The organism is Streptomyces sp. NPDC021562, from assembly GCF_040640875.1.
GTDB lineage: Bacteria > Actinomycetota > Actinomycetes > Streptomycetales > Streptomycetaceae > Streptomyces.
This window is the reverse complement of the sequence record NZ_JBFACN010000005.1, coordinates 284,337-341,147: the sequence shown is the minus strand read 5'-3', so window position 1 is coordinate 341,147 and position 56,811 is coordinate 284,337. Positions and strand designations below refer to the sequence as shown.

Annotated in this window: 53 protein-coding genes (1 of these 53 cut by a window edge); 32 read left to right on the top strand and 21 right to left on the bottom strand. The window is 71.8% G+C overall.

What is annotated here, in order from left to right:
- Positions 1-150: the end of an HAD family hydrolase gene (locus AB0G52_RS10520; protein WP_361335808.1), read on the top strand. Its footprint begins 519 nt before the window's first position; 150 of the gene's 669 nt are visible here — the last part of the coding sequence; its start codon lies off the left edge, out of view; the stop codon is at positions 148-150.
- On the opposite strand, the gene AB0G52_RS10515 is transcribed toward AB0G52_RS10520, so the two are convergent.
- On the bottom strand, positions 123-377 hold the full coding sequence (locus AB0G52_RS10515) for a hypothetical protein (RefSeq protein ID WP_132891679.1): 255 nt from the start codon (positions 375-377) through the stop codon (positions 123-125). The genes AB0G52_RS10520 and AB0G52_RS10515 overlap by 28 nt on opposite strands.
- A gap of 187 nt (positions 378-564) precedes the next feature.
- Between AB0G52_RS10515 and AB0G52_RS10510 the strand changes: the two genes are divergently transcribed.
- The gene (locus tag AB0G52_RS10510) at positions 565-948 is read left to right on the top strand and encodes a cold-shock protein (RefSeq protein ID WP_132891678.1); all 384 of its coding nucleotides are present in this window, start codon (positions 565-567) and stop codon (positions 946-948) included.
- Between the two features lie 19 nt (positions 949-967).
- Entirely contained in the window at positions 968-1,444 is a 477-nt protein-coding gene (locus AB0G52_RS10505) for a hypothetical protein (RefSeq protein WP_132891677.1), read from the top strand.
- 60 nt (positions 1,445-1,504) lie between these two features.
- Here the strand turns inward: AB0G52_RS10505 and AB0G52_RS10500 are convergent, their stop codons facing one another.
- From AB0G52_RS10500 to AB0G52_RS10485, 4 genes are all read right to left on the bottom strand, one after another.
- Entirely contained in the window at positions 1,505-2,359 is an 855-nt protein-coding gene (locus tag AB0G52_RS10500) for a 1,4-dihydroxy-6-naphthoate synthase (RefSeq protein ID WP_132891676.1), read from the bottom strand.
- Entirely contained in the window at positions 2,346-3,098 is a 753-nt protein-coding gene (locus tag AB0G52_RS10495; protein ID WP_361335653.1) for a futalosine hydrolase, read from the bottom strand. Before AB0G52_RS10495 ends, AB0G52_RS10500 begins: the two co-directional genes overlap by 14 nt.
- A complete protein-coding gene (locus AB0G52_RS10490) occupies positions 3,068-3,541 on the bottom strand; it encodes a DUF2771 domain-containing protein (RefSeq protein ID WP_132891674.1) in 474 nt (157 codons plus the stop codon). Before AB0G52_RS10490 ends, AB0G52_RS10495 begins: the two co-directional genes overlap by 31 nt.
- 62 nt (positions 3,542-3,603) lie before the next feature.
- Entirely contained in the window at positions 3,604-5,112 is a 1,509-nt protein-coding gene (locus tag AB0G52_RS10485) for an MFS transporter (protein WP_361335650.1), read from the bottom strand.
- Between the two features lie 382 nt (positions 5,113-5,494).
- On the opposite strand from AB0G52_RS10485, the gene AB0G52_RS10480 reads away from it, so the two are divergent.
- From AB0G52_RS10480 to AB0G52_RS10470, 3 genes are all read left to right on the top strand, one after another.
- Complete coding sequence (locus AB0G52_RS10480) at positions 5,495-6,421, top strand: DUF3027 domain-containing protein (RefSeq protein WP_361335647.1); 927 nt, start codon at positions 5,495-5,497, stop codon at positions 6,419-6,421.
- 1,002 nt (positions 6,422-7,423) lie between these two features.
- The gene (locus AB0G52_RS10475) at positions 7,424-10,561 is read left to right on the top strand and encodes a molecular chaperone Hsp90 (RefSeq protein WP_361335644.1); all 3,138 of its coding nucleotides are present in this window, start codon (positions 7,424-7,426) and stop codon (positions 10,559-10,561) included.
- 162 nt (positions 10,562-10,723) lie between these two features.
- The gene (locus AB0G52_RS10470) at positions 10,724-11,509 is read left to right on the top strand and encodes a hypothetical protein (protein WP_132891671.1); all 786 of its coding nucleotides are present in this window, start codon (positions 10,724-10,726) and stop codon (positions 11,507-11,509) included.
- A gap of 75 nt (positions 11,510-11,584) precedes the next feature.
- On the opposite strand, the gene AB0G52_RS10465 is transcribed toward AB0G52_RS10470, so the two are convergent.
- Entirely contained in the window at positions 11,585-13,984 is a 2,400-nt protein-coding gene (locus AB0G52_RS10465; RefSeq protein ID WP_361335641.1) for an HAD-IC family P-type ATPase, read from the bottom strand.
- 109 nt (positions 13,985-14,093) lie between these two features.
- Positions 14,094-14,351: a DUF2530 domain-containing protein gene (locus tag AB0G52_RS10460; RefSeq protein ID WP_132891669.1), complete on the bottom strand. Its 258-nt coding sequence runs from the start codon at positions 14,349-14,351 to the stop codon at positions 14,094-14,096.
- A gap of 123 nt (positions 14,352-14,474) precedes the next feature.
- Between AB0G52_RS10460 and AB0G52_RS10455 the strand changes: the two genes are divergently transcribed.
- Positions 14,475-15,926 carry an NCS2 family permease gene (locus AB0G52_RS10455; protein WP_132891668.1) on the top strand — a complete coding sequence of 484 codons (1,452 nt, stop codon included), beginning with the start codon at positions 14,475-14,477 and terminating at the stop codon, positions 15,924-15,926.
- A 40-nt stretch (positions 15,927-15,966) separates the two neighbouring features.
- Here the strand turns inward: AB0G52_RS10455 and AB0G52_RS10450 are convergent, their stop codons facing one another.
- A complete protein-coding gene (locus AB0G52_RS10450) occupies positions 15,967-16,149 on the bottom strand; it encodes a ribbon-helix-helix protein, CopG family (protein WP_132891667.1) in 183 nt (60 codons plus the stop codon).
- 153 nt (positions 16,150-16,302) lie between these two features.
- Here AB0G52_RS10450 and AB0G52_RS10445 point away from each other — a divergent pair, with 153 nt between their 5' ends.
- The 3 genes from AB0G52_RS10445 (at position 16,303) to thpR (ending at position 18,736) form a co-directional block, all read left to right on the top strand.
- Entirely contained in the window at positions 16,303-16,740 is a 438-nt protein-coding gene (locus AB0G52_RS10445; RefSeq protein WP_132891666.1) for a MarR family transcriptional regulator, read from the top strand.
- Between the two features lie 102 nt (positions 16,741-16,842).
- A complete protein-coding gene (locus AB0G52_RS10440) occupies positions 16,843-18,117 on the top strand; it encodes an MFS transporter (protein WP_361335637.1) in 1,275 nt (424 codons plus the stop codon).
- Between the two features lie 46 nt (positions 18,118-18,163).
- The gene (gene thpR / locus AB0G52_RS10435; protein ID WP_361335634.1) at positions 18,164-18,736 is read left to right on the top strand and encodes an RNA 2',3'-cyclic phosphodiesterase; all 573 of its coding nucleotides are present in this window, start codon (positions 18,164-18,166) and stop codon (positions 18,734-18,736) included.
- Between the two features lie 197 nt (positions 18,737-18,933).
- On the opposite strand, the gene AB0G52_RS10430 is transcribed toward thpR, so the two are convergent.
- The 3 genes from AB0G52_RS10430 to AB0G52_RS10420 all read right to left on the bottom strand — a co-directional run bounded on the left by AB0G52_RS10430 (position 18,934) and on the right by AB0G52_RS10420 (position 21,376).
- Positions 18,934-19,926 carry an aldo/keto reductase gene (locus tag AB0G52_RS10430; protein WP_361335631.1) on the bottom strand — a complete coding sequence of 331 codons (993 nt, stop codon included), beginning with the start codon at positions 19,924-19,926 and terminating at the stop codon, positions 18,934-18,936.
- A gap of 90 nt (positions 19,927-20,016) precedes the next feature.
- Complete coding sequence (locus tag AB0G52_RS10425; RefSeq protein ID WP_132891662.1) at positions 20,017-20,604, bottom strand: Uma2 family endonuclease; 588 nt, start codon at positions 20,602-20,604, stop codon at positions 20,017-20,019.
- Between the two features lie 88 nt (positions 20,605-20,692).
- Entirely contained in the window at positions 20,693-21,376 is a 684-nt protein-coding gene (locus AB0G52_RS10420; protein ID WP_132891661.1) for a GDSL-type esterase/lipase family protein, read from the bottom strand.
- 120 nt (positions 21,377-21,496) lie between these two features.
- On the opposite strand from AB0G52_RS10420, the gene AB0G52_RS10415 reads away from it, so the two are divergent.
- The 3 genes from AB0G52_RS10415 (at position 21,497) to gcvH (ending at position 24,699) form a co-directional block, all read left to right on the top strand.
- Positions 21,497-22,498 (top strand): WD40 repeat domain-containing protein, encoded by a 1,002-nt coding sequence (locus tag AB0G52_RS10415; RefSeq protein WP_361335628.1) that lies wholly within the window; start codon positions 21,497-21,499, stop codon positions 22,496-22,498.
- Positions 22,499-22,636: 138 nt separating this feature from the next.
- Complete coding sequence (locus AB0G52_RS10410) at positions 22,637-24,175, top strand: cellulase family glycosylhydrolase (RefSeq protein ID WP_361335625.1); 1,539 nt, start codon at positions 22,637-22,639, stop codon at positions 24,173-24,175.
- A gap of 140 nt (positions 24,176-24,315) precedes the next feature.
- Positions 24,316-24,699 (top strand): glycine cleavage system protein GcvH, encoded by a 384-nt coding sequence (gene gcvH / locus AB0G52_RS10405; protein WP_132891658.1) that lies wholly within the window; start codon positions 24,316-24,318, stop codon positions 24,697-24,699.
- 56 nt (positions 24,700-24,755) lie between these two features.
- On the opposite strand, the gene AB0G52_RS10400 is transcribed toward gcvH, so the two are convergent.
- Together AB0G52_RS10400 and serC are read right to left on the bottom strand one after the other, a co-directional pair.
- Complete coding sequence (locus AB0G52_RS10400; protein WP_361335622.1) at positions 24,756-25,238, bottom strand: hypothetical protein; 483 nt, start codon at positions 25,236-25,238, stop codon at positions 24,756-24,758.
- Positions 25,239-25,398: 160 nt separating this feature from the next.
- Entirely contained in the window at positions 25,399-26,517 is a 1,119-nt protein-coding gene (gene serC, locus AB0G52_RS10395) for a phosphoserine transaminase (RefSeq protein WP_132891656.1), read from the bottom strand.
- A gap of 170 nt (positions 26,518-26,687) precedes the next feature.
- Here serC and AB0G52_RS10390 point away from each other — a divergent pair, with 170 nt between their 5' ends.
- The 5 genes from AB0G52_RS10390 to AB0G52_RS10370 all read left to right on the top strand — a co-directional run bounded on the left by AB0G52_RS10390 (position 26,688) and on the right by AB0G52_RS10370 (position 32,311).
- Entirely contained in the window at positions 26,688-27,455 is a 768-nt protein-coding gene (locus AB0G52_RS10390) for a metallophosphoesterase family protein (protein ID WP_361335805.1), read from the top strand.
- Positions 27,456-27,704: 249 nt separating this feature from the next.
- Positions 27,705-27,839, top strand: a complete 135-nt coding sequence (locus AB0G52_RS10385) for a hypothetical protein (RefSeq protein WP_358974206.1) — start codon at positions 27,705-27,707, stop codon at positions 27,837-27,839.
- Positions 27,840-27,932: 93 nt separating this feature from the next.
- Entirely contained in the window at positions 27,933-29,987 is a 2,055-nt protein-coding gene (locus AB0G52_RS10380) for an ABC transporter ATP-binding protein (RefSeq protein WP_361335618.1), read from the top strand.
- A gap of 141 nt (positions 29,988-30,128) precedes the next feature.
- Entirely contained in the window at positions 30,129-31,016 is an 888-nt protein-coding gene (locus AB0G52_RS10375) for a hypothetical protein (protein WP_361335615.1), read from the top strand.
- A gap of 200 nt (positions 31,017-31,216) precedes the next feature.
- Entirely contained in the window at positions 31,217-32,311 is a 1,095-nt protein-coding gene (locus tag AB0G52_RS10370; protein ID WP_361335612.1) for an EamA family transporter, read from the top strand.
- Here the strand turns inward: AB0G52_RS10370 and AB0G52_RS10365 are convergent.
- Complete coding sequence (locus AB0G52_RS10365; protein ID WP_361335609.1) at positions 32,281-33,036, bottom strand: TIGR03943 family protein; 756 nt, start codon at positions 33,034-33,036, stop codon at positions 32,281-32,283. The two genes, AB0G52_RS10370 and AB0G52_RS10365, sit on opposite strands and share 31 nt — an antisense overlap.
- Positions 33,033-34,097 (bottom strand): permease, encoded by a 1,065-nt coding sequence (locus AB0G52_RS10360; RefSeq protein WP_361335606.1) that lies wholly within the window; start codon positions 34,095-34,097, stop codon positions 33,033-33,035. The genes AB0G52_RS10365 and AB0G52_RS10360 overlap by 4 nt, the downstream gene beginning before the upstream one ends.
- Positions 34,098-34,287: 190 nt before the next feature.
- On the opposite strand from AB0G52_RS10360, the gene AB0G52_RS10355 reads away from it, so the two are divergent.
- Genes AB0G52_RS10355 through AB0G52_RS10320 form a run of 8 tightly spaced genes read left to right on the top strand, consistent with a single transcriptional unit; the run spans position 34,288 to position 44,412 of the window.
- Positions 34,288-35,082, top strand: coding sequence for a TIGR03084 family metal-binding protein (locus tag AB0G52_RS10355; protein WP_132891651.1), 795 nt, complete (start codon positions 34,288-34,290; stop codon positions 35,080-35,082).
- Complete coding sequence (locus tag AB0G52_RS10350) at positions 35,079-36,773, top strand: acyclic terpene utilization AtuA family protein (RefSeq protein WP_132891650.1); 1,695 nt, start codon at positions 35,079-35,081, stop codon at positions 36,771-36,773. Before AB0G52_RS10355 ends, AB0G52_RS10350 begins: the two co-directional genes overlap by 4 nt.
- A complete protein-coding gene (locus AB0G52_RS10345) occupies positions 36,770-38,368 on the top strand; it encodes a carboxyl transferase domain-containing protein (protein ID WP_132891649.1) in 1,599 nt (532 codons plus the stop codon). The genes AB0G52_RS10350 and AB0G52_RS10345 overlap by 4 nt, the downstream gene beginning before the upstream one ends.
- Positions 38,369-38,376: 8 nt before the next feature.
- Positions 38,377-40,221 (top strand): biotin carboxylase N-terminal domain-containing protein, encoded by a 1,845-nt coding sequence (locus AB0G52_RS10340; protein ID WP_361335601.1) that lies wholly within the window; start codon positions 38,377-38,379, stop codon positions 40,219-40,221.
- Between the two features lie 55 nt (positions 40,222-40,276).
- Positions 40,277-41,443, top strand: a complete 1,167-nt coding sequence (locus tag AB0G52_RS10335) for an acyl-CoA dehydrogenase family protein (RefSeq protein WP_132891647.1) — start codon at positions 40,277-40,279, stop codon at positions 41,441-41,443.
- A 25-nt stretch (positions 41,444-41,468) separates the two neighbouring features.
- Complete coding sequence (locus tag AB0G52_RS10330; RefSeq protein WP_132891646.1) at positions 41,469-43,067, top strand: 4-coumarate--CoA ligase family protein; 1,599 nt, start codon at positions 41,469-41,471, stop codon at positions 43,065-43,067.
- Positions 43,064-43,798 carry an enoyl-CoA hydratase family protein gene (locus AB0G52_RS10325; protein ID WP_132891645.1) on the top strand — a complete coding sequence of 245 codons (735 nt, stop codon included), beginning with the start codon at positions 43,064-43,066 and terminating at the stop codon, positions 43,796-43,798. The genes AB0G52_RS10330 and AB0G52_RS10325 overlap by 4 nt, the downstream gene beginning before the upstream one ends.
- The gene (locus tag AB0G52_RS10320) at positions 43,786-44,412 is read left to right on the top strand and encodes a TetR/AcrR family transcriptional regulator (protein ID WP_132891644.1); all 627 of its coding nucleotides are present in this window, start codon (positions 43,786-43,788) and stop codon (positions 44,410-44,412) included. The genes AB0G52_RS10325 and AB0G52_RS10320 overlap by 13 nt, the downstream gene beginning before the upstream one ends.
- Positions 44,413-44,534: 122 nt before the next feature.
- Here AB0G52_RS10320 and AB0G52_RS10315 read toward each other — a convergent pair whose 3' ends face one another.
- A complete protein-coding gene (locus AB0G52_RS10315) occupies positions 44,535-45,635 on the bottom strand; it encodes a citrate synthase 2 (RefSeq protein WP_132891643.1) in 1,101 nt (366 codons plus the stop codon).
- A gap of 219 nt (positions 45,636-45,854) precedes the next feature.
- Between AB0G52_RS10315 and pdxH the strand changes: the two genes are divergently transcribed.
- Complete coding sequence (gene pdxH, locus AB0G52_RS10310; RefSeq protein WP_132891697.1) at positions 45,855-46,493, top strand: pyridoxamine 5'-phosphate oxidase; 639 nt, start codon at positions 45,855-45,857, stop codon at positions 46,491-46,493.
- 267 nt (positions 46,494-46,760) lie between these two features.
- Here pdxH and iscB read toward each other — a convergent pair whose 3' ends face one another.
- Entirely contained in the window at positions 46,761-48,206 is a 1,446-nt protein-coding gene (gene iscB / locus AB0G52_RS10305) for an RNA-guided endonuclease IscB (RefSeq protein ID WP_361335596.1), read from the bottom strand.
- A 311-nt stretch (positions 48,207-48,517) separates the two neighbouring features.
- Here iscB and AB0G52_RS10300 point away from each other — a divergent pair, with 311 nt between their 5' ends.
- The 3 genes from AB0G52_RS10300 to AB0G52_RS10290 all read left to right on the top strand — a co-directional run bounded on the left by AB0G52_RS10300 (position 48,518) and on the right by AB0G52_RS10290 (position 50,460).
- Positions 48,518-48,670: a hypothetical protein gene (locus AB0G52_RS10300; RefSeq protein WP_165939486.1), complete on the top strand. Its 153-nt coding sequence runs from the start codon at positions 48,518-48,520 to the stop codon at positions 48,668-48,670.
- Entirely contained in the window at positions 48,652-48,936 is a 285-nt protein-coding gene (locus tag AB0G52_RS10295; protein ID WP_361335593.1) for a GNAT family N-acetyltransferase, read from the top strand. The genes AB0G52_RS10300 and AB0G52_RS10295 overlap by 19 nt, the downstream gene beginning before the upstream one ends.
- Positions 48,937-49,050: 114 nt before the next feature.
- A complete protein-coding gene (locus AB0G52_RS10290; RefSeq protein ID WP_132891641.1) occupies positions 49,051-50,460 on the top strand; it encodes a PAS domain-containing protein in 1,410 nt (469 codons plus the stop codon).
- 40 nt (positions 50,461-50,500) lie between these two features.
- Here the strand turns inward: AB0G52_RS10290 and AB0G52_RS10285 are convergent, their stop codons facing one another.
- Positions 50,501-51,256, bottom strand: coding sequence for an SIS domain-containing protein (locus AB0G52_RS10285; RefSeq protein WP_361335590.1), 756 nt, complete (start codon positions 51,254-51,256; stop codon positions 50,501-50,503).
- 224 nt (positions 51,257-51,480) lie between these two features.
- Here AB0G52_RS10285 and AB0G52_RS10280 point away from each other — a divergent pair, with 224 nt between their 5' ends.
- Both AB0G52_RS10280 and AB0G52_RS10275 read left to right on the top strand, forming a co-directional pair.
- A complete protein-coding gene (locus AB0G52_RS10280) occupies positions 51,481-52,173 on the top strand; it encodes a metal-dependent transcriptional regulator (RefSeq protein ID WP_132891639.1) in 693 nt (230 codons plus the stop codon).
- Between the two features lie 336 nt (positions 52,174-52,509).
- Positions 52,510-53,370, top strand: a complete 861-nt coding sequence (locus AB0G52_RS10275; RefSeq protein ID WP_361335587.1) for an alpha/beta hydrolase — start codon at positions 52,510-52,512, stop codon at positions 53,368-53,370.
- A gap of 30 nt (positions 53,371-53,400) precedes the next feature.
- On the opposite strand, the gene AB0G52_RS10270 is transcribed toward AB0G52_RS10275, so the two are convergent.
- The 3 genes from AB0G52_RS10270 to AB0G52_RS10260 form a co-directional block, all read right to left on the bottom strand.
- The gene (locus tag AB0G52_RS10270; protein ID WP_361335584.1) at positions 53,401-54,999 is read right to left on the bottom strand and encodes a transporter; all 1,599 of its coding nucleotides are present in this window, start codon (positions 54,997-54,999) and stop codon (positions 53,401-53,403) included.
- Positions 54,996-55,766, bottom strand: a complete 771-nt coding sequence (locus AB0G52_RS10265; protein WP_132891636.1) for an ABC transporter ATP-binding protein — start codon at positions 55,764-55,766, stop codon at positions 54,996-54,998. Before AB0G52_RS10265 ends, AB0G52_RS10270 begins: the two co-directional genes overlap by 4 nt.
- A gap of 108 nt (positions 55,767-55,874) precedes the next feature.
- On the bottom strand, positions 55,875-56,543 hold the full coding sequence (locus AB0G52_RS10260) for a bifunctional DNA primase/polymerase (protein WP_361335581.1): 669 nt from the start codon (positions 56,541-56,543) through the stop codon (positions 55,875-55,877).
- Positions 56,544-56,811 lie beyond the last annotated feature (268 nt).

Genomic DNA, 56,811 nt, shown 5'->3' with positions numbered 1-56,811 from the left:
GCCACCGGACCGTGCGACGCCGGGGAGCTGCGCGCCGCCGGCGCCGACGTGGTGCTCACCGACCTCACCGAACTGCCCGCCTGGCTGGCCCGCTACCGCGCGGACGGCCACCGGGAGGACGGCTACCGGGAGGACGCCGCCCGGGCCTGACGGCGGCCTGCGGCGATCGACTGGAGCACTCCGGCGCCCGCGATCAGGAAGCCGACGCCCATGAGCATGCTCAGCAGGTACATGTAGGTCGGAAAAGGCTTCGCACCGAGGAACAGCGGTATCACGGTGACGAGTGTGGCCACCGTACCGATGAAGAAGACCACGGCACCGGCGCGGATCAGTCGGTCACCGGGCCCGGCGGAATTCGCTTGGGTTTTGTCACGCACTCGACCAGGGTAGTTCCCTGCCCGAAGGAACAACCGGGCGACGTCTTGTCACGCGCCCGAAGACCATTAGCCTTGGTACCGGCGGGTCATGGTCGACCCGCCCGAGTGCTATCAAGGCCCGTTCAGAGCTGTTGCATTCAGAACTTTTCCGAGCAGTTCCCGACGAGATACGAGGACGAGGACAGACGTGCCTACCGGCAAGGTCAAGTGGTTCAACAGCGAGAAGGGCTTCGGCTTTCTCTCCCGCGACGACGGCGGTGACGTCTTCGTCCATTCCTCGGTTCTCCCCGACGGGGTCGACGCCCTCAAGCCCGGTCAGCGCGTGGAGTTCGGCGTCGTCGCCGGTCAGCGCGGTGACCAGGCGCTCTCTGTGGTCATTCTCGACCCCACCCCGTCGGTCGCCGCCGCCCAGCGCAAGAAGCCGGACGAGCTGGCCTCCATCGTGCAGGACCTGACGACACTGCTCGAAAACATCACCCCGATGCTGGAGCGCGGCCGCTACCCCGAGAAGACCGCGGGCAAGAAGATCGCCGGTCTGCTGCGCGCGGTCGCGGACCAATTGGACGTGTAGGCCGCCGGGGAAAGCCGAAGTGAGCGACATACGGACCGACGGGCCGTCCCCCGAACTGCTGGCGCGGATTCGGCGGCAGCGGCGGCACATCCTGGAACTGCTCGCCGTCTGCGCCGTCGGTCTCGTCCCGTGGACGCTCCTGCTGGCGTTCACGCTGCCCAGCGGGTACACGGTCCGCCAGTGGCGGATCACCTGGGTCGGCTTCGACGTCCTGCTCGTGCTCGCGATGGCGTCCACCGCCGTGCTGGGCTGGCGCCGGCACCGGGCCGTCGTGGTGACGGCCGTCGCCACGGGGGCGCTGCTGGTCTGCGACGCCTGGTTCGACGTGTCGCTCGCCCTCGGCACCCCGGACGTGTGGCAGTCGGCCGCGCTGGCGGTCTTCGTTGAGGTGCCGCTGGCGGTGTTCCTCGTCCGCAAGGTCCTGGGAATGCTGGCGCTGGCCGAGTGGCCACCGGCCGACCACCTCACCGACGGCGACCCGCCGGACGGCCCCTGACCTCGGTCAGGGGCCTGATCCCGGTCCGGGGCCCCCTCACGGCCGCGGGCAACCGCCGACCTACGGGAAGTCGAGTGCGTGCGGGCCGAGGGGCGGGACGAGTCCCTCGGCTGCGGCGCGGGTGAGCAGTCCGCGCACCGCGGCGTAGCCGTCCTCGCCGAGTTCCGAGGTGAACTCGTTGACGTAGAGCCCGATGTGCTGGTCGGCGACGGCCGGGTCCATCTCCTGGGCGTGGGCCATGACATAGGGCCGGGAGACCTCGGGATCGTCCCAGGCCGCGTGGACGGACGTACGGATCGAGTCGGCGAGGTGCGTCAGCCGCTCCGCGCCCAGCGAGCGCTTCGCGATGATCGCGCCGAGCGGGATCGGCAGGCCCGTCGTGTCCTCCCAGTGCTCGCCCATGTCGGCGAGCTTGTGCAGCCCGTAGTTCTGGTAGGTGAAACGCGCCTCGTGGATCACGAGGCCCGCGTCGACCTTGCCGTCCCGCACCGCGGGCATGATCTCGTGGAACGGCATCACCACGATCTCGCCGACCCCGCCGTCCGACAGGGTGTCGGCCGCCCAGAGCCGGAACAGCAGGTACGCCGTCGACTTCTCGCTCGGGACGGCGACCGTGCGGCCCGTCAGGTCCACCCCGGCCTCCCGGGTCAGCACCAGCGGGCCGCAGCCCCGCCCCAGCGCGCCCCCGCAGGGCAGCAGCGCGTACTCGTCGAGGACGTACGGCAGCACGGCGTACGACACCTTCAGCGCGTCCGACTCGCCGCGCTCGGCCATGCCGTTGGTGACGTCGATGTCCGCGAAGGTGACGTCGAGCGCGGGGGCGCCCGGGACGCGGCCGTGGGCGAGGGCGTCGAAGACGAAGGTGTCGTTCGGGCAGGGCGAGTAAGCGATCTTCAGCAGGTCACCGGTGGTCATGTGGGTTCCAACCCTCCAAGGCGGGCGCGAGCTTCCCGAAGGCCTCCGTCAGGGCGGCCAGCGCGTCGCCGATGCGCCAGGCGGCGCGGTCGCGCGGGCCGACGGGGTTGGAGACCGCGCGTATCTCCAGGACGGGCACGTCGTGCGCGGCGGCCGCGTCGGCGACGCCGAAACCCTCCATGGCCTCGGCGAGGACGCCGGGGTGCCGGGCGCGCAGTTCGGCGGCGCGGGTGGCGGTGCCGGTCACGGTGGACACGGTGAGCACCGTGCCGGGGCGTGCGCCGGTCACCCCTGCGACCCCACGTACGAGTGAATTCGGTGGACGGTGGCTTACGGTTCCGAAGCCCAGGTCGGTGACCGGCACGAATCCGTCGGCCGTCTCGGCGCCCAGGTCGGCCGCGGTGATCTCGTCGGCGACGACCAGCGAACCCACGGGGGCCTGGGGCTGGAAACCGCCCGCGATCCCGGCGGAGACGACCAGCGCGTAAGGGCGTCCTTCGAGGGCGGCGGCGGTCAGGGCGGTCGCGGTGCCCGCGGCGGCCGCGGCCGGGCCGACCCCGGCGGCGAGGAGGTCGTACCCCCCGGCGGTGCGCAGCAGGGTGCCGGCGGGCAGCCGTACCTCGGTCGTGCGGTCACCGAACGCCGTCGCCACCGCGTCCCGTTCGGCGGGGACCGCGGTGGCTACGAGGACGCGTACGGCGGACGTGGTCAGGCGTCCTTCTTGAGCTTGAAGGACCACAGGCCCTGCACCGACTTGTCGCCCTCCTTGATGGAGACCAGGGTCGAGTTGCCGGATGCGCCGTACTGGGCGTTGAAGAACACGCTGCCCGGGATGGTGCGGTAGGTCTTGGTGCTGGACTCGGTGAGCGCCTGACCGTTCATCAGGATGGTCCAGCCGTTGTCCGCGATCTTCGGGTCGACGCCGAAGCGGACGGTCTCGTCCGGGTCCACCTTGATCGACTTGATCCCGGTGTCCTTGAGGCACTTGGCGAGCGAGGCCGTGTCCAGGGCCTTGCCGTCGTTGTAGCAGGTGGCCTCGGAGTTGACCGAGGCCGTGCCGACGGTGACCGTGGCGATCGGGGTCGGCTTGTCACAGGCAGACAGGACGAGCAGTCCGGCGGAAACGGCGCCGGCGGCGGCGACGACGCGGCGGCGTCGCGAGCGGGAGTGCAGCGTGGTCATGGCCGAAGGCTATCGGGCGCTCTCGGCCCGCTCCCCACGTGGGGTACGGCGTGCCCGGTTCGTTACGCCACTCGCGGGCGCGTGCGGGTGCCGTGCCGGGCCGAGGCCAACAGACCGCGCAGCGTGGCCAGCCAGCCGGCGGCCACCATCGCGGCGGCCACCGCGAGCCCCAGGGTGCCGTTGAGCGGCATCACGATGCCCACCGCGCCGCCGAACACCCACGCCATCTGCAACAGCGTCTCCGAGCGGGCGAACGCCGAGGTCCGCACCAGCTCCGGCACGTCCCGCTGGATCAGCGCGTCCAGGCACAGCTTGGCCAGCGCCTGCGCGAACCCGGCCACCGCGGCGAGGACGGCCACCAGGAAGGCGCCGAAGAACAGGGCCGCCACGATCGCCGTGCCCAGCACCACGGCCACCACCGTCACGATGATGACCTCCGGTGCCCGGGAGCGCAGCCAGGAGCCCACCGCCGTGCCGACCGCGTTGCCCGCGCCCGCGGCGACGCCGACGATCCCCAGCGACACCGCGGCGCTCTCGCCGGTCAGCGGGTGCTCGCGGAGCAGGAACGCCAGGAAGAAGATCAGGAAGCCGGAGAGGCAGCGCAGGGCCGCGTTGGCGCCGAGCGCGTGCGTGACGGCCGGGCCGACGGTCCGCAGCCCCGGCCGCTTCGCCTCCTTGGACTCCCTGCACTCCTTGGACTCCTGGGGGTTTGTCGAGTCCTGCGGGTCCTTCGGGTCGTGCGGGTCCTTCGGGCCCTGCGGGTCCTTCGCGCTCTGCCCGCTCTGGCCGCCCCGCGTGTGCGCTTCCGCGGCGAGCAGCGCCACGTCCTCGCCCTTGGCGGAGTCGACCTTCGGGGGGAGGGTGAAGGAGAGGAACGTCCCGGCGACGAAGATCACGAAGGCGCCGTACAGCGGCCAGGGGTCGCCGACGGCGTGCAGTCCGGCCCCGACCGGCGCGGCCGCACCGGTGGCGAGCAACCCGGCCAGGGTGACCCGGGAGTTGGCCTTCACCAGGGAGAACCGGGGCGGCAGCAGCCGCGGTACGACCGCACTGCGCACGACGCCGTACGCCTTCGACGCGACCAGCACGCCGAGCGCGGCCGGATACAGCTCCAGTCCGCCGCTCGCCACGGCCCCGGCGATGATCAGCGCGAGCAGTGCCCGGGCGAGCATCGCGCCGGCCATCGCGGCCCGGCGGCCGTGCGGCAGCCGGTCCAGGAGGGGGCCGATGACGGGGGCGAGGACCGTGAAGGGGGCCATGGTGATGGCGAGGTAGAGCGCGACCCGCCCCCGGGCCTCGTCCGTCGGCACCGAGAAGAACACCGTCGAGGCGAGCGCGACGGTGATCATGACGTCGCCGGCGCCGTTCACCGCGTGCAGTTCGATCAGTTTCCCGAGGCCGGACTCGCCCGCGCCGTGCGCGTGCGTGGCCTTGCGGATACCCCGGGCGGTACCGGTCACCGGGAGGTGCAGGGCACGGCCGACCGAGCGGGCGGCACCGCGCATCCGGCCCGCACCGCTACCGACCCCGGCGGAGCGTTGGGGGGACTTCGCGGTTGCCACGTGCTTCATAGTGCCCTGAGAGTGCAGTTCCTAGTGCACTTTGTCGCCAAGCGAACCGGCGCAGGCAGTGGCGGTGGAACGCCCCGCAGGGGCGCGGGGACCAGCGCGACCGGCCCCCACCGGGCTCCCGTCGGCCCCCACCGGGCTCCCGTCGGCCCGCGGCCGGGCGACGACCGGTGCGCGCCCCCGCCGTCGTCGGCCCCGCCGGACTGTCCCCCACCACCGGCGACGGGGTAGCGTGCGTATCTCAGCCATAGCGCAGAATGGATGGCATAGGTGCGCCCGAGCGCGATCGGACGCGGACGTCGATGCGGCCCACAGGTCCGCTCCGTCCGCCCCACCGCCGGAGGCGACCGCACTCGTGAGACGGCGTAGGAGAGAAGCGATACCTGTGAGCGCAGCGACAACGCGAAGCCGCACCCCCGACCGTCTGTGCGCCGAGGCGGTCGACCTCGCCCGTGCCGCCGCCGAGGAGGCCGCGGCACCCGGGGTGGTGGGAGAGCACGCAGGCGCGGTGGCCGAGGGCGATCGCGTCGTCACGCACTTCTTCGAGTGCAAGGAACTCGGGTACCGCGGCTGGCGCTGGGCGGTGACGGTGGCCCGTGCCTCCCGGGCCAAGGTCGTCACCCTGGACGAGGTGGTGCTGCTGCCCGGCCCCGACGCCCTGCTGGCCCCTGAGTGGGTGCCGTGGAGCGAGCGGCTGCGCCCCGGTGACATGGGTCCGGGCGACCTGCTGCCCACCGAGGCGGAGGACCTGCGCCTGGAGCCCGGCTACACCGGTGAGGACGGGCCGGAGCCCAACTCCCCGGTCTCCGAGGAGATGGAGGAACTGGCGGAGGCGGAGGACGCCGACGTCACCGCGGGCACCCCCGCGCACCTCCCGACGGTGCCCTCCCGGGGCACGATCGCCTCGGTCGCCGAGGAACTCGGCATGCGCCGGGCGCGGGTGCTGTCCCGGTACGGCCTGCATGTCGCCGCCGACCGCTGGGAGGAGGCGTTCGGCGCCAAGACCCCGATGGCGCAGGCCGCCCCCGCGACCTGCGTCAGCTGCGGTTTCCTCAGCCCCATCGGCGGCTCCCTCGGGCAGGCCTTCGGTGTCTGCGCCAACGAGTTCTCCCCGGCCGACGGCCGCGTGGTCTCCCTCGCCTACGGCTGCGGCGGCCACTCGGAGGCCGCGGTCATGCCGAAGACCCCGCAGCCGGCCCCGCCGGTGATCGACGAGACGAGGGTCGACCCCTTCCCCCTCCGCCCGGCCGCCGACTCCGGCTCGGTCCCGGCGACCTCGGACGAGGAGACGGCCGAACTGGGCCACTCCTAGGCGGACGGCGCGCTTCCGACCCCAGGGCCGCGTGCCGCTCCCGCCCGTCCGGAGCGGCACGACCCCCGCCGGCACGTCCCAGCCCCCGCCGCCGCCCAGTCCGGGAACCGACGCCACCCTGCTCCCCCTCGGCCCGGCTTCGTCAGTCGCCCGCCGGCACGGCCCGGCGCCCAGCGCCGCCGCCCTGGCCGGGAAGCGGCGGCGCCGCCTTGCTCCCGCTCGGCCTTGCTACCCGCCCCGGCTTCGTGACGTCGCCCGCCGGCACGGCCCAGCGCCCGATGCCGCCGCCCTGGCCGGGGACCGGCGCCGCCTTGCTCCCCTCGGCCCCGCCGCCCGCCCCGGCTTCGTGACGTCGCCCGCCGGCACGGCCCAGCGCCCGATGCCGCCGCCCTGGCCGGGGCCCGGCGCCGCCTTGCTCCCCTCGGCCCCGCCGCCCGCCCCGGCTTCGTGACGTTGCCCGCCGGCACGGCCCAGCGCCCGATGCCGCCGCCCTGGCCGGGGACCGGCGCCGCCTTGCTCCCCTCGGCCCCGCCGCCCGCCCCGGCTTCCTCACGTGCGCCGCAGTGCACTGCCCCCGGCCGTCGGCAGGAACGCACCGGCCGCCGTCCCGAGAGCCGCCGGCAGGCCTCCCTCGGCGCCGCGGCTCTCGGCGCGGGCCTGACCGGCGGCCGTACCCGAGGGACCGTCCGCGGCGGGCCCGGCGCGGCCGGCAATCGCCCGCGGGCGCGGTCTCGAAAGTGTGAGAGGGGCCGCGTGCGCGGCGTGGGTGCTTCGCCGCTCCCGCGCCCTGCTCCGAGAGTGAGGTCGGTGAATATGCCGGCGGCCCACTCGGGCGGGAGTGCCCGTGCCCGGCCCGGGAGCGACGCCGACCCGGTGGACCCGGAGCGGCCCGATGCCACGGTCGCGACGCTCCGGAAGCTCCCGGTCGAGGTCGGCGGCCTCCAGCCGACGACCCCCGGGCGAGGCGGTACCTTCGTGCTCACGCCGATGAGGAGAGTGAACGTGAGCAAGTTCGTGCGGCCCGCAGCCGAGGGTGCCGACCCGTTCGGGACCGCCCGTCTCCGGCGAGGTGTCCTCGACGCCTGGGCCACCAGCCCCGCCCGGTTCCGTGAGGACGCCAACGCCGAGGAGGACCTGGTCCTCGGCGGCTACCGGGACCGGCTCGTCGTGGAGCTCGCGCAGAACGCGGCCGACGCGGCGGCCCGCGCCGGCGTCCCCGGCCGCTTCCGCCTCACCCTGCGCGACGGCGTCCTGTTCGCCTCCAACACCGGCGCCCCGCTGGACGCGGCCGGCGCCGAATCCCTCTCCACCCTGCGCGCCTCCGCGAAGCGGGAGGAGACCGAGGGGTCCGTCGGCCGGTTCGGCGTCGGCTTCGCGGCCGTGCTCGCGGTGACGGACGAGCCCGCCGTCGTCGGCCGGCACGGCGGCGTCCGCTGGTCCCTCGCCGAGGCCCGGGAACTGGCCGAGGAGACCGCGGCGCACAGCTCCGGGCTCGGCGACGAGATCCGCCGCCGGGACGGTCATGTCCCGCTGCTCCGGCTCCCGTTCGCCGCCGAGGGAACCGCCCCGGACCCGTACGACACCGTCGTCATCCTGCCACTGCGGGACACCGCCGCCGCCGACCTCGCCGAGCGCCTCCTGGACGCCGTCGACGACGCCCTCCTGCTCGCCCTGCCGGGGCTGGAGGAGGTCGTGATCGAGAACGGCGACCAGCCGGTCCGCACCCTGCGCCGCGACACCGACGGCGCCCACACGGTCGTGTCGGACTCACGGCACGGCACGACCCGCTGGCGTACCGTCTCCGCGCACGGCGCGCTCACCCCGGACCTGCTCGCGGACCGGCCGGTCGAGGAGCGGCTGCGTCCGCACTGGTCGCTGACCTGGGCCGTACCCACCGACGGCCAGGGCGCCCCGGACCGCCCGCGCACCGCCTCCGTCGTGCACGCGCCCACCCCCAGCGACGAGCCCCTCGGCGTGCCCGCCCTGCTCATCGCGTCCTTCCCGCTCGACACCACCCGCCGGCACACCGCCCCCGGCCCGCTCACCGACTTCCTGGTGCAGCGCGCGGCCGACGCGTACGCCGAACTGCTGGCCGGCTGGCGGCCGGTGGGGGAGGAGATCATCCACCTCGTGCCCGGCCCGCTCGGCAAGGGCGAGCTGGACGGCGCGCTGCGCCAGGCGATCCTGGACCGGCTGCCGCGCACCGCCTTCCTGCCGCCGGCCGTCGAGCCCGGCGGCGCCGAGGACGCCGACGACCCCGGCCTTCCGGAGGCGCTGCGCCCGCGGGACGCGGAGATCGTGGAGGGGGCGGGCGCGGAGACCGTCCGCGTCCTCGCCGAGGTGCTGCCCACCCTGCTGCCCGCCGGTCTCGAGCGCCGGGTGGAACTGCGCACGCTGTCCGTCGCCCGGCTGCCGCTCGCCGACGCGATCGACCGGCTGGCCGGCCTGGAGAAGGACCCGGACTGGTGGTGGCGGCTCTACGACAGCCTCGCGGGCGTCGACCCGGACCGGCTGTCCGGCCTGCCCGTGCCGCTCGCCGACGGCCGTACGGCCATCGGCCCCCGCCAGGTGCTCCTGCCCACCCCGGACTCGGCCGCCATCGACCCCGGGACGCTCGCCCGGCTCGGCCTCAAGGTCGCCCACCAGGACGCCACCCACCCCCTCCTGGAGAAGCTCGGCGCCCTTCCCGCGTCCCCGCGGGCGGTGCTCACCACCCCGCAGGTGCGGGCCGCGGTGGCCGCCTCCCTCGACGACGAGGGCGGTGTGCTGTGGGAGGAGGACGCCCTGGACACCGAGGAACTCGCGGACACCGTGCTGGCGTTGGTGCGCGACGCCGGTCTGGCGCCCGGTGACGAGCCCTGGCTGGGCGCGCTCGCCCTGCCGGACGAGGACGGCGAACTGGCCCCAGCGGGCGAACTGGTGCTCCCGGGCAGCCCCTTCGCGCGGATCATCCGCGAGGACGAACTGGCCGCCGTCGACGCCGAACTGGCCGAGAAGTGGGGCGAGCAGCCCCTGGCCGCCTGCGGGGTCCTCGCCAACTTCGCGCTCGTCCGGGCCACCGACGTGGTCCTGGACCCGGACGAACTGGAGCCCCGCGAGGGCGACTTCGCGGAGCCCGACGACGCCGGGCTGCTGGACGCGGTCGACGTCTGGAGCGAGGACATCCTCGACCGTTTCCCGGACTCTCCCGTGCCGCCGGTCGCCACCGAACTGATCGCCGTCCGCGACCTCGACCTCGTCGACGACGACCACTGGCCCGAGGCCCTGGCCCTGCTCGCCCAGCCGCCCCTGCGGGACGCCCTCACCCAGCCGGTCCGGGTCCTGCTGCCGGACGGCACCCACGAGGTCGTACGCCCGTACACGGCCTGGTGGCTGCGCGGTCACCCGGTCCTGGACGGCCGCCGCCCCGCGGGCCTGCTGGCGGCCGGCGGCGACCCGCTGCTGCGCGGCCTCTACGAGGAGGCCGACGCGACCGGCTTCGGGGACGAGCAGGTGCTGCGGGCGCTGGGCGTACGGACGTCGGTGGCCGCGCTCCTCGACGAGCCCGGCGGCGCCGCCGAACTCCTGGACCGCCTGGCCGACCCCGACCGTCCGGTGACCGCCACCCAACTGCACGCCCTCTACGGCGCGCTGGCCGACCTGGACCCCGACCAGGTCACGCTGCCCGACGAGGTGCGTGCGGTGATCGACGGCCGCGTGACGGTGGTGGACGCGGCGGACGCGGTGGTCGTCGACTCCCCGGACCTGCTCCCGTTCACGACCGGCGTCCCGCTGCTGCCGGTACGCCCCGCGCGGGCCGCCGAGTTGGCGGAACTGTTCCAGGTCCGGCGGCTGAGCGAGTCGGTGACGGGCTCGGTCGACTCGCAGGGCACGGAACACGACGTCCCGGAGCCGGTCCACGTCCTGCTGGGCCCGCGCACCCCGCGGACGTACGTCGAGCACGAGGAACTGGTGGTCGACGGGGTCGAGATCGACTGGCGCCTCACCGGCGACGGCACCCTGCACGCCGCGACCCTGGAGGGCGTCGCGGCCGGGCTCGCCTGGGCGGCCGGCCAGTGGCCCCGCCGCTTCGAGGTGGCGGCGCTCCTGGAGGACCCGTCCCGCACGGAGGAGCTGGCCCGGGACCGCTGGTTCGACTGAGAAGCCGCAGGAGACGCAGTCCGGTCGTAAAGGAAGTAAAAACTGGCCGGATTGCGTCTCACCCGTACAACCATTCACACCTCTCGTGGATCACATCATCCGAGTCAACAGACTCCCTAGTTCTCCGGGCCTCGCGCCCACTCTTCTCCACGTGGGGAATCCATGCGCATTCGTGCCACTGTGGCCGCCGTCTCCGGCGCCCTGGCCCTGTCCGCGTTCGTCGCTCCGGCCGCTCACGCCGTCGGCAGCACCGCGCCGGACGTCACCTTCTCCAACATGAAGGTCAACGGTGGCAAGGCCATCGTCGTGCCCGCCACGGGCTCCGTGAAGTTCACGATCACCTACAAGGTGACCCACGCCGCCGGCCTGAAGACCAGCGACTTCTTCGCCATGCCGGTCATCTACCACGGCTCCACGATCGAGAAGTCCGAGTACGGCGTCGCCCCGTCCGGCGAGCCCACCTGCACGGACAGCTCGACGACCGTCCAGAGCTGCAAGGCCACCCTGAGCGTCAGCCGCGCCGACCTGGTCAACAGCATCGCCGGTACCTGGCAGTCCGGCGGCATCGCCTTCGACAAGAACTTCGACAACCCCACGTTCACGAACAACCTGGGCAAGGTCTCGGTCCAGCGCCTGTCCAAGCTGACCGTCAACGCCACCCCCGAGCCGGTCAAGAAGGGCCGGACCATCACGGTCACCGGCTCCCTGACCCGCGCCAACTGGGACGCGAAGAAGTACTCGGGCTACGCGAGCCAGTCGGTGAAGCTGCAGTTCCGCAAGAAGGGCTCCAGCACCTACACCACCCTGAAGACCATCAAGTCGTCCTCCACGGGCGCCCTGAAGACGACGACCACGGCGACGGTCGACGGCTACTACCGCTACTCCTTCGCGGGTACGTCCACGACCCCGGCGGTCAACGCCACCGGCGACTACGTCGACGTGCAGTAGCAAGCGCCCCGTAAGGGGCGCGGGGAACTGCGCGACCAGCCCCCACCGGGCCCGCGCGGTTCCCACCGCCCCGCATCACACCGGCCACCTCCGCTCCACCCACTTCCAGAGGAACTCCAGCAGCACCGACGCCACCACCGCCACCCCCACCGCGGTCCACGGCATCACCACCCCCACCAGCTTCAGCGCGAAGAAGCTCTGCAACGCCGGCACCGCCAGCACGCAGACGAACGCCACACCCATCGACGCGACCAGGACCACCCGCCACCAGGTGTAGGGGCGGGCGACGATCGCCAGGATCCACATCGAGACCAGGAACAGGGTCAGGGTCGCCGCGCTGGTCTCCGCGTCCAGCGAGTCACCGCCCGTGTAGGAGTGGCGGGCGAGCAGGTACGTCACGAAGGTCGCGACCCCGGCCACCACCCCGCCCGGGATCGAGTAGCGCATCACCCGGCGGACGAAGTGCGGTCTGGCCCGTTCCTTGTTGGGGGCCAGCGCGAGGAAGAACGCCGGGACGCCGATGGTGAGGGTCGACAGCAGCGTCAGGTGCCGGGGCAGGAAGGGGTATTCGACCTGCCAGCAGACCACGAGCACCGCCAGCAGCACCGAGTACACCGTCTTGACCAGGAAGAGCGTCGCGACCCGCGTGATGTTGCCGATCACCCGGCGGCCCTCGGCCACCACCGAGGGCAGGGTGGCGAAGCTGTTGTCGAGCAGCACGATCTGGGCGACCGCCCGGGTCGCCTCGGACCCGGAACCCATCGCGACCCCGATGTCGGCGTCCTTCAGGGCGAGCACGTCGTTCACGCCGTCGCCGGTCATCGCGACCGTGTGCCCGCGTGACTGCAGCGCCCCCACCATGTCCCGCTTCTGCTGCGGGGTGACCCGCCCGAACACCGTGCCCCGGTCCAGCGCCTCGGCCAGGTCGCCGGGGTCGGCGGGCAGCCGGCGCGCGTCCACCGTCGTACCGCTCAGCCCGAGCTTCGCGGCCACGGCACCGACCGACACCGCGTTGTCGCCGGAGATGACCTTCGCGCGGACGTCCTGGTCGGCGAAGTAGCGCAGGGTGTCGGCCGCGTCCGGGCGCAGCCGCTGTGCCAGGACCACCAGCGCGGTCGGACGGGCGCCCTCGGCCACCCTCGCGTGGTCGAGGTCCCGGGCGGCGCGGGCCAGCAGCAGCACCCGCAGCCCCTCCTCGTTGAGGCGCACGGTTTCGGCCAGGGCCGGGTCGTCGGCGCCGAGCAGCACGTCCGGCGCCCCCAGCAGCCAGGTGCTGGTCTCCCCGTCGCCCTCGCTGAAGGTGGCCCCGCTGTACTTGCGGGCGGAGGAGAACGGCAGCGACTCCACGCACCGCCACTCCTCGCTGTCGGGACAGGCCTCGATGATCGCCTGGAGGGAGGCGTTGGGGCGCGGGTCGGACTCGCCGAGCGAGCCCAGCACGGTACGGATGTACGACTCGTCGGCCCCGTTCAGTGCCCGCAGCTCGGTGACGTCCATGCCGCCCTCGGTGAGGGTGCCGGTCTTGTCGAGGCAGACGGTGTCGATGCGGGCCAGGCCCTCGATCGCGGGGAGTTCCTGGACCAGGCACTGCTGCCGGCCCAGCCGGATCACGCCGATCGCGAAGGCGACGGAGGTGAGGAGCACGAGGCCTTCGGGCACCATCGGGACGATGCCGCCGACCGTGCGGGCCACGGCGTCCTTGATGCCGTTGTTCTTCACGACCAGCTGGGTGACGACCAGGCCGATCGCGGCCGGGACCATCATCCAGGTCACGTACTTGAGGATGGTCGAGATGCCGGTGCGCAGCTCGGAGTGGACGAGGGTGAAGCGGGACGCCTCCTCGGCGAGCCGGGCCGCGTAGGCCTCCCGGCCGACCTTGGTCGCCGTGAACGCGCCACCGCCCGCCACCACGAAGGAACCCGACATCACGTGGTCGCCGGGGCGTTTGACGACCGGGTCGGCCTCGCCGGTGAGCAGCGACTCGTCGATCTCCAGGCCGTCGGCCTCGGCGCAGGCGCCGTCCACGACGATCTTGTCGCCGGGGCCGATCTCGATCAGGTCGTCCAGCACGATCTCGCTCGTGCCCACTTCGACGGCGGCCCCGTCCCGGCGCACGGTCGGCCGGGCCTCGCCGATCACCGCGAGCGAGTCCAGGGTCTGCTTCGCCCGCCACTCCTGCACGATGCCGATGCCCGTGTTGGCGAGGATCACGAAGCCGAACAGGCTGTCCTGGATCGGCGCCACGACCAGCATGACCACCCACAGCACACCGATGATCGCGTTGAACCGGGTGAACACGTTGGCGCGCACGATCTCGCCGAACGAGCGGCTGCTGCGCAGCGGTACGTCGTTCACCTGGCCCCGGGCGACCCGCTCCGCGACCTCGGCCGTCGTCAGGCCGGCGGCCCTGGCCGGGGCGGGCAGCGGTACGGGGTGCACGGGGTCGAGCTCGGCGCCCGCGTCGATGTGCTGCATGCATTCGACGGTACGTGCGGATTTGCACGTTCACCTGCCGAGTGCACCAAAGATCCGACCGGGGGATGACCGATGTCGTGCGTAGGTTGTAGCCGACGCGGCGGGGGTCCTACAGGGAGCGTGCCGCTTCCGCCCGCTTGATCGCCGCGTCGCGCTTCTTCACGTACCAGACGCCGATCAGCCCGAGTCCGCCGCCGGCCAGGCAGGTCCAGATCCACCAGGTGTGGCCGTGGTCGGAGTACCAGCCGTAGAACGGGAGCTGGGCCAGGAAGAGGACGAACCAGACGATCGTGCCGCCGATGATCGTCGGCACGACCGGCCCCTCCAGGGGTTCCGGTGCCTCGTGCTTGGGGGTCCACTTCGCCATGGCGTTCAGCTTACGCACCCCCGTGCCCGGCCTGGGGTCTACGCGCGGAGATAGCGATCTAGTAATCATACGTTCATACTGAAACCGTTTGTCTCTGGCCACTTCTGCTCGTAGGAACCTCCAATGTCGACCCCGGCTTCCACCAAGGCCCCCGCCCCCGAACAGCCGGGTGCGACTCCCGCGTACGGCGCACTCGACCGTTACTTCAAGATCTCCGAGCGGGGCAGCACCCTGGGCCGCGAGGTGCGCGGCGGCTTCGCCACGTTCTTCGCGATGGCCTACATCATCGTGCTGAACCCGATCATCCTCGGCAGCGCGAAGGACGTGTACGGGCATCAGCTCGACCACGGTCAGCTGGTCACCGCCACCGTCATCACCGCGGCCTTCACGACGCTGCTCATGGGCGTCATCGGCAACGTCCCGATCGCCCTGGCCGCCGGCCTCGGCGTGAACTCCGTCGTCGCGCTCCAGCTGGCACCCCGGATGTCCTGGCCGGACGCCATGGGCATGGTGGTGCTGGCCGGCATCGTCGTGATGCTGCTGGTCGCCAGCGGTCTGCGCGAGCGCGTCATGAACGCCGTCCCCTACAGCCTGCGCAAGGCGATCTCCATCGGCATCGGCCTGTTCATCATGCTGATCGGCCTGGTGGACTCCGGCTTCGTCACCCGCATCCCGGACGCCGCCCAGACCACCGTCCCGCTCCAGCTCGGCAACGACGGTCACCTCAACGGCTGGCCGGTCCTGGTCTTCGTGCTCGGCGCGCTGCTCACCCTCGCCCTGATCGTCCGCAAGGTCTCCGGCGCGATCCTCATCTCGATCGTCGCGATGACCGTGCTGGCGCTGATCATCCACGCCGTCGCCCATGTCACGTCCTGGGGCCTGACCACCCCGAAGTGGCCCGGCAACCCCGTCTCCACCCCGGACTTCGGCCTGCTCGGCAAGGTCAGCCTGTTCGGCGGCTTCGACAAGGTCGGCGTGCTGACCGGCGTCCTGTTCGTCTTCACGGTCCTGCTGTCCTGCTTCTTCGACGCCATGGGCACGATCATGGGCGTCAGCGACGAGGCCAAGCTGACCGACGCCCAGGGCTACATGCCGGGCATCAACAAGGTCCTCTTCATCGACGGTGTCGCGGTCGCCGCCGGCGGTGCCAGCTCCTCCTCGGCCACCACCTGCTTCGTGGAGTCGACGGCCGGCGTCGGCGAGGGCGCCCGTACCGGCTTCGCCAACGTCGTCACCGGCGGTCTCTTCGTCGTGGCGCTGTTCCTGACGCCCGTGGCCACGATGGTCCCGTCCCAGGCCGCCACTCCGGCGCTGCTCGCGGTCGGCTTCCTGATCCTGGCCGGCTCGATCAAGGAGATCGACTGGGCGGACTACACCCTCGCGATCCCGGCCTTCGTGACCATGGTGATGATGCCGTTCACCTACTCGATCACGAACGGCATCGGCATGGGCTTCATCACCTTCGTGCTCATGCGCCTCGCCGTCGGCAGGGCCAAGGAGATCCCGGTCGCGATGTACGTCGTCTCGGCGGTCTTCGCCTTCTACTACCTGATGCCGGCCCTCGGCCTGACCTGACGGCCCAGGGTCTGACGGCCCCGGGGTCCGACCTGGTCCCTCAGGTGACCCCGTAGAACCTCTCCGTCTCCTCGACGGCGGCCGAGAACCGCTCGTCGAAGTCGTCGCGAATGAGCGTCCGGACCACGTAGTCCTGGACGCTCATTCCTCTTTTGGCCGCGTGGCGCCGGAGCCGGTCGAGCAGCTCTTTGTCTATCCGCAGGCTGAGCACACTGGTCCCCATGGGTACGAGGGCGCCACATCCGCGCCTGCGGTGCGTCACTTTCCGGACTTGCCTCACTCGTACGGGTGATATTGCGGTTCAGTGGCCGAGGTCACGGGCATTTGGCGTGTCCCGAGTGGTCCTTAGTTAGAGTAACGAGTTACTGTGGAGAACATGTCGGACCTCACCCATGGCGACGACGCGGCCGCCGTGAACTCTCTCCGCTCCGCCGTGATGCGGCTCTCGCGACGGCTCAAGCACCAGCGGGTCGACGAGTCGCTGAGCCCCACCGAGATGTCGGTGCTGGGCACCCTCTCCCGCTGCGGCCAGGCCACCCCCGGTGAACTCGCCCGCAAGGAGCACGTCCAGCCGCCCTCGATGACCCGCATCGTGGCACTGCTGGAGGCCAAGGGACTGGTCCGGCTGGAGCCGCACCCCGACGACCGGCGCCAGAAGGTCGTCACCAGGACCGAGCAGGCCGAGGCGATGCTCGAGGAGAGCCGCCGCAAGCGCAACGCGTTCCTGGCCGGCCTGGTCGACGGTCTCGACGAGGACGAGTGGGCGAAGCTGCGCGCAGCCGCCCCCGTACTGGAGAAGCTCGCACATCTGTAAGACGCTCTACGAGGAGGCGAACCCACTTTGAGTACGGGATCCGGAGCACCTTCCGCCCCCGCACCGACCGCCCCTACTACCCCCACATCCCGCAAGTCGTCGATGTTCAGCTCGCTGAAGGTCAGGAACTACCGCCTGTTCTTCGCGGGCCAGGTCGTCTCGAACATCGGCACCTGGATGCAGCGCATCGCCCAGGACTGGCTGGTCCTCAGCCTCACCGGCTCCGCGACGGCCGTCGGTGTCACCACCGCCCTGCAGTTCCTGCCGATGCTGCTCTTCGGCCTCTACGGCGGAGTCCTCGTCGACCGGCTGAACAAGCGGCGCGCCCTCCTCGTCACCCAGAGCGCCATGGGCCTCACCGGCATCGCGCTCGCGCTGCTGACCCTCTCCGGACACGTCCAGGTCTGGCACGTCTACCTCGCCGCCTTCTTCGTCGGCCTCGCCACGGTCGTCGACAACCCGGCCCGCCAGTCCTTCGTCTCCGAGATGGTCGGCCCGGCCCAGTTGCAGAACGCGGTCAGCCTGAACTCCGCGAACTTCCAGTCGGCCCGCCTCGTCGGCCCCGCCGTCGCCGGTCTGATGATCACCGGCGTGGGCACGGGCTGGGCGTTCCTCTTCAACGGCCTGTCCTTCGTCGCCCCGATCGTCGGCCTGGTGCTGATGCGCGCACGTGACCTGCACGTCGTGCAGCGCGCGCCGAGAGGCAAGGGCCAGCTCCGGGAGGGCCTGCACTACGTCGCCGGCCGCCCCGACCTCATCTGGACCATCGTCCTGATCGGGTTCGTCGGCACCTTCGGCTTCAACTTCCCGGTGTACCTGTCCGCCTTCGCCGACGACGTCTTCCACGCGGGCGCCGGCTCCTACAGCCTCTTCAACACGCTGATGGCGGTCGGCTCCCTGGTCGGCGCCCTGCTCGCGGCCAGGCGCGGTACGGCCAGGATGCGCGTGATGATCGCGGCCGCGGTCGCCTTCGGAACCCTGGAGGTGGTGGCCGCCACGGCACCGTCCCTGTGGCTGTTCGCCCTGCTGATGGTGCCGATCGGCATGTTCGGGATGACCGTCAACGTCACGGGCAACACCACGGTCCAGATGGGCACCGACCCGGCCATGCGCGGCCGGGTGATGGCCCTCTACATGATGGTGTTCATGGGCGGCTCGCCCATCGGCGCCCCCATCGCCGGCTGGATCACGGACGCGTACGGCGTCCGGGCGGGCCTCGCCGTCGGCGGCGCGATCGCCGGCGCCGCGGCGGTCGGCATCGGCCTCGTCCTGGCCCGCGTCGGCAACCTGCGGCTCTCCGTCGCCTGGCACCGCGGCCACCCCCGGGTCCGCTTCGTCCCGAGAGAAACCCAGGAACAACTGGCCCCGGCGGCCTGACCCCGGCCCTCCGGCGCACGCTCCCTCGGATGGCAGGGTGGGCGGTATGAGACTCTTCGCCGCTGTGCTGCCGCCCGCCGACGTGGCCGGGGAACTCGCCGGTGCCGTCGACCGGCTGCGCCGGATGCCGGGTGCGGACGCGCTGCGCTGGACCGGGCGGCCCGGCTGGCACTACACGCTCGCGTTCTACGGCGAGGTCGAGGACGCCGTCGTACCGGACCTCTCGGAGCGGCTGGCCCGCGCGGCGCACCGTACCGCGCCCTTCACGCTGGCCGTCGCGGGCGGCGGGCAGTTCGGGCACGGCCGGGCCCTGTGGGCGGGGGCCGACGGCGACCTGGCCGCCCTGCGCCTGCTGGCCGACCGCGCGGAGGCGGCGGCGCGCAAGGCGGGCGTGCCGATGGGGGAGCACCGCCGCTACCGGGCCCACCTGACCGTGGCCAGGAGCCGGGAGGCGGTGGACACACGGCCGTACGTCGCGCTGCTCGCGGAGTTCGCGAGCCGGAGCTGGACGGTGGGGGAGCTGGCGCTGGTGCGCAGCAGCCTGCCGACGTCGGGGGTGCCGGGGGAGCAGCCGCGGTACGAGGTGGTCGCCCGCTGGGGGCTGGGCGCGGCCGGTTAGGCTCGTCGCGTGGACCCGAAGACCCGGAACCGGATCATGGCCGGTGTGCTTGTGCTGTTGTTCGTGGTGGTTGCCCTGGCCTCCGCGATGAGGTGAGGACGGGACGGGGAACTGCGCCGCCGCTGTCGGCTGCGGGCCGCCGGTGACCGGTCGCGCAGTTCCCCCACCCCTGAGGGGCGCTCGTCCCTACGGGGCGCTCACCAGGCGAAGGCCTCCGGGGACGGCCCCGGGCCCGGGAAGACCTCGTCCAGGCCGGTCAGGAGCTCGTCGCTCAGTTCCAGCTCCACCGCCCGCAGCGCGGACGCCAGCTGCTCGGCGGTGCGCGGGCCGACGATCGGGCCGGTGACACCCGGCCGGGTCAGCAGCCAGGCCAGCGCGGCCTCGCCCGGCTCCACGCCGTGCTTGTCGAGCAGGTCCTCGTAGGCCTGCACCTGGGCGCGGAGGGTGGTGTTGGCGAGGGCGTCGGCGGCCCGGCCACCGGCCCGGCGGCCGCCCTCCACCTCCTTCTTGATCACGCCGCCGAGCAGGCCGCCGTGCAGCGGCGACCAGGGGATCACCCCGAGGCCGTACTCCTGCGCGGCCGGGATCACCTCCATCTCGGCGCGCCGCTCGGCGAGGTTGTAGAGGCACTGCTCGCTGACCAGCCCGATGGTCCCGCCGCGCCGGGCGGCGATCTCGTTGGCCTGGGCGATCTTGTACCCGGGGAAGTTGGACGACCCCACGTACAGGATCTTGCCCTGCTGCACCAGCACGTCGATGGCCTGCCAGATCTCCTCGAAGGGGGTCCGGCGGTCGACGTGGTGGAACTGGTAGAGGTCGATGTGGTCGGTCTGGAGCCGCTTGAGGCTCGCGTCCACGGCGCGCCGGATGTTCAGCGCGGAGAGCTTGTCGTGGTTGGGCCAGGCGTCGCCGTCGGCGGCCATGTTGCCGTACACCTTGGTGGCGAGCACGACCTTGTCGCGGTGCGCGGGGTCCTTGGCGAACCAGTTGCCGATGATGGTCTCGGTACGGCCCTTGTTCTCACCCCAGCCGTACACATTGGCGGTGTCGAAGAAGTTGATGCCCGCGTCCAGCGCCGCGTCCATGATCGCGTGGCTGTCGGCCTCGTCGGTCTGCGGGCCGAAGTTCATGGTGCCGAGGACGAGTCGGCTGACCTTGAGTCCGGTACGTCCGAGCTGCGTGTACTTCATGGTCACCCAGCCAACGGCGTGGAGTGCGCTCTAGGCAAGGACCCGCGGAAAAGTGGGACCGGGACCTGGCCACATGCTGTGCACAAAGGGCTAGTCGGTGGGGAACTCGGCGGTGTTCAGGGTGAGTCCGAGCACGGTTCCCGTGAGGTCGACGTCAGCCCCGAACGCGACCCGTGTCTCGGTCGTGTAGTCGTCGCCCTTGGGGTGGGTGTAGACGTGACAGCGGCGCTGGTAGGGGTCGGCGATCAGGTAGACGGGGACCTCGGCCGTGGCGTAGGCGGTCTTCTTGGCGCCGTAGTCGTTCGCCGCCGTGCCCTTGGAGATGACCTCGGCCACGAACTCGACGTCCTGGTGGCGCCAGAGCCCGCTGTCCGTCTTGGCGGCGTCCTCGGCCATCAACGTGACGTCTGACGCGAACCCGTTGAGGTGCCCCGGATAGTCGATGCGGACGTCGGACTTGACCCGCTTCCGGGGGTACTTGGTCCGCAACTGCTCGTAGATGTCCGCGATGATCTCCCAGTGGGTGTCCCGCTGTGGCGACATGAAGACGGTCCCCTCGACGATCTCGACCTTGTATCCCTCGGGGGCGGGCATCTTCTCGATCTGCTCGAACAGCTCGTCGAGCGTGATCTCGTCGTCGCTCTTGGCCATCGCGATCCTGTCTTCGAGGACGGTCATCCTGGCGCTCCTCCCCGGCCGCCCTCCGCACGAGTGCGACCGCGCGGTTCAACGATACGCACGGTGACCGGGCAACGGCGGTTTTCGGTCAGTCCGTTCCCGCCTCGTACGGCTGTCCCAGGCCCCACCCCTGCCACATCGCCTCCGCGAACGCCCCCGCGATCCGGTGCTCCCCGCTCGCGTTCGGGTGCGTGCCGTCGTAGGTGTCCGTGTCGATGTCGTACGACTGCGGGGGCGAGGCCAGCAGGAGCGGTGACCGGGGCTCGTCCAGGTCGGCGACCGCCTTCGCGAGCAGCACGTTGAACCGGTCGACCTGGGCGGCGAACGCCTCGTCCGCGGCGGCCCGGATGTTCGGGATCACCGGCAGCAGCACCATCCGGATCCGCGGGCGGGCCTCCCGTGCCGCCGCCACGAAGGACCGGGCGTTCGCGGCCGTCTGCTCGGCGTTCGTGTAGAAGCCCAGGTCGATCAGGCCGAGGGAGACGAGCAGCACGTCCGCGCGGTGCGCCCGCACCGCCTCCCCGATCAGCGGGGCCATGTGCAGCCACCCCTCGCCCCAGCCGGCCAGGTGGGCGCCCGGGAAGCCGGGGTCGGCGTAGGCGTACGACGTCGGGGCCTCGGCCGACTTGTCGTACAGCGTCTCGCGCGGGCCGACCAGCGTGAACGGACCGCCGTACGTCGCGCACAGGTGCTGCCACATGCGGTACCGCCACGTGTGTTCGCCCGCGCTGCCGATCGTCATCGAGTCCCCGACGGGCATGAACCTGAGCATCCGCTCATGATGGACGATCAGCGGGAGGGGAGGGGCCGGGGCGGCATGTGAGGCCCACCACGTGCCGCGGGCCCGGTCGCCCTCGTGATCGAATCCGGCGCGGGATGGCAGGCTTGGCCCATGCGTCGACGACCGCTCGCCCTTCTCGCCGGGCTCCTGCTCACCGGTGCTCTCGCCGCCGCGCCCGCCTCCGCCGCCGACGGGAACGGCGGCGCGGGCGACCAGGGGTTCACGATCAAGGACCCGCGCATCACCGAGTCCAGCGGTCTCGCCGCCTCCCACCTTCACCCGGGCGTCTACTGGACCCACAACGACAGCGGCGACGGCCCGTACATCTACGCCGTCGACAGCGCGACCGGGAAGACCGTCGCGCGGATCACCCTCAGCGGCGTCGGAACGCCCCGCGACGTCGAGGCCATCTCGATCGGCCCCGGCAACCAGATCTACGTCGGCGACATCGGCGACAACCTCGACGGCAGCTGGCCGTACGTCTGGATCTACAAGCTGCCCGAGCCGAAGCGGCTCGTGGACCAGACGATCAAAGCGACGCAGTACGTCGTCAAGTACGCGAACGGCGCCCGGAACGCGGAGTCGCTCGTCGTGCACCCGAAAACGGGCCGGGTGTACATCATCGACAAGAAGGAGGACGGCGGGCATCTCTACGAGGGCCCCGCCACCCTCTCGGCGTCGGGCACGAACATCTTCAGGCCCGTCGCCGCCGTCGACCTCTGGGCCACCGACGCGGCCTTCTCCCCGGACGGCGGGCAACTCGCCGTACGCGGCTACTTCGGCGGGATCTACTACGACTGGAACGGCGGCCGGATCAAGCGGGCGGGGCGGCTGGACGTGCCGCTCCAGAAGCAGGGCGAGTCGATCAGCTACTCGCCCGACGGGACCAAGCTGTTGTACGGGAGCGAGGGCGTCGACAGCCCGGTGCAGGCGCAGGACGTGCCCGGCGGGTCCGGCAAGCGGTCCTCCGGCGACGGGACGCAGGCGGGCGGAGGCGGCAGTGACAGCGCGGCGTCCGGCGGGGTCAGGATCGGCGCCGTCGCTGTCGGTGTCGTCGCGCTCGTCTTCTTCGGGGTGCGGCGGCTGCGACGCCCCTCGGCCCGCGGGCACTGAACCCCGGTCGTACGTCTTGACGCGGTGATGGTGTGTCAGTTTCCTAAGAGGTGCGCGGTGAATGGGAGCGCTCCCATCGAGTTCCGCGGCCGCGCGCCCCCCAAGTGAGACTCCGTGAGACTCCGAGAGGAACAGCCCATGTTCCGCCTACGCAGCCTGCGAAGAGCACTCTGTGCCGCGGCCGCCGCGCTCCTCCTTCCCCTCGCCGGTGCGGCGACCTCCGCGCACGCGGCGACCTCCGCGCACGCCGCGACCGCCCCGGGAGCGGGCTACTGGCACACCAGTGGCCGGCAGATCCTGGACGCGGCCGGGCAGCCGGTCCGGATCGCCGGGATCAACTGGTTCGGCTTCGAGACCGCCAACTACGTGGTGCACGGCCTCTGGTCGCGCGACTACAAGAGCATGATCGACCAGATGAGGTCGCTGGGCTACAACACCATCCGGCTGCCCTACAGCGACGACATCTTCAAGAGCACGACCGTCCCCAACAGCATCGACTTCAGCAACGGCAAGAACGCCGACCTGCGAGGGCTGAACTCGTTGCAGGTCATGGACAGGATCGTGGCGTACGCCGGGCAGGACGGCCTCAAGGTCATCCTCGACCGGCACCGTCCGGACTCCGGCGGCCAGTCGGCGCTCTGGTACACCTCGTCCGTTCCCGAGTCGACGTGGATCGCCGATCTGAAGGCGCTCGCGGCACGGTACGCGGCCGATCCGACCGTCATCGGCATCGACCTGCACAACGAGCCGCACGATCCGGCCTGCTGGGGCTGCGGGGACGTGTCCGTCGACTGGCGGCTGGCCGCCCAGCGCGCCGGGAACGCCGTCCTGTCCGTCAACCCGGACCTGCTGATTTTCGTCGAGGGCGTGCAGACCTTCAACGGCGTCTCGGGCTGGTGGGGCGGCAACCTGATGGGTGTCGCGCAGTACCCGGTGCAGCTGAACGTGGCCAACCGGGTGGTGTACTCGGCCCACGACTACGCCACCAGCGTGGCCCAGCAGAGCTGGTTCAGCGATCCGGCGTTCCCGGCCAACATGCCGGGGGTGTGGGACTCGTACTGGGGCTACATCTTCAAGCAGAACATCGCCCCGGTGTGGGTGGGCGAGTTCGGTACCACGCTGGCCTCGGCGGTGGACCAGAAGTGGCTGGCCGCGCTGGTGAGCTACCTGCGGCCGACCTCGACGTACGGTGCCGACTCCTTCCAGTGGACCTTCTGGTCCTGGAACCCGAACTCCGGTGACACCGGCGGCATCCTGAAGGACGACTGGACGACCGTGGACACCGTGAAGGACGGGTACCTGGCGAGCATCAAGGCGCCGTTGTTCCCGGGCACCGGCAGCGGCGGGGGCGGCGGGGGAGGGGGCGGCGGGACGACCGCCTCCTGCGCGGCCTCGTACGCCGTCAGCAGTGACTGGGGCAGCGGCTTCAACGCCACCGTCACGGTCACCAACACCGGTACGACCGCGCTCGGTTCCTGGAAGGTGAGCTGGACGTGGAGCGGGTCGCAGCAGGTGACGAACATGTGGAACGCGTCGTACACCCAGAGCGGGGGGACGGTCACCGCCGTGAACGCCACGCACAACGGGACGGTCCCGGCCGGTGGTTCGACGAGCTTCGGGTTCGGGGGCGCGCCGGGCGGCGGTGCCGTGCCGAGCGTGAGCTGTACGGCGACGTGACGTGAGGCGGGGCGCCCGTGCCCGGACGGGACGGGCGCCGTCACCTGCTTGGTGGACCGTGGCGCCCGAAATGCACGGATGTGCGGTTCCCCGGCGTCAGGCTGTTCCCGATCGCACCGCGACCGCGAAGGAGTCCAGCCATGTCCCACGTGCCCACCGACCTCCGCTACACCGAAGAACACGAGTGGATCCGCACCGCAGCCGACGGCAGCCTGGTCGTCGGCATCACCGACCACGCCCAGAAGAACCTCGGTGACATCGTCTTCTTCGAGCTGCCCGAGGTCGGCAGGAAGGTCGAGGCCGGGCTCCCGGTGGGGATGGTGGAGTCGGTCAAGGCGGCGTCCGACCTGTACACGCCGGTCACCGGGGAGATCGTAGAGGTCAACTCCGACGTCGTCGACGAGCCCGAGGCGGCCAACTCCGATCCCTACGACACCTGGCTCTTCAGGATCAGGCCCACCGGCGGCACCTCCTCCAACGGGCTGCTCGACGCCAAGGCGTACCTGGCGCTCATCGGGGAGTGACGGCACGAGGGGCGCCCGGGGTGGTCCGCCGGGCGCCCCTCGGTCGTGCCCGGCGCTCAGTTCCGCACCGGCCTGAGGCTGTGCCTGCGGCGTGGTTTGGGGGCGTCCAGCAGGCTGACGCCGTTGTAGAGGCGGCTCTGCACGAAGAGTGCGGGAGCGGAGACGAACGAGACGCCGATCGCCACGATGCTGACGGGGAAGAGCGTCGGCAGCGACTGGCCTTCGGGCAGCGTTTCGCCGCCCACATGGACGGCGTAGGGGAAGGCGGTGAAGAAGACGATCACGCAGAGGGCGGCCAGGGTGCGCAGGATGATTTTGGTGCGCCGGGTGCGGGCCTCGGTGCGGACCTCGGCCAGCAGGGACGCGTCACAGACGGGGCAGGTGAGCTCCACCGTCTGCTTGCCGGCCCCCGGGCGGCGGACCCGGAAGACGTTGTCCTTCCAGATCATGGTGCGGGTCCGGACCAGGAAGCCCGTCACCTTGTCGCTGAGGACGTGGCGCACCGCCACCTCGACGGTGCCCGGTATCGGTCTGTTCATGTGCGCGTGGGTCTCCTTCGTCGCACGGCCCGCAGGGGGCACATGGGGCACATAGTGTCCGGTGTGCGACGAAGGGGACTCAACGGTCCCCGGAAGGCTTTGCCTTGATCATGCCTTCCGGGTAAACCAGCAGCTTCTTACGGGAGTTGCCGCGGCGCTGCTAGAGCTTCTCGATCACGTAGTCGATGCACTTCGTCAGGGCCTCGACGTCCGCCGGGTCGATCGCCGGGAACATCGCGACGCGCAGCTGGTTGCGGCCGAGCTTGCGGTAGGGCTCGGTGTCGACGATCCCGTTGGCGCGCAGCGCCTTGGCGACGGCGGCCGCGTCGATCTCGTCGGCGAAGTCGATCGTGCCGATGACCTGGGAGCGCTTGGCCGGGTCCGAGACGAACGGCGTGGCGTACTTCGACTCCTCCGCCCAGGTGTACAGGCGGGTCGAGGAGTCCTTCGTCCGGGCCGTGGCGAAGGCGAGTCCGCCCTGGCCGTTGAGCCACTCCAGCTGCTGGTTCAGCAGGAAGAGGGTGGCGAGGGCCGGGGTGTTGTACGTCTGGTTCTTGCGGGAGTTGTCGATCGCCGTGGGGAGGCTGAAGAACTCCGGGACGTGCCGGCCGGACGCGTGGACGCGCTCGGCGCGCTCGATCGCGGCCGGGGAGAAGACGCCGATCCACAGGCCGCCGTCGGAGGCGAAGGACTTCTGCGGTGCGAAGTAGTAGACGTCGGTCTCGCTGACGTCGACGGGGAGGCCGCCCGCGCCGGAGGTGGCGTCCACGAGCACGAGCGCGCTCTCGTCGGCGCCGGTGACCCGCTTGATCGGCATGGCGACACCGGTCGAGGTCTCGTTGTGGGTGAAGGCGTAGACGTCGACGCCCGCCTCGGCCCGCGGCTCCGGGTGGGTGCCGGGGTCGGAGGAGATCACGGTGGGCTCGGCCAGCCAGGGGGCGAGCTTGGCCGCCTTGGCGAACTTGGACGAGAACTCGCCGAAGGTGAGGTGCTGGGACCTGTCGTCGATCAGTCCGTGGGTGGCGACGTCCCAGAAGGCGGTGGAGCCGCCGTTGCCGAGGACGACCTCGTAGCCGTCCGGGAGGGAGAAGAGGGCGCTGATGCCCTCGCGGACCTGGCCGACCAGGTTCTTGACCGGGGCCTGGCGGTGGGAGGTGCCGAGGAGGGAGGTACCGGTGGCGGCCAGCGCGTCCAGCGCCTCGACCCGCACTTTGGAGGGACCCGCGCCGAACCGACCGTCCGCGGGCTTGATGTCAGCAGGAATCTGGATGTCAGCCACGACTCGGAGGGTATCCGTTGGGAGAAACGGGACGGAACCGTGTCCGTTCGATGAGACGAGATATCGCCACGCCCTGGACTTGTGGGTTTGTACGACGGTATGCGGGGGGTGCGGGAATGACGGCACAGGGCAGAGAGCCGCACCGGACGGCGGAGCGGGCGGCGGACCAGGTGGTGGACCGAGTGGCGGTCCTCTCCGACGTCCACGGGGTGCTGTCGGCGCTGGAGGCGGTCCTGGCGGAGCCGGACGTGGCCGGTGCCGACCGCATCGTCCTCACCGGCGACATCACGGCGGGCCCGCAACCCGCCGCGGTGATCGACAGGCTGCGCGAGCTGGGTGACCGGGTGCTGTGGCTGTCGGGGAACGCGGACCGGGAACTCGTGGAGTACCGCAGGGGCGAGCGTACGGAGATCCCGGACCCCATCGGCGTGTTCGCGGCGAACGCGCTGACCGAGGCCCAGGTCGACCTCCTGGCCGCCCTGCCGGGCACGGCGACCCTCGGCGTCCGGGGCCTCGGCCGCGTCCTGTTCTGCCACGCGACCCCCCGCGACGACGAGGAGATCGTCCTGGTCGACTCGCCCCTGGACCGCTGGGCGGAGGTCCTCGCCGCCCTCGACCCGGACATCGGCACCGTCGTCTGCGGCCACACCCACATGCCCTACGTCCGGCTCGCCCACGGCCGTCTGGTCGTCAACCCCGGCAGTGTGGGCATGCCCTACGGCCGCCCCGGCGCCCACTGGTGCCTCCTCGGCCCCGGCACGGATTTGCGCGTCACGCCGTACGACACGGCGACGGCGGTGGCCCGCCTGGTGCGGGAGTGCGCCTACCCGGAGATCGCTCAGTGGGCCGACTACTTCCTCCACGCCCGCGCGACGGACGCGGAGGTGCTGACGGCCTGGACCCCGAAGGACGGGCGTGCGGCGGGCGCCGCTTCTTAAGCCGGCTCTCAGCTTCTCAAGAGAACTCTCAGGTTCGGGGCCGTTATACAGCTGTTACCCAGGTATTCACAGCACTAGTTTGCCGTTGGCGAGCCTAATTTGCCGTCGCTTGGGATCTGGGCCGTGTAGGTTCATCGATGTCGGGCGGCGGGGATTGCCGAGGATGACGATCCGAAATCCCCGTACGTTGCCCCAGAGAATTCTCGCACCATTCGCACCACTTGCACTACGAACTCTCAAGGAGTCGGAATGAGCCTCAAGAAGCTCGCCCCGCTGCCCCCCAAGCCCAAGAAGCAGCTGCCCCCGCCCCCGCCGCCGAAGCCCAAGAAGAGGGCTCCGAAGCCGGCCCCGAAGCCCATCCAGGGCCCGGGTCAGGACGACTGACGCATTTTTGAAAAGGGCCGACGGTTCGCCGTCGGTCCTTTTCGCTTCCAGAATTCCAGTCATTCCGGTGCCGATGGGCGGAGGTGGTGTGCAATGCGCGTGCAGGAGAGTGGGAGCGCAGAATACGAATACGAGGAGGGCGACGCAGACGACGAGGGCGACGAACACACGCCCACCATTCCGGCCCGCACCGCGTTCCGCCGCTTCTGGCCGCTCACCAGAGGCCTGCGCCGCTGGCTGGTGATCGTCTGGGTGTGCACGGTGATCGCCGCCCTCGCCGAGACCGAGGCCATCCTCCTCTTCGGCGACCTCACCGACCACGCCCTGCAGAAGGGCTCGCTGAACGCCTTCTGGAGCCCGGCGGCCCAGTGGCTGGGCGTGGCGATCGCCGGCGCGGTCGTCGCGTACGCCGGCAACTCCCTCGCCGCCTGGACCACCGAACGCTTCGTCATGCGGCTGCGCGAACAGGTCTTCGACCACGTCCAGCAACTGCCCCCGCACTTCTTCCAGCGCCACCGTCAGGGCGACCTGCTGTCCCGGCTGACCAGTGACGTCGACACCATCGAGACCCTGGTCGTGTCCGGACTCGTGGGTGCCGCGTCCGCCCTGTTCAGCGCGGTCTTCTATGCCGCCGCCGCGTTCTGGCTGCGCTGGGACCTGGCCGCCGCCACCTTCGTCCTCGCCCCGCTGTTCTGGCTGGCCGCGCGCCGCTTCGCCGGCTCCATCAAGGACGTGTCCAGGCAGGGCCGGGTCGCCGACGGCGCCATCACGTCCGTCGTCGAGGAGTCCCTCGGCAACATCGTGCTCACCCAGGCCTACGACCGCCGGGACGCCGAACGCCGGCGCCTCAACGAGGAGGCGAACGCCTGGTTCCGCGCCTCCGTCCGCTCCACCCGTCTCAACGAGGCCTACCAGCAGCTCGTCGCGGTCATCGAGACCGTCTGCGTCCTCGCGGTGATCGGCATCGGCGCCTGGGAGATCTCCACCGGCCGCATGACCCTCGGCCAGCTCCTCGCCTTCTCCGCCTTCCTCGGCTACCTCTACCCGCCCGTGCGCGGCCTCGCCCAGCTCGGCCTCACCGTCACCGCCGCCACGGCGGGCGCGGAGCGGCTGATCGAGATCCTCGACGTGCGGCCCTCGGTCACCGATCCCCGCCGCGGCACCGACTCCGGCCGGCCCGACGGCGCCGTCGAGGTCCACGACGTCGGCTTCCGCTACCCCGGCGCCGACCGGACCGCACTGGACGGCCTGTCCTTCACCGTCAGCCCCGGCGAACTCGTGATCATCACCGGCCCGAGCGGCGCCGGCAAGTCGACCGTCTCCAAGCTGCTGCTCCGCTTCTACGACCCGGACAGCGGCGAGATCCTCCTCGACGGCGTCCCCCTCCGCGACTTCCCCCTCGCCCGCCTGCGCGAGTTCGTCACTCTCCTCCCCCAGGAGACCCTCGTCCTGCACGACACCGTCCGCGCCAACATCGCCTGCGGCCGGCCCGGCGCCAGCGACCAGGCCATCGAGGACGCCGCGAGGGCGGCCGACGCGCACGACTTCGTCGTCCGGCTCCCCGACGGCTACGACACCAAGGTCGACCCCAACTCGGCCCGGCTCTCCGGCGGACAGCTCCAGCGCCTGGCCATCGCCCGCGCGATCCTGCGCGACGCCCCGGTGCTGGTCCTCGACGAACCGACCACCGGCCTGGACGCGATGGCCGCGCGCCGCGTCGTCAAGCCGCTGCGCCGCCTGATGACCGGCCGTACCACCATCATGATCACCCACGACCTCAACCTCGCCCCCGACGCCGACCGCATCCTCGTCGTCGACGGCGGCCGGATCGTGGAGACCGGCCGCCACGACGAACTCCTCGCCCGCGGCGGCGCCTACTCCCGGCTGCACCGCTCCCAGAACAACGCGATCATGGACACCGGCGAACTGCGCCTGCCGCTGTTCGCCGAGTACAGCGCCCCGACGGCACAGGCCGACGGGTACGCCCACGCGCAGCCGTACGGGAACACGTACGGCAACGGCAACGGCTACGACGCCCACGACGGGTACGCGGCCGCGGGGCTGTGGCCCCAGGCCGCCCACGAAGCCCACCCGGAGGCGGAGCCCTGGCCCGGCGGCTGGGCCGCGGACGGGCCGCACCTCGGGTGAGTGACCGTCAGACGCGCCTTGTTACACACCTATTGCACAGGGGATCTTCAAAAGTCCTCCACTTGGTTCGTAGGCTGCGTACGCCAATGGGCTCGGCCGGGGGCGACCCGCCGGGCCCCTCGCCATCCCAGGGGGATTCACATGCGTATGCGTGTCGCGGCCACCGCTCTGTCCGGTGCGGTCGCACTGTCCGCGTTCGTCGTCCCGGTGGCCGCCCAGGCGGCGTCGGGTCCGAGCGCGAAGGCGCGGCTCGGCTCCTTCTCCGCGAAGTCCGTGTCCGCCGGGCACGCCGCGAACTCCGCGCGGACCGTCCGTCCGAAGACCGGGATCGGGACCATCACCTTCTCGAAGGGTGTCGTCAACGGCGGCAAGGACATCGTCCTCGGCACCACCACCAACAAGTCCGTCACCGCGACCTACACCGCCACCAGCTCCAGCGGTGTCGCACTCACGGAGGCCTTCCTCTGGCAGGGCACCGACCCCTCCAGCACGGACACCATCACCGGCGCCCTGGGCACCGACGACGACCCGGTCTGCACCGAGTCGACCACCCAGACCGGCGTGTACAGCTGCAAGGCCGTCTTCAACATCCACGCGGCCACCGACCTGAAGAACAACGGCGTCGCCGGCACCTGGAAGCTCGCCCTCGGCGGCTACGACCTCAACGCGAGCGCCAGCTTCGACGACAACGTCGGCACCGGCAAGATCAAGAAGGCGTCCAAGCTGACCGCCGACGCCACCCCGGAGCCGGTGAAGAAGGGCAAGACCATCACCGTCACCGGCAAGCTGACGCGCGCCGACTGGAACACCGGCAAGTACACCGGCTACGCGTCGCGGAAGGTGCAGCTGCAGTTCCGCAAAAAGGGCAGCAACACCTACACCACGCTCAAGACCATCACCGCCGGCACCGGCGGCGCCCTGAAGACCACCACCAAGGCGACCGTCGACGGCTACTACCGCTACTCCTTCGCCACCAACGCCACCACCGGCGCCACCACGGCGGCCGGCGACTACGTCGACGTCAGGTAACCCTTTCCGTGAACCGCGCCCTCTCCGGGAGCGGCTCCATCCGGCCACGGCCCGGCGGCGAAACGATTCGCTGCCGGGCCGTGCGTCATGGGTGACCTGCGAGAAGAGGGACGGTTCGGGCGGAATGCGGCCGGGACAGTCCCATAAGGGCTTCACGCGCCTGTCCAGGTCCATTACTCTGGACTGAACAGTGCATCGCGATGAACGACGAGTCCCCTGGAACGCCCGTGGCCACCCCCAGCACCCCGCAGCCGACGCCCACTCCCGCGCCCCCGTCCGCCGCCGCGGGAACCCCAGGTCGGCTGGGCTCGCTCGGTCCCGTCGGTCTGGTGCTGGCCGGGGGGATCTCCGTGCAGTTCGGCGGTGCCCTCGCGGTGACCCTGATGCCCAGGGCGGGCGCGCTCGGCGTGGTCACCCTGCGGCTCCTCGCCGCCGCCGTGGTCCTGCTCGTCGTCTGCCGGCCCCGGCTGCGCGGCCACTCCCGCGCCGACTGGGGCACGGTCGTCGTCTTCGGCATCACCATGGGCGCGATGAACGGCCTGTTCTACGAGGCCGTCGACCGCATCCCGCTGGGCACCGCCGTCACCCTGGAGGTCCTCGGCCCGCTGGCCCTCTCCGTCCTGGCCTCCCGGCGCCTCATCAACGTGCTCTGGGCGGGCCTCGCGCTGGGCGGGGTCTTCCTCCTCGGCGGCGGAGGCTTCGGCGACCTCGACCCCGTGGGCGTCGCCTTCGCCCTGGGCGCGGGCGCCATGTGGGCCACGTACATCATCTTCAGCGCCCGCACCGGCCGCCGCTTCCCGCAGGCCGACGGCCTCGCCCTGGCCATGGCGGTCGCGGCCCTGCTCTTCCTCCCGCTGGGCATCGCCTCCGCCGGAACCAGGCTGCTGGACCCGACCACCGTCGCCCTCGGCTCGTCGGTGGCGATCCTCTCCTCCGTCCTGCCCTACACCCTCGAACTCCTCGCCCTGCGGCGCCTGCCCGCCCACACCTTCGCCGTCCTCATGAGCCTGGAACCGGCGCTCGCCGCCACGGCCGGCTTCCTCGTCCTCGACCAGGCCCTCACCGCCACCGAAGCGGCCGCCATCGCCCTCGTCATCGCGGCGAGCATCGGCGCGGTCCGCAGTCAGGTGGGCCGCGGCCGCCGTCGGCCGGCCGCCGGTCCCCGGGCGGAGGCGGTGCCGGTGATCGGCGCCCAGCCGGAGCAGGTCGCCGGCGTACGACCGGAGCCCGTGCGTGGCTCTCAGGCCGTCCCGGCGGTGGGTTCTCAGGCGGACGGGAACGGCAGCGCGTCCTGATAGCCGTTCGCCGGGCGCTGGATCTTCTTCACCGTCTGGGCGTCCAGCGCGACCGGCGCGGTCTTCGTGCCCAGCTTCCCGCCGGGATGCCAGTTCCCCGTGACCGACACCCAGGTGTTGGCGGGCGGCATGCCGTTGCTGTAGATCCGTACCTTCACGGACTGCGCGTCGGCCGCACAGCAGGAGATGATGATCCGCGTCAGGTACCAGCTCCCGCCCGAGGCGGCGGGCGTGACCAGTCCGCTCATCTGCACCGTCCGTGCCCTGATGGCCAGTGAGCGGTCCTGCTGCACCCGGGTGGTGAAGTCCGTGAGGGTGATGGGCAGGGGCGAGCTCCTCGGCAGCGGGGCGAAGCTGTCCTGCTCCGCCACGACCTTGGCGGGCTGCCGCGAAGCGGTGTAGGCGCCGAGCGCCGGCGGGGCGTAGAAGAGCAGGCTGAGCGCGGGCAGCAGAAGCAGCCAGGCGACCCGGGGGACGGCCGCGTGGTCGTGACCGTGGTGGGAGTCGTGACCCTCCTGCGCGGCACCGTGACCGCCGGGCCCCGTGCGTCCCTCCCGTGCCACCGCCTCCGCGACGCCCAGCACCAGCAGCACGAAACCGGACACGATCAGCAACGGCCGCATCCCCGGCTTCACGTACCGCAGGCACATGTCGGTGAAGAGGGCGGACTGCAGCAGACCCAGGCCGCTGAGGACCAGCAGGATCACCTGGAGCGGACGTCTCACAGCAGCATCCCTCCGACCAGCACACTGCACAGGACCGCGACCACCGTCGTGGCGGCCGAGAAGCGGGCCGCGAAGGCCCGGCCGAACGTGCCCGCCTGCAAGGCGATCAACTTCAGGTCGACCATCGGGCCGACCACCATGAACGTCAGCCGGGCGGTGGGCGAGAAGCCGGTGAGCGACGACGCCACGAACGCGTCCGCCTCCGAGCACACCGCGAGGATGACCGCCAGTGCGGCCAGGAACAGCACCGACAGCCACGGCGAACCGGAGAAGGTGTCGAGCACCGAGCGCGGCACCGCCACGTTGAACGTGGCCGCGGCCATGGCGCCGACCACCAGGAACCCGCCGGCCTGCAGGAAGTCGTGCTGGAAGGCGCGCCGGAACTCCGTCCACCGATGGTGTCCCGGCTGGTGCCCGGTGTGCCGTACGGCGGGCCGCAGCCACTCCTCCCGGCCCAGCCACAGCCACAGCCAGCCCATCACGGCCGCGGTCACCAGCGAGGCGACCAGCCGGGCCAGCACCATGAGGGGGGTGCCGGGGAAGGCGATGGCGGTGGCGGTCAGCACGACCGGGTTGATGGCGGGCGCCGAGAGCAGGAACGCGAACGCGGCGGCCGGGGTGACGCCACGCCCGATCAGGGAGCCGGCCACCGGAACCGACGCGCACTCGCAGCCCGGCAGCACCACACCCGCGATGCCGGCGACCGGCACGGCCAGCGCGGGCCGCTCCGGCAGCAGCCGCGTGAACACCCGCTCCGGCACGAACGCGTTGATCGCCCCCGACAGGGCCGTACCGAGCAGCAGGAACGGGGTCGCCTGCACGATCACGGCGAGACACACCGTCTGCCAGGCCTGCAACGCGGCCTTGCTCACGCCCTGACCGACGAGGAAGAGGGCGGTGCCGGGCAGGACGGCGGCGGCCACCAGGACGAGGAGCCAGAACCGGGGGAGCTCCCGCGAGGGCGGGTCCTCGGCCGCCGTGTCCACCGGGCCACCGCTCGCCGTGGGCGCTACGACGGCCGTCGCCTCCGCCCCCACGGCGAGTTCATCAGTCCTCCGCACGCCCCGTACGCCTCGCACATCACTCCATCGCCGGATGTTCGCCTCGAACATAGGGCATAGGGCCGCCGTCGCCCCACCGGACCGCCCCAAGGGATGCCCCAGGATCACCCCGGAGGTCGCCAAGGGCCGTCCGCCGAAATCAATGCAAGCACGCTTGATTGTTTTGAGGGGCGCTGCCATGCTCCTCCCCATGTCCGATCCGACGCCCGTCATCGACGACCTGCGTGCGGAGAGCGAGGAACTCGACCGGCTGGTGGCCGCGTCGGGAACCGAGCAGTGGGCCCTGCCCACCCCCGCGCCCCGCTGGACCGTCGCCCACCAGATCGCCCACCTCGCCTGGACCGACCACTCCTCGCTGCTGGCCGTGACCGACCAGGACGCCTTCGCCCGCGAGGTCGAGAAAGCGCTGACCGCGCCCGGGGACTTCGTGGACAACGGGGCGGAGGAGGGCGCCGCCAAGCCCCCCGCCCGGTTGCTGGCGGACTGGCGGGCCGGGCGGGAGGCCCTCGACCAGGCACTGCGCGCGGCACCCGCAGGCGCCCGCTTCCCCTGGTACGGCCCCCCTATGTCGGTCGCCTCGATGGCCACCGCGCGCCTCATGGAGACCTGGGCGCACGGCCTGGACATCGCGGACGCGCTGGGCGTGACCCGCGCCCCCACCGACCGCCTCCGGCACATCGCCCGGCTCGGTGTACGCACCCGCGACTTCGCCTTCGGCGTGCACGGACTGCCCGTGCCGTTCGAGGAGTTCCGCGTCGAACTGACCGCTCCGTCGGGCGACCTGTGGACGTACGGCCCCGAGGACGCGGCCGACCGGGTCAGCGGCCCCGCCCTCGACTTCTGCCTCCTGGTCACCCAGCGCGCCCACCGCGCCGACCTCGCCCTCGAAACCGTCGGCCCCGACGCCGACCGCTGGCTGGACATCGCCCAGGCCTTCGCGGGCCCGCCCGGCCCCGGCCGCACCCCGAAGGGCGGCTCCGCGTGACCCCCCTCCGCATAGGCAACGCCTCCGGCTTCTACGGCGACCGTTTCGGCGCCATGCGCGAGATGCTCACCGGCGGTGAACTCGACGTCCTCACCGGTGACTACCTCGCCGAGCTGACCATGCTCATCCTGGGCCGGGACCGGCTCAAGGATCCCGGCGCCGGATACGCCCGCACCTTCCTGCGCCAGCTGGAGGACTGCCTCGGCCTGGCCCAGGAGCGGGGTGTGCGGATCGTCACGAACGCGGGCGGCCTCAACCCCGCCGGACTCGCCGACGCCGTACGGGAACTGGCCGGCCGGCTCTGTATCGGTGTGCGCGTCGCCCATGTGGAGGGCGACGACCTCACCGCCGCCCACCCCGGCAGCCTCGCCGCCCACGCCTACCTCGGCGGCTTCGGGATCGCCGAGTGCCTGCGGGCCGGCGCGGACATCGTGGTCACCGGCCGGGTGACCGACGCGGCCCTGGTCACCGGCCCCGCCGCCGCCCACTTCGGCTGGCGCCCGGAGGACTACGACCGGCTCGCGGGCGCCGTCGTCGCCGGGCACGTGCTGGAGTGCGGGACGCAGGCCACCGGCGGCAACTACGCGTTCTTCTCCGAGGCGACGGCCGCGGGCCGGGACCTGCGGCACCCCGGCTTCCCGCTCGCCGAACTCCACGAGGACGGCAGCTGCGTCATCACCAAGCACCCCGGCACCGGCGGTCTCGTCGACGTCGGCACGGTGACCGCCCAGCTCCTCTACGAGACCGGCGGCGCCCGGTACGCGGGCCCCGACGTCACCGCCCGCCTCGACACCGTGCGGCTCGGCCAGGACGGCCCCGACCGGGTGCGGATCGAGGGTGTCCGGGGCGAGTCACCGCCCCCCTCCCTCAAGGTCGGCCGCAACCGGCTCGGCGGCTTCCGCAACGAGGTCGTCTTCGTCCTCACCGGCCTGGACATCGAGGCGAAGGCCGCACTGGTGCGGGAGCAGATGGCCGACGCGCTCGCCAAGTCCCCTCCGTCCGGTGTCACGTGGGAGCTGGCGCGCACCGACCGCCCCGACGCGGACACCGAGGAGACGGCCGGCGCGCTGCTCCGGCTCGTCGTCCGGGACCGGGACCAGGAGACGGTCGGAAGGGCGCTGACCGGAGCCGCGGTGGAACTGGCGCTCGCCAGCTACCCCGGCTTCCATGTGCTCGCCCCACCGGGGAAGGGCGCACCCTACGGGGTCTTCGAGGACGTGTACGTCCCCCAGGGCGACGTGCCCCATGTGGCGGTCCTCCACGACGGGCGACGGATCCCTGTGCCGCCGGCCCAGGACACCCTCGTACTCCAGGACCCGCCCGAACCGCCCCCGCCCGAGCCGTACCCGGCCGGCGGCCCCACCCGGCGGGCACCGCTCGGGCTCCTCGCGGGCGCCCGCAGCGGGGACAAGGGCGGGAACGCCAACGTCGGCGTCTGGGTGCGCTCGGACGAGGCCTGGCGCTGGCTCGCGCACACCCTGACGGTCGAGACCTTCCGCCGACTGCTCCCCGAGACCGCCGAGTTGCCGGTCACCCGGCACCTGCTCCCGAACCTCCGCGCCCTCAACTTCACCGTCGAGGGCATCCTCGGCCAGGGCGTGGCCGCCCAGCACCGTTTCGACCCCCAGGCCAAGGCCCTCGGCGAATGGCTCCGCTCCCGCCACCTGGACATCCCGGAGGCTCTGCTGTGACGGTCATCGAGACCACCCTCGACACGAACTCCCCTGATTTCCGGGCCAACCGCGACGCCATGCTCGCCAAGCTCGCCGATCTGGAGGCCGAGCACGCCAAGGCCCTCGCGGGCGGCGGCGGGAAGTACGTCGCGAGGCACCGGGCCCGCGGCAAACTCCTCGCCCGCGAGCGCATCGAACTGCTCCTCGACCCCGACACGCCGTTCCTGGAGCTGTCCCCGCTGGCCGCCTGGGGCAGCGACCACGCCGTCGGCGCCTCGCTCGTCACCGGGATCGGCGTGGTCGAGGGCGTGGAGTGCCTGATCACCGCCAACGACCCGACCGTGCGCGGCGGCGCCAGCAACCCCTGGTCACTGAAGAAGGCCCTGCGCGCCGACGACATCGCCCTCGCCAACCGGCTGCCCTGCATCAGCCTGGTCGAGTCCGGCGGCGCCGACCTGCCCTCGCAGAAGGAGATCTTCATCCCGGGCGGCGCGATCTTCCGCGACCTCACCCGGCTCTCGGCCGCCGGCATCCCCACCGTCGCCGTCGTCTTCGGCAACTCGACCGCCGGCGGCGCCTACGTCCCCGGCATGTCCGACCACGTGATCATGGTCAAGGAGCGGGCCAAGGTCTTCCTCGGCGGCCCGCCCCTGGTGAAGATGGCCACCGGCGAGGAGAGCGACGACGAGTCACTCGGCGGCGCCGAGATGCACGCGCGCGTGTCGGGCCTCGCCGACTACTTCGCCGTGGACGAACCGGACGCGCTGCGCCAGGCCCGCCGGGTGGTCGCCCGCCTCAACCACCGCAAGGCCCACCCCGACCCCGGCCCCGCCGAACCGCCCACGTACGACCCGGAGGAACTCCTCGGCATCGTCCCCGGCGACCTCAGGATCCCCTTCGACCCGCGCGAGGTGATCGCCCGCCTCGTCGACGCCTCCGACTTCGACGAGTTCAAGCCGCTGTACGGGACGAGCCTCGTCACCGGCTGGGCGAGCCTGCACGGCTACCCCGTCGGCATCCTCGCCAACGCCCAGGGCGTCCTGTTCTCCGCCGAGTCGCAGAAGGCCGCCCAGTTCATCCAGCTCGCCAACCAGCGCGACATCCCCCTGCTGTTCCTCCACAACACCACCGGATACATGGTCGGCAAGGAGTACGAGCAGGGCGGGATCATCAAACACGGCGCCATGATGATCAACGCGGTCAGCAACAGCCGCGTCCCGCACCTCTCCGTCCTCATGGGCGCCTCCTACGGCGCCGGGCACTACGGCATGTGCGGCCGCGCCTACGACCCCCGTTTCCTGTTCGCCTGGCCCAGCGCCAAGTCCGCCGTCATGGGCCCGCAGCAGCTCGCCGGCGTGCTGTCGATCGTCGCCCGCCAGTCGGCCGCCGCCAAGGGCCTGCCGTACGACGAGGAGGGCGACGCGGCCCTGCGCGCCATGGTCGAGCAGCAGATCGAGTCCGAGTCGCTCCCGATGTTCCTGTCCGGGCGGCTCTACGACGACGGCGTCATCGACCCCCGCGACACCCGCACCGTCCTCGGCGTCGCCCTGTCCGCCATCCACACCGCCCCCTACGAAGGCGCGCGCGGCGGCTTCGGCGTCTTCCGGATGTGAGGGAACACGTGATCTCGACCCTGCTGGTCGCCAACCGCGGCGAGATAGCCTGCCGGATCTTCCGCACCTGCGCCGACCTCGGCATCAGGACCGTCGCCGTGCACTCCGACGCCGACGAGCACGCACGGCACGCCCGCCTGGCCGACACCGCGGTACGGCTGCCGGGCGCCACCCCCGCCGACACCTACCTCCGCGCCGACCTGGTGGTGAAGGCCGCCGTGACCGCCGGCGCGGACGCCGTGCACCCCGGCTACGGCTTCCTCTCCGAGAACGCCGACTTCGCGCGCGCCGTCCTCGACGCCGGCCTGGTCTGGATCGGCCCGCCGCCCGAGGCGATCGAGGCGATGGCGTCCAAGACCCGCGCCAAGGAACTGCTGGGCATCCCACCGCTCGGCGAGGTCACCCCGTCCGACCTCCCGGTTCTGGTGAAGGCGGCCGCGGGCGGCGGCGGGCGCGGCATGCGCGTCGTGCGCCGCCTCGACGAGCTGAGCGCCGCCCTGGAGAGCGCACGCGCCGAGGCGGCGAGCGCCTTCGGGGACGGTGAGGTCTTCGTCGAGCCGTACCTGGAGTCCGGCCGCCACGTCGAGGTGCAGATCCTCGCCGACGCCCACGGCACGGTCTGGCCGCTGGGCACCCGCGACTGCTCCCTCCAGCGCAGACACCAGAAGGTCATCGAGGAGGCACCGGCACCCGGACTCCCGGACGGCCTGGTGAAGGAGCTGTACGCGCTGGCCGTGCGCGCCGCGCGCTCCGTCGCGTACGTCGGCGCGGGCACCGTCGAGTTCCTCGTCGCCGACGGAAAGGCGCACTTCCTGGAGATGAACACCCGCCTCCAGGTGGAACACCCCGTCACCGAGGCCGTGTTCGGCATCGACCTGGTGGCGCAGCAGCTCCGCGTCGCCGAGGGCCACGCCCTGCCCCTCGACCCGCCGCCCGCACGCGGCCACGCGATCGAGGCCCGCCTCTACGCCGAGGACCCCGCCCACGACTGGGCGCCCCAGACCGGCACCCTGCACCGCCTCGCCGTCCCCGCCTCCGTCCGCCTGGACACCGGCTACACCGACGGCGACGAGATCGGCGTGCACTACGACCCGATGCTCGCCAAAGCGGTCGCGCACGCCCCCACCCGCGCCGAGGCCCTGCGCAAACTGGCCCACGCGCTGGAACAGGCCACCCTCCACGGCCCCACCACCAACCGCGATCTGCTCGTCCGCTCCCTGCGCCACGAGGAGTTCACCGAAGCCCGCATGGACACCGGCTTCTACGACCGCCACCTCACCGAGTTGACGGCACCCGCCCCCGACCCGCACGCCCCCCTCGTCGCCGCCCTGGCGGACGCCCACGGCCGCTCCCGCTTCGGCGGCTGGCGCAACGTCCCCTCCCAACCGGTGACCAAGCGCTACCTGATGGCCGGCGAGGAGCACGAGGCCCACTACCGGCACACCCGCGAGGGCCTCACGGCGGACGGCGTACACGTCGTGCACGCCGACGCGCGTCGCGTCGTACTCGACATCGACGGCGCCCGCCGGAAGTTCGAGGTGGCCCGGTACGGCGACCAGGTCCACGTCAACAACACCGTCCTCACCGCCCTGCCCCGCTTCCCCGACGCCGAGGCCCAGTTGGCACCGGGGTCGCTGCTGGCCCCGATGCCGGGGACGGTCGTACGGGTGGCGGAGGGCCTGGAGGCGGGCGCCGCCGTGGAGGCCGGCCAGCCCCTCCTCTGGCTGGAGGCGATGAAGATGCAGCACCAGATCACGGCACCGGTGACAGGGACGTTGAGCGAGCTGCGGGTGACCACCGGCCAACAGGTGCAGCCCGGCTCCCTACTGGCGGTAGTACAAGCGCCCCGATAGGGGCGCGGGGAACTGCGCGAGCAACCACACACAACCCGCACCCGAAGGAGCCCCAGTGACCCCCCAGATCGAAACCGACGAACACAAGGCACTCCGCGCAGCGGCGGCCACCCTCGGCGCCAAGTACGGCCGCACCTACCTCACCCGCACCATCGCCGAAGGCCGCCCCCCGACCGAACTCTGGCAGGAGGCCGGAAAACTCGGCTACCTCGGCGTCAACCTCCCGGAGGAACACGGCGGCGGAGGCGGCGGCATCACCGAACTCTCCATCGTCCTGGAGGAACTCGGCGCAGCCGGCTCCCCCCTCCTCATGCTCGTCGTCTCACCCGCCATCTGCGGCACGGTGATCGCCCGCTTCGGCACCGACCACCAGAAGCGGACCTGGCTCCCCGGCCTCGCCGACGGCTCGCTCCTCATGGCCTTCGGCATCACCGAACCCGACGCCGGCTCCAACTCCCACCGCATCACCACCACCGCCCGCCGCGACCCGGCGAGCGGCGACTGGCTGCTCACCGGCCGCAAGGTCTTCATCTCCGGCGTCGACATCGCCGACGCCGTCCTGATCGTCGGCCGCACCGAGGACGCCCGCACCGGACGCCTCAAGCCCTGCCTGTTCATCGTCCCCACGGACGCCGAAGGCTTCCAGAAACGCCCCATCGACATGGAACTCAACGCCGCCGAGAAACAGTTCGAACTCACCCTCGACGACGTACGGCTGCCCGCCGACGCGCTCGTCGGCGACGAGGACGCCGGCCTCCTCCAGCTCTTCGCCGGCCTCAACCCGGAGCGCATCATGACGGCCGCGTTCGCGATCGGCATGGGCCGCCACGCCCTCTCCAAGGCGATCGAGTACGCCCGCGACCGCACCGTCTGGAAGACCCCCATCGGCGCCCACCAGGCCATCGCCCACCCGCTCGCGCAGGCGCACATCGACCTCGAACTCGCCCGCCTGATGATGCAGAAAGCGGCGCACCTGTACGACGCCGGGGACGACGCCGGCGCCGGTGAGGCCGCCAACATGGCGAAGTACGCGGCGGGGGAGGCCTGCGTACGCGCCGTCGACCAGGCCGTGCACACCCTCGGCGGCAACGGCCTGACCCGCGAGTTCGGACTCGCCTCGTTGATAACGGCCGCGCGCGTGGCTCGTATTGCTCCGGTGAGCAGGGAGATGATTCTCAACTACGTCTCCCACCAGACCCTCGGCCTGCCCAAGTCGTACTGAGGCTCAAGGCCGTCTTGGAGGAACCGTGTTCCGCAGCGAGTACGCAGACGTTCCGCCCGTAGAACTCCCCATCCACGAGGCCGTACTGGGCCGGGCCGCCGAGTTCGGCGACGCACCCGCCCTGATCGACGGCACCGACGGCACCACCCTCACCTACGCACAACTGGACCGGTTCCACCGGCGGGTCGCCGCCGCGCTCGCCGCCGCCGGCGTCCGCAAGGGCCACGTCCTCGCCCTGCACAGCCCCAACACGGTCGCCTTCCCGACCGCGTTCTACGCGGCCACCCGCGCGGGCGCCGCCGTCACCACCGTGCACCCCCTCGCCACCCCGGAGGAGTTCGCCAAACAGCTGGGGGACTCCGCGGCCCGCTGGATCGTCACCGTCTCGCCGTTGCTGGAGACGGCCCGCCGGGCGGCCGAACTCGCGGGCGGGATCGAGGAGATCTTCGTCTGCGACAGCGCCACCGGCCACCGCTCGCTCATCGACATGCTCGCCACCGACGCCCCCGAGCCACAGATCGACATCGACCCCGTCGAGGACGTCGCCGCGCTGCCGTACTCCTCCGGCACCACCGGAGTCCCCAAGGGCGTGATGCTCACCCACCGGCAGATCGCCACCAACCTGGCCCAGCTCGACGCCCCCGTCCCGGCGGGCCCCGGCGACCGCATCCTCGCCGTCCTGCCCCTCTTCCACATCTACGGCCTCACCGCGCTCATGAACGCGCCCCTGCGCAAGGGCGCCACCGTCGTCGTCCTGCCCCGCTTCGACCTGGAGACCTTCCTCGCGGCGATCCAGAACCACCGCATCACCGGCCTGTACGTCGCCCCGCCGATCGTCCTCGCCCTCGCCAAGCACCCCCTCGTCGAGCAGTACGACCTGACGTCCCTGAAGTACGTCATGAGCGCCGCCGCACCCCTGGACGCCCGGCTCGCCGCCGCCTGCTCGCGACGGCTGGGACTGCCCCCGGTCGGCCAGGCCTACGGCATGACGGAACTGTCACCCGGCACCCACGTCGTCCCCCTCGACGCCATGCACCAGGCACCCCCCGGCACCGTCGGCAGACTCATCGCGAGCACCGAGATGCGGATCGTGTCACTCGACGACCCCGACAAGGACGTCGCCACCGGCGAACCCGGCGAGATCCTCATCCGCGGCCCCCAAGTGATGAAGGGCTACCTCGGCCGCCCCGACGACACCGCCGCCCTGATCGACCCCGACGGCTGGCTGCACACCGGGGACGTCGGCCACACGGACGCCGACGGCTGGCTGTTCGTCGTCGACCGGGTCAAGGAGCTCATCAAGTACAAGGGGTTCCAGGTGGCCCCCGCCGAACTGGAGGCACTCCTGCTCACCCACCCCGGCATCGCCGACGCCGCCGTCATCGGCGCCTACAACGAGGACGGCAACGAGATCCCGCACGCCTTCGTCGTCCGCCAGCCCACCGCCGCCGGCCTCACCGAGAACGAGACCATGCTGTACGTCGCCGAACGCGTCGCACCCTACAAACGCGTCCGCAAGGTCACCTTCGTCACCGCGGTGCCCCGCGCGGCCTCCGGGAAGATCCTCCGCCGCGCACTGCGCGACCTGGCGAAGACCACCGGGGAACCCCAGGAGGGCCCGTGACCTCGATCGGACAGACCCGCACCCGCGCCGTCACCACCCTCAGCCTCGACGCCACCGCCACCCGCAACGCCCTGTCCGCCGCCCTCGTCACCGAACTCGCCGAAGCCCTCACCGACTGCGCGAAGGACCCCGACGTCCGCGCGGTCGTCCTCACCCACACCGGTACGACGTTCAGCGCCGGCGCCGACCTGCGCGACCCGCCCCACCCCGACGCCCTGGTCGGCCTGCTCCGCCAGATCGTCGAACTGCCCAGACCGGTCGTAGCCCGGGTCACCGGCCACGTCCGCGCGGGCGGCCTCGGCCTGCTCGCCGCCTGCGACATCGCCGCCGCGTCCACCGATTCGACGTTCGCCTTCACCGAGGTGCGGATCGGCGTCGCCCCCGCCGTCATCTCCCTCCCGCTGCTGCCCCGCACCGACCCCCGGACCCTCGCCCGCTACTACCTCACCGGCGAACGCTTCACCCCCGCCGAAGCCGTCCGCCTCGGCCTGCTCACCACCACGGCCGACGACGTCGACACCGCCCTCGCACCCGTCCTCGACGGCCTGCGCCGCTCCGCACCCCAGGCCCTGGCCGCGACGAAACAGCTGCTCACGGCTAGGGTGCTGGAGACATTCGACCGGGACGCGGCCCACCTGACCGCACTCTCGGCCCGGCTGTTCTCCTCCGACCACGCACACGAGGGGATGACGGCCTTCCTCGAACGACGGGACGCGGCATGGGTGGTGTGAGTACGACGGAACGCGCACGCGGCCCCCAACCGGACCGCGCCCCCAAACAGGACCGCAGCCGGGCCACCCGGCAACGCCTCCTGGAAGCCGCCGTGGCCTGCCTCGCCGAACACGGCTGGGCGGGCTCCACGGTCGCCGTCGTCGCCGAACGCGCCGGCGTCTCCCGGGGCGCCGCCCAGCACCACTTCCCGACGCGCGAGGACCTCTTCACCGCGGCCGTCGAGTACGTCGCCGAGGAACGCTCCACGGCCCTGCGCGCCCTGTTCCCACAGGGCGCGGCCGACGACCGCAGGGCCGTCGTCTCGGCCCTCGTCGACCTCTACACCGGCCCCCTCTTCCGCGCCGCCCTCCACCTCTGGGTCGCCGCCTCCAACGAGGACCAGCTCCGCCCCCGGGTCACCGAACTCGAAGCCCGCGTCGGCCGCGAGACCCACCGCATCGCCGTCGACCTCCTGAACGCCGACGAGACCCGCCCCGGCACCCGGGAGACGGTCCAGGGCCTCCTGGACATGGCAAGAGGCCTGGGCCTGGCGAACCTCCTGACGGACGACAGGGCGCGACGGGAACGAGTGGTGACACAGTGGGCGGCACTGCTGGAGGAGACGCTGGGATGAAAAGCAGGGCCCGAAGGGCCCGCCTTCAGGGGCGCGGGGCCGTGTCCGATCCCCGGCTACCGCCGCGTGGGCGCGACAAGCCCCCACGCACCCGCACCCGCCCACACCTCCCGAGACGCACCTCAGTGGGCGATGTCCCCGTACCCCTCGATGTCCTGAGGCTTCCGCGCCCCCGGCCCCACGTACTTCGCCGACGGCCGCACCAACCGCCCCGTCCGCTTCTGTTCGAGGATGTGCGCCGACCACCCGGCGGTCCGCGCACACGTGAACATCGACGTGAACATGTGCGCCGGCACCTGTGCGAAGTCCAGCATGATCGCCGCCCAGAACTCGACGTTGGTGGCGAGCACCCGGTCCGGCCGACGGTTGTGGAGCTCCTCCAGCGCCGCCTTCTCCAACGCCTCCGCGATCTCGAACCGCGGCGCCCCCAGCTCCCGCGCCGTCCGCCGCAGCACCCGCGCCCGCGGATCCTCCGCCCGGTACACCCGGTGCCCGAACCCCATCAGCCGCTCACCGCGGTCCAGAGCCTGCTTGACGTAGGCCTCCGCGTCCCCGGTCCGCTCGATCTCCTCGATCATCCCCAGCACCCGGGACGGCGCACCGCCGTGCAGCGGCCCCGACATGGCACCCACCGCACCCGACAGCGCGGCGGCGACGTCCGCGCCGGTGGAGGCGATGACCCGGGCCGTGAACGTCGAGGCGTTCATGCCGTGCTCGGCGGCCGAGGTCCAGTACGCGTCCACGGCCGCGACGTGCTTCGGGTCCGGCTCCCCACGCCACCGGATCATGAACCGCTCGACCACCGAGTGCGCCTTGTCGATCTCCCGCTGCGGCACCATCGGCAGCCCCTGCCCGCGCGCGGACTGGGCGACGTACGACAGGGCCATGACCGCGGCCCGCGCGAGGTCGTCCCGGGCCTGCGCCGCGTCGATGTCGAGGAGCGGTTTGAGCCCCCACACGGGGGCGAGCATGGCGAGCGCGGACTGCACATCCACCCTGATGTCACCCGAATGGACGGGGATGGGGAAGGGCTCGGCGGGCGGCAGCCCCGGATTGAAGGCCCCGTCGACCAGCAGCCCCCACACGTTCCCGAAGGAGACGTGCCCGACCAGATCCTCGATGTCGACGCCCCGGTAGCGCAGGGCGCCCCCCTCCTTGTCCGGTTCGGCGATCTCCGTCTCGAACGCGACGACTCCTTCGAGCCCGGGTACGAAGTCGGACATGGGGCGGCTCCTCAAGTGAGGTGGGCGGAGGCAACGTCACCATAACTCCGAGTGCCAGAATTGGGGAGCCCAGCGGCACTCAGTGCCACCTTTCGATGCCGCTCACTGCGGTCGCCCGGAGCGGTACGGCAAGATGACCGCGTGATCGACCGTGACGACGACACCGCCTCCGACGACTACGACGACGACTACGACGACTCCCTCCACGACCCCGCCGCGATGCGCCAGCACTACCGGGCCGAGGGCTTCGACGAGAGCGACCTGGCCGCACACCCGATGGACCAGTTCACCCACTGGTTCCGGCACGCTGTTCGGGCGGCCGACGACGGCATGATCTACGAACCCAACGCGATGATCGTCTCCACCGCCGACGCCCACGGCCGCCCCAGCTCGCGCACGGTCCTGATGAAGCAGTACGACCGTCAGGGCTTCGTCTTCTACACCAACTACGGCTCCCGCAAGGCCCGCGACCTCGCCGAGAACCCGCACGTGGCACTGCTCTTCCCGTGGCATCCCATCGGGCGCCAGGTCGTCGTCACCGGCACCGCCCGCCGCACCGGCCGCGACGAGACCGCCGCCTACTTCCGCACCCGCCCGCACGGCTCCCAGCTCGGCGCCTGGGCCAGCACCCAGTCCGCGGTCATCCCCTCCCGCGCCGAACTCGACGCCGCCTACGCCGAACTCAGTGCCCGCTACCCCGAGGGCGAGCAGGTCCCCGTGCCCCCGCACTGGGGCGGCTTCCGCATCGCCCCCCAGACGGTCGAGTTCTGGCAGGGCCGCTTCAACCGACTCCATGACCGCCTCCGCTACACGGCCACCCCGGACGCCACCTGGCGCGTGGAACGCCTCAGCCCCTGACCGGACCCCGTAAACGCAGACGACCCGCGAGCTCGGGTCCCTCCGCCTCGGCGGAGGAGCCGGCCGGACGTACCGGCGAGCTCACGGGTCGGGTGACTGCGTTGGATTAGGCCGGCTGCGTGCATCCAGTGCACGCCGGTCCGGCACCGCACATCGTGTGGTGGCGAGCCGCTAGCCCGCAGCCACCTCGCGCGTCCGGGTTTCACTCATGTACCCGATCACCTCCCTTCTCACGTAGGGCCACTTTAAGAAGCTGCGGGGAAGGACTCAACTGTTTTTCAGAGGTGCTTGCGGAGACGCTTCACGCTGGGTGCTGTAGCCGTACCCGTCACCCCGCTGTAGAAGTCGCAGATTCCAGTGCGAGACATTGAGGCGGCCTTGGGGCGTGGCGAGGCTGTGCTGTCCCCTGGCTCGCACGGAAATGCGCCCGGACCATGCACCCGTCCACTTGCCCGAGGGAACGATGGCGCGGACGAGATCCCCGGTGACGTACCCGAAGTGCTGCTTCGTACGGGAGCGCCGTAGGCGTGGGAATCCGTACCGGTCGGGTGTGGTGCGTGCGTATGAGCCGCGTCCCGTGGCCTTTGTGATCAGGACCTGTTCTGGGAACCGTACGATCGCGTCTCCGCTTTCGTGGTCGAGGTGGCCGACGGACAGTGCGTCGAGGGTGTGTGTCTTGCTAAGGCCGGTTGTCAGGCGGTTGGCCATGGTGAGGCGGCCGGGCCAGGCATGCACGGGTCGGCCCAGCGTTTCCAACGCTTCCATGAGTCGTGCCTGCGTCGAGTTCATCGCGGCGGCGTCCCGCAGAGGTTCTTTTAGCTGGCCAAGAATCTTGGCGAGTCGGTCTGGGCGGTGGGCGAGAAAGGACTCGACCGAGCGGTTGTCCTTGGCCTTGTTGCAGGGGAGGCAGGCGAGGACGAGGTTGGTGATGCGGTTCGAGCCGCCTTGGCTGCGGGGCCGTACGTGGTCGATGTTCAGGGGAACGCCGGTGGCGTCGCAGTAGGCGCAGGCGCTCTTCCACCTGGCGTGGAGGTACGTGCGTGCGGTGCTTCCGGCGAGTGGGCCCTGGGTGGGTTCCGCGCCGTGGAGGCGGCGTCCCGCGCTCATTGAGTGGGTGTCGAAGGCGGTGCGTTCGAGGTGGATCTCGGTGATGGGTGCGTAGCGGCAGAGGCGGTTGACCTGGGAGAACGTGGTGTCGACACGGTGGCGAAGGGATGGCGGGAGCCAGCCCTTGGCGACGACACGGTTGTTGGACTGCGGTGCTCGGTAGCGGCAGTTTGCGGAGCGCCGTCGATGGCGGTATCCGGCGCGTTGCCCCATGCTGTGGTGGATCTGGTCGCCCCGGTGCTGGAGCTCCATTGAGAAGACTCCGCGCCGGACGGTGACGACACGGCTGTCTGCGCCGGTCTCCCATTTCTCGTCGGTGAGGGCGAGTCCGGTGCCTTTGGAGCCGGGGTCGATGCGTAGCTGCAAGCCGTCGACAGTCGATTGGGCGCGTGTGCGGTCCTTGAGCCGGATGGCGAAGGGCGTCTGCCGTACGACGACCGCTCGCCCCTTCCGGAGGAGTTCGCGGGCGCGGGCCGGGTGGCAGGGCATGAGCGGGTGTCCGTCCTTGGAGAGGACGAAGACTCTGCTGTCACCGCTTCCACCCGCGTATTCCGGTGGATGTGTGGGAGCGTCACCGCTCCCGTTCTCTGCCGCCTGCGCCACCATGGCGGCGCGCTCGGCGTGTCGCCGACGGGCCTTGGTGCCGGCCCGGTCGGTCTCCCCTCGCCCATGTTCCCTGCCGGTGCCCCGCGCCGGGGCGGGGTGTCCGTGAGCCGTTTCGTCCCTGCTTCCGGGGGTGTCTGCTCTCACGGATTCCAGAGCAGGCTGCTGAGGAAGCACAGCCTGGTGGGTCTGCTCGCCTGCGGGAAACGTAGTCATCGGGGCACCTCCCTGATCCTGCGATCGTGATGACTGGGGCTGGTCACTCGACGGCCTTGCGGCTGGGAAGCGAGTGACCTCCCTTCTTCGGTGTGCACATGAAGGTACTGATCCAGACCGCAGTTGGTGCCTTGATCGAACCGGGGTCGCTCGTTAATGCGGATCTCGCCGTTTTCCCGAACGCGCACGTGATTTGCCTGCTAGCCCTAGGTGACCGTGCTTTCCTGCGGCGGTGGCTGATCGGTTTCTGAGTCGGAGGGTGAGGCGTGAGCGGGTTCCGGTGGGGTGCTCGACCGTGCAGCGTGTCGTCGGTGGGGTGGTGACGGTGATCGCGCGGGTGTTGCCGGAGTCTCGGCGGCGGGGGCTCGGGGCGGCCTTGTACGAGCATGCGCTCGGGTACGCGCGCGGGCAGGGGGACGGGTTGCGGTTCGCCGCGCGGTGCGGGTTTGCCGAGGTGGAGCGGTATGTGCTCGACGGGGAGCGTGACGAATGGGTGGATCTGCGGCTCGCGCTGTGAGGGGGCGGCGGGCGGTGGGTCGCAACGATTGCCTCAATCTTGCGGGAACACAGTGTGGGCTGCGTCACGTTCGAGTTGAATGTAGGACTGTGAGTGAGCCTGATGGGGGTCCAGGTGAGTGCTTCCCGGCGTAGTGGGGCCACGGACGAGCTGGGGCCCGACGAGCCCGAGCCGGAGCGGGGCGCTCCGGAGGACTCGGGCGGCTCCGACCTGCTCGCCGCGCTCCTCGACGGTATGGACGCGGCCCTGTGCGCCTTCGACGCGGACGGCTTCGTCACCCACTGGAACCGTGAGGCCGAGCGGATCCTGGGCTGGACGGCGGCCGAGGCGGTGGGCCGGCGCGGGTTCGCCGGGTGGGCGGTGCGCGAGGCGGACGCCGAGGAGATCGAGGGGCGGCTGATGGCCGCCATGCACGCCTCAGGACGGCAGGTGCACGAGTTCGCCCTGCTGACGAAGGACGGCGGGCGGGTCCTCGTACGGACCCAGTCGGCGGCCGTGCGCGGTCCCGACGGCAAGCCGGCGGGCGTGTACTGCGCGTTCAGCGAGGTGCACACGCAGATCGACCTGGAGCGGTCGATCGCGCTGAGCGAGGCCCTGTTCGAGGACGCGGCCTGGGGTGTCGTGCTCGTCGACGCGGATCTGCGGCCTGCCGTGGTCAACGCGCATGCCGCGCGGGCGCTCGGCATCGGGCGTTCGTCGGCGCTGGGGCGGCCGCTCGGGGAGTTGCTCGCGCAGGGTGTGGAGGACCTGGAGGGTGCGCTCACGCACGTGCTGGCCGAGGGCGCGCCGCCGGCGCCGGCCGAGATGTGGGTGAGTGTGCGGACGCCGGAGGGCGAGCAGCGGCGGTGCTGGCGGTCCGGTTTCCTGCGGCTGGCCTCACCGCTCGCGGAGGAGCCGGTTCCGCTGGGGGTGGGCTGGCTGTTCCAGGACGTCACGGAGGGCAGGCTCGCCGAGCAGGAGGCGGCCGTGCTGCGGTTCCGGGCCAACCAGCTGCACCGTGCGGCCCGTGCGGCCGCGGAGTGCGAGGACCCGGCGGAGGGTGCCACCGTGCATCTCGACTTCGCGCTGGCGGGGTTCGCCGACCATGCGGTGATCGACCGGGTGGTGGGCGGTGCCCGTGCGGACGGGGAGGCGGGTCCGGTGCGGCTGGTGCGGATCGTCACCACGCCCACCGGGGCGCCGGGGCCGAGCCTGCTGACGGGTGCGGCCGGGCTGCCGGTGCGGTACGAGGAGGGGCATCCGGCGTTGCAGTGCGTGGCGCGGGCGGGGAGCGTGCGGGCCGATGCCGGGGAGGTGCCGCCGGACCGGGCGCGGGCGTGGGCGCTGGACCGGCAGTGGCCCGGTGACGCGGTGCACGCCATGTGTGCGGTGCTGCGCAGCCGGGGGCGGACGCTGGGTGTGCTGACGTTCCTGCGGGGGCCGGGGCGTAGTCGTTTCGAGCGGTTGGACGCGGTCTACGCGGAGGACGTGGCCGTGCGCATCGCCGCGGCGCTGGATCTGGCGGGGCTGGCGCAGCAGCGTTAGCGCCGGCCCTCGGCGGCGGGGGAAGGTGCGCCGGAGGGCGTCACTGCTGGTAGAAGATGCGGTCGGCGTACTCCGCGAACACCCGGGCGTTCCATTCGTGGCCGCCGTCGACGTTGCCCGAGCGCAGCAGTGGGGGTTCGAGGCCGCGGTCGGCGAGGGTGGCCGCGGTGGTGGCGAGGACCGCCTGGAGCAGGGCGCTGGTGACGACGGTGGAGGCGGGCGCGAAGGGTGCCGGGATGGTGTCGAGGGTCAGTTCGGCGTCCCCGACGGCGATCTTCGAGTCGAGTACGACGTCGCAGTGGTCCTTGAGGTACGTGCCGGAGGAGTGCCGTGACGTGGTCTGTCCGGCGTAGGCGACGGAGGTCACGCCGATGACGCGGGCGCCGCGGCGGCGGGCCTCGACGGCCATCTCGACGGGCAGGGCGTTGCGGCCGGAGAGGGAGATGATCACGAGGGTGTCGCCGGCGCGCAGGGGTGAGGTGTCGAGGACGGCGGTGGCGAGGCCGTCGACGCGTTCGAGGCGGGAGCCGAGGGTGGCGGGCACCACGTCGACGCCGACGAGGCCAGGAGCGGACAGCAGGTTCATGAGGGCGAGGCCGCCCGCGCGGTAGACGAGGTCCTGGGCGGGGAGCGAGGAGTGCCCGGCGCCGAAGGCGAACAGCCTGCCGCCGGCCGCGACGGTGTCGGCGAGGAGGGTGCCCGCGGTGGCGATGGCCTCGGCCTCCTCGTCGCGAACCCGTTGCAGGAGGCCGATGGCGGCGTCGAGGAACAGGTCGGCGGGCGTGCCGTCGCTCATACGGGCCCCTTTGCACGGTCGGCGTCAGCGTCTGTGTCGCGGATCACCCTCCGGTCTGGACCATCTCGGTGTCAATACGGCCGGTGGGCCGGCGGGGTGTGGCCGCTGCTGCCGGGCCGCTCCGTTTTTCCGGTGCGGCCCGGTTGTCAGTGGGATCCGGCAGAATTGGTTTCAGGGCCGGCGCACGCGGCCGGGCCGTCGGCAGAGGTAATCGAGGGGCACGTATGTCCGGACTGATCGACACCACGGAGATGTATCTCCGCACCATCCTCGAGCTCGAAGAGGAAGGCGTGGTCCCCATGCGCGCCCGCATCGCGGAGCGGCTCGACCAGAGCGGGCCGACGGTGAGCCAGACGGTGGCGCGGATGGAGCGGGACGGGCTGGTGTCCGTCGCCTCCGACCGTCATCTGGAGCTGACCGACGAGGGCCGTCGGCTGGCGACGCGCGTGATGCGCAAGCACCGGCTCGCCGAGTGCCTGCTGGTCGACGTGATCGGCCTGGAGTGGGAGCAGGTGCACGCCGAGGCGTGTCGCTGGGAGCACGTGATGAGCGAGGCGGTGGAGCGGCGGGTGCTCGAGCTGCTGCGGCATCCGACCGAGTCGCCGTACGGCAATCCGATCCCCGGTCTGGAGGAGCTGGGCGAGAAGGACGGCGCCGACCCGTTCCTCGACGAGGGCATGGTGTCGCTGGCCGACCTGGATCCGGGCACGGACGGCAAGACGGTGGTGGTACGCCGGATCGGTGAGCCCATCCAGACCGACGCGCAGCTGATGTACACGCTGCGGCGGGCGGGTGTGCAGCCCGGTTCGGTGGTGAGCGTGACGGAGTCGGCCGGCGGGGTGCTGGTGGGCAGCGGCGGTGAGGCGGCCGAGCTGGAGTCGGTCGTGGCCTCCCACGTGTTCGTCGCCAAGCGCTGAGCGAGGGGCGGGCAGGGTGCCCCGAAGACGTGGCGGCGGGCATGGGTTTGGCCCCGGCGCCTTTCGGCGCCGGGGCCTGTCCTCCCCAGTGCTGACCCGGAGCCCCGAGCTCCCAGGGTCATCCCCTCGGACCGTTTTCCCCGAGCGGTCCGTCCCCCGCAGAAGAAATCCCCCCGGCGGCGCCGATCATGCCTGGGGAGGGGTCACTCGAAGGAGGGGTGTTGCCCGCAGGAAGCCGATTTTCGAATAGGTATTCGATAGTCTGAGGGGTACCGGAGCAGCGCGAAGCGATACGAGGCGACACTAGGCACGCGGAGCTAGGGGGGTGCCAGGCCCATGGCACGGCGCATCGACGTGACAGGAGCCGGCGGCGTACACCTCGCCGCCTGGGAGTTCGCGGACCCGCCCAAGAAGGACGACCCGGAGCGGCCGTCTCCCGGTGTGCTGTTACTGTACGGCCTGATGGGCCGCGCCTCGCACTGGGCGTCCACCGCCCGCTGGCTCTCCGGACGGCACCGGGCCGTCGCGCTCGACCAGCGCGGCCACGGCCAGAGCGACAAGCTCCCCCAGGCCGCGTACACGCGTGAGGCGTACGTGGAGGACGCCGCGGCCGCCATCGAGCAGCTGGGACTCGCCCCGGCGGTGGTCGTCGGCCACGCCATGGGCGCGCTGACCGCCTGGCAGCTCGCCGCGAAGCGCCCCGAACTGGTCCGGGCTGTGATCATCTGCGACATGCGGGCCTCCGCCCTCGGGGCGGCCTCGCAGCGCGAGTGGGCCGAATGGTTCAAGGCCTGGCCCGTCCCCTTCGCCACGCTCGCCGACGTACGCAAGTGGTTCGGCGAGGACGACCCCTGGGTGGAGCGGCCGAACCCGGCGCGCGGGGAGTTCTACGCCGAGGTGATGCACGAGTGCGCCGACGGGTGGCGGCCTGTGTTCGATCCGGACCGGATGCTGAGCTCCCGGGAGACCTGGGTGTACGACGCGCACTGGGAGGAGCTGGCCCAGGTGCCGTGTCCCGCGCTGGTCGTGCGCGGGGTGGACGGGGAGCTGGGGCGGGCTGAGGCCCAGGAGATGGTCCGGGTGCTGCCGAAGGGGGAGTACGCGGAGGTGGCCGACGCCGGGCACCTGTTGCCCTATGACCGGCCGGAGGCGTGGCGGGCGGCTGTGGAGCCGTTTCTCGACCGGCTGGGGGAGTGAGGGGGCGCGAGCGGAGGGGGCGCGCTGCAGCTAGCCCTTGCTGACAGCTGTCAGGATCTCCGGGAGGTGGGCCGCCGTGCGCGGTGCTGCCAGGCGCAGGCCCGCCCAGGTGATCGTCGCCCCGTAGGCCGCGCCCACCGGTAGCAGGAGCCAGGTCCAGGCGTCGCCCCCGGCGGTCACGTTCAGCGTGATGGCCAGGGCGATGACGGGGGCGCACAGCAGGGCCGCCGAGACCATGCCGCCGAAGATCGCGATCCAGGCCAGGCCGGTCTGGCCCGCGGCGACGTTGCGGTGGCCCTCCTGGGGGATGGAGTACGGGAAGCGGGCCGAGGTCCAGGCGCCGGTGGCCAGCATCGCGCCGAGCAGGGCGAAGGAGAGGCCGAGCACCTCGGGCAGCCGGCCCCAGTCGTCCAGCACCGCCGTGGTCAGGACGGTCACCAGCGTCGCGTACGGCAGGGTGATCAGCAGCAGGGCCAGGGCCCGGCCGCGCAGCTCGGCGTAGGCGTCGCGGGCGGACGAGATGGTCATGGCCACCATCCAGAACGCGGAGGTGTCCTGCCCGAACTGGTTGTACATCTGGATCCCCAGCATCCCGGCCGCGAAGCACGCGAAGTAGACCGACCCGGTGCCCTGCACGGCGTTGAAGACGGGCACGATCACACCGATGGCCAGCGAGGTCACCCACGCCGCCTTGGTCTTCGGGTCCCGCCAGACGTAGCGCAGGCTGCGCGCCATGACGGTGCCGGTGCGTCCGGCCGGGAGCAGGGCGCCCAGGCCGCCGCCCGCCGACGCGCGGCCCCTGGAGTCCGCCGGCCGGTCGGGGGCCTGGAGCGTGGAACCGTCGGGTGCGGTCATCAGCCGGGTCAGGGTCCTCGCCCACACTCCGACGAGCAGCGCCAGTGCGGCGGCGGACAGGGCGAGTTGCAGCACGGCCGTGCCGTACGACCTCTCGCTCGCCGAGTGCACCGCCCCGATCGCCGACGCGGGCGGCAGCCACCGCACCACGTCGGACACCGGCGCGAGCTCCCCGAGCCCGGCCGAACCCAGGCTGCGGGCCGCGAAGTTGACCAGCTGTGCCCCGACCGCGATGACGAGGCCGCTCAGTACGGCCAGGTCCCGTCCCTTGCGGCTGCTGAGCAGCCGTACGTTGGCGGTGGCGATCACCCGCGCGAGCGCCACGCAGATCAGCAGCGTGAGGGCGACGCCGACGACGGCGACGCCGTACCCGGCCGCCCCGTGCGCCACCGACACCGCGCAGCCCACCAGCAGCACCAGGGTGAACAGCGGTCCGATGCCGACCAGGGAGGCGGCGAGCAGGGCCCGGACCAGCGGGCGTGGCCGCAGCGGCAGCATCACCAGCCGGGTCGGGTCCAGGGTCTCGTCGCCGCTCGGGAAGAACAGCGGCATGAACGCCCAGCCGAGTGCCAGTACGGCGGCGCCCAGCACGGCGACCGCGTCCACGTGCGGCTGCCCCCGCAGCAGGACCAGCCCCAGCAGCTGCACCACCGCGAACAGCAGCGCGACGACCGCCGACGCGACGAACGCGGCCCGCCGGCCGCCGGACTGCCGCAGTCCGTTGCGCAGCAGCGACAGCTTCAGCCGGACCACGGTGGAGGTCACGTCGGTCATCGGGCCCCGCCGCCCAGCCAGTCCAGGTCCGAGGCGGTGTCCCGGCCGCTCGCCCCGACGAGTTCGAGGAACGCGGCCTGGAGCGTGGGGTGTTCCCCGCGCACCTCGGCGAGCGTTCCCGTCGCGCGGATCCGGCCCGCCGCCAGCACCGCGACCCAGTCGCACAGCGACTCGACGAGTTCCATGACGTGGGAGGAGAAGACGACGGTCGCCCCGGAGCCGGTGTAGCGCTCCAGCACGCCTCGGATGATCTGCGCGGACACCGGGTCCACGCCCTCGAACGGCTCGTCCAGGAACAGCACTTCGGGGTTGTGCAGGAGGGCGGCCGCGAGACCGATCTTCTTGCGCATGCCGGTCGAGTAGTCGACGACGAGTTTGTGCTGGGCACCGGCGAGGTCGAGCACGTCCAGGAGCTGGGTGGCCCGCTTGTCGACCTCGGCGCCGGGCAGGCCGCGCAGCCGTCCCGAGTAGCCGAGCAGTTCGCGTCCGGAGAGCCGCTCGAAGAGCCGGAGTCCTTCGGGGAGGACGCCGATGCGGGCCTTCACGGCGACCGGGTCCCGCCAGACGTCGTGCCCGACCACCTCGACGCTGCCCTGGTCCGGCCGGAGCAGCCCGGTCACCATGGAGAGGGTGGTGGTCTTCCCGGCACCGTTGGGCCCGACGAGCCCGACGAACTTCCCGGCGGGCAGCGACAGGTCGATCCCGCCGACGGCGACCTGCTGCCCGAACCGCTTCCATAGCCCACGAACACGCACGGCATCGGTCATGGGCCAACCCTATGGGGGGAGCGCCCCTTCAGGGGCGCGAGGAACTGCGCGCTCAGCCACATCGCACCCGCAGCCGCACGATCACAGCACTCGGCACGCCACCGGGCGCTACCGGTCCCTCTCCCGCCCGCACGCGTAGGCCAGCGCCGAGATCAGCTCCTCCACATCCGGCAGCCACCGGTTCGCCGCCGTCGGCCGGCGGGCCCACTGCACGGCCCCCCGCGACCCGTACCGGGTGGGCGGGGCGGGGACGTACGCGCCCTCCCCGAGCGCCGTCAGATCCAGCGACGCCGGTGACCAGCCCAGCTTCCGCACCAGCTCCGGCAGTTTCACCGACGCCCCGGGAAGGACGAAGAACTGCATCCGGCGATCAGGGGTCAGCGTCACCGGCCCCAGGGCCAGCTCCATCCGCTCCATCCGCGCCAGCGCCAGGAACCCGGCCGTCTCCGGCACGGACAGCGCGTCGAAGGTGCGCCCCGTGGGCAGCAGGATCGACGCCGTCGGCTGCTTCTGCCACATCCGGCGCGCGACCGTCGCACTGCCGGTCGCCTGCGTCGCCCAGTCCGGACGCGCCGCGTGCGCGCCGGGCGCCGCGCACGCGACCTGCCCGCAGGAGCAGCGCTGCACCCCCTCGGCCGCTTCCAGCCAGGTGCCGGGGAAGACGTCCCAGTGACGCTCCTCGGCGTAGCGTACGGCGGTCTCCAGCAGCGATTCCCCCCGCTGCTTCGGAATCTGAGCGGCTTCGGTGCCGACGATCGTCTCTTCCACGCTCAACACAACTCCCGCATCCACCTGGAGTTACGGGCGTTACGCGCGCGGGGGAGGAGCATCTTTTCCGCAATCGGGGCGCATGGATGCATGTGTGGGGGCGCGCAGGAGGAACCGGGGCGTGAGCGGGTAGTCACCTGTGGGGGGTTGGCGGCGGTCGTCCCCGTGGTTCCGCCGCGTTTACCCGGCAATCCTCGCATGTCCCGCATTTTCGGTATGTCCGCTGGGCAGTGATCGCAAAGGCCGGATCTTTTCCCTACAGGGAGTTCGCAGGGGG

Coding starts and splice junctions, on each gene's coding strand:
- AB0G52_RS10500 (WP_132891676.1), bottom strand. CDS start 2,359: ATGACCACCGGTGACCTGCTGAAGATCGCTTACTCGCCCTGCCCGAAC.
- AB0G52_RS10490 (WP_132891674.1), bottom strand. CDS start 3,541: ATGACCACGCTGCACTCCCGCTCGCGACGCCGCCGCGTCGTCGCCGCC.
- AB0G52_RS10485 (WP_361335650.1), bottom strand. CDS start 5,112: ATGAAGCACGTGGCAACCGCGAAGTCCCCCCAACGCTCCGCCGGGGTC.
- AB0G52_RS10470 (WP_132891671.1), top strand. CDS start 10,724: ATGCGCATTCGTGCCACTGTGGCCGCCGTCTCCGGCGCCCTGGCCCTG.
- AB0G52_RS10465 (WP_361335641.1), bottom strand. CDS start 13,984: ATGCAGCACATCGACGCGGGCGCCGAGCTCGACCCCGTGCACCCCGTA.
- AB0G52_RS10460 (WP_132891669.1), bottom strand. CDS start 14,351: ATGGCGAAGTGGACCCCCAAGCACGAGGCACCGGAACCCCTGGAGGGG.
- AB0G52_RS10455 (WP_132891668.1), top strand. CDS start 14,475: ATGTCGACCCCGGCTTCCACCAAGGCCCCCGCCCCCGAACAGCCGGGT.
- AB0G52_RS10450 (WP_132891667.1), bottom strand. CDS start 16,149: ATGGGGACCAGTGTGCTCAGCCTGCGGATAGACAAAGAGCTGCTCGAC.
- AB0G52_RS10445 (WP_132891666.1), top strand. CDS start 16,303: ATGTCGGACCTCACCCATGGCGACGACGCGGCCGCCGTGAACTCTCTC.
- AB0G52_RS10440 (WP_361335637.1), top strand. CDS start 16,843: ATGTTCAGCTCGCTGAAGGTCAGGAACTACCGCCTGTTCTTCGCGGGC.
- thpR (WP_361335634.1), top strand. CDS start 18,164: ATGAGACTCTTCGCCGCTGTGCTGCCGCCCGCCGACGTGGCCGGGGAA.
- AB0G52_RS10430 (WP_361335631.1), bottom strand. CDS start 19,926: ATGAAGTACACGCAGCTCGGACGTACCGGACTCAAGGTCAGCCGACTC.
- AB0G52_RS10425 (WP_132891662.1), bottom strand. CDS start 20,604: ATGACCGTCCTCGAAGACAGGATCGCGATGGCCAAGAGCGACGACGAG.
- AB0G52_RS10420 (WP_132891661.1), bottom strand. CDS start 21,376: ATGCTCAGGTTCATGCCCGTCGGGGACTCGATGACGATCGGCAGCGCG.
- AB0G52_RS10415 (WP_361335628.1), top strand. CDS start 21,497: ATGCGTCGACGACCGCTCGCCCTTCTCGCCGGGCTCCTGCTCACCGGT.
- AB0G52_RS10410 (WP_361335625.1), top strand. CDS start 22,637: ATGTTCCGCCTACGCAGCCTGCGAAGAGCACTCTGTGCCGCGGCCGCC.
- gcvH (WP_132891658.1), top strand. CDS start 24,316: ATGTCCCACGTGCCCACCGACCTCCGCTACACCGAAGAACACGAGTGG.
- AB0G52_RS10400 (WP_361335622.1), bottom strand. CDS start 25,238: ATGAACAGACCGATACCGGGCACCGTCGAGGTGGCGGTGCGCCACGTC.
- AB0G52_RS10385 (WP_358974206.1), top strand. CDS start 27,705: ATGAGCCTCAAGAAGCTCGCCCCGCTGCCCCCCAAGCCCAAGAAGCAG.
- AB0G52_RS10380 (WP_361335618.1), top strand. CDS start 27,933: ATGCGCGTGCAGGAGAGTGGGAGCGCAGAATACGAATACGAGGAGGGC.
- AB0G52_RS10375 (WP_361335615.1), top strand. CDS start 30,129: ATGCGTATGCGTGTCGCGGCCACCGCTCTGTCCGGTGCGGTCGCACTG.
- AB0G52_RS10370 (WP_361335612.1), top strand. CDS start 31,217: ATGAACGACGAGTCCCCTGGAACGCCCGTGGCCACCCCCAGCACCCCG.
- AB0G52_RS10355 (WP_132891651.1), top strand. CDS start 34,288: ATGTCCGATCCGACGCCCGTCATCGACGACCTGCGTGCGGAGAGCGAG.
- AB0G52_RS10320 (WP_132891644.1), top strand. CDS start 43,786: ATGGGTGGTGTGAGTACGACGGAACGCGCACGCGGCCCCCAACCGGAC.
- AB0G52_RS10315 (WP_132891643.1), bottom strand. CDS start 45,635: ATGTCCGACTTCGTACCCGGGCTCGAAGGAGTCGTCGCGTTCGAGACG.
- pdxH (WP_132891697.1), top strand. CDS start 45,855: ATGCGCCAGCACTACCGGGCCGAGGGCTTCGACGAGAGCGACCTGGCC.
- iscB (WP_361335596.1), bottom strand. CDS start 48,206: ATGGTGGCGCAGGCGGCAGAGAACGGGAGCGGTGACGCTCCCACACAT.
- AB0G52_RS10300 (WP_165939486.1), top strand. CDS start 48,518: ATGAAGGTACTGATCCAGACCGCAGTTGGTGCCTTGATCGAACCGGGG.
- AB0G52_RS10285 (WP_361335590.1), bottom strand. CDS start 51,256: ATGAGCGACGGCACGCCCGCCGACCTGTTCCTCGACGCCGCCATCGGC.
- AB0G52_RS10280 (WP_132891639.1), top strand. CDS start 51,481: ATGTCCGGACTGATCGACACCACGGAGATGTATCTCCGCACCATCCTC.
- AB0G52_RS10275 (WP_361335587.1), top strand. CDS start 52,510: ATGGCACGGCGCATCGACGTGACAGGAGCCGGCGGCGTACACCTCGCC.
- AB0G52_RS10270 (WP_361335584.1), bottom strand. CDS start 54,999: ATGACCGACGTGACCTCCACCGTGGTCCGGCTGAAGCTGTCGCTGCTG.
- AB0G52_RS10265 (WP_132891636.1), bottom strand. CDS start 55,766: ATGACCGATGCCGTGCGTGTTCGTGGGCTATGGAAGCGGTTCGGGCAG.